Raw genomic sequence first — 55,080 nt, forward strand, 5'->3', positions numbered from 1 at the left:
CTGTTCGAGCGCGTGCTTTTTGTTATTTCCCTGTTGCTGCTTTTTCATTTTCGCAAATAAATGCAATCTTGCTTGCAATCTCTCCATATATTTGACCTAAACGATGGGATTCGTCGTAAATGGAAGGTGCAAAATCTTCTTCATTCCAGTCGGGCTGACTTAACGGAAGCTGTCCTAAAAGCTCTGTCTGAAGTTCCTCAGCAAGTTTTGGACCCCCGCCTTTACCAAATACGTACTCTTTTTCGCCTGTTAGCTGGCTTTCAAAGTAGGCCATATTTTCTACAACTCCAATTACCTCATGATCTGTTTTCAAAGCCATAGCACCCGCTCTAGCTGCAACAAATGCCGCTGTAGGATGTGGTGTTGTAATAATCACTTCTTTACAAGCAGGAAGCATGGAGTGAACGTCTAATGCGACATCACCTGTTCCAGGAGGTAAGTCTAGTAAAAGATAATCTAATTCTCCCCATTCAACTTCTGTAAAAAAGCTCGTCAACATTTTTCCAAGCATAGGTCCTCGCCAGATAACAGGTGAATTATCTTCTACAAAGAAGCCCATGGAAATAACTTTTACTCCGAAACGGTCAACTGGAATAATCTTTTCACCTTCTACTACAGGACGCTGTATGATTCCCATCATATCTGGGACGCTGAATCCATAAATGTCAGCATCAATTAAACCAATTTTCTTTCCTAAACGAGCTAGAGAAACGGCTAAGTTCACAGAGACTGTTGATTTACCAACGCCTCCTTTACCGCTGGCAATAGCAATAAATTCAGGTGCATTCGGACTAGTTAGTAAGTTGCCAGTATTCGGCTGCTCAGCGCGGTACTGCTGAAGTTCCTCAGGCGTAAACTCAACAAATCGCAGTCCCACCGACTGTACACCTGCTTTTTTTAATTCTTCTACAATTGTGCCTTGAAGGCTCAGCTGTTCACTAGTACCTGTTTTTGCAACAGCAATCTTCAGGCTTATATGCTGTTTTTCAGCTTTGATTGTTATTTCTTTAATCGCATCTGTTTCTGATAGTTTTTTATTTAAAAATGGATCTGTAATTTCCCCTACTACTTCTTTTACTTGCTTTTCCGTTAGCATACTCCCACCACCATGTTAAAATCTATTTATACTATCAAGTATATCATACATATTAGATTTTTCTGAATAGAAGGATGCTATGCTTTTTATTTAGGCTTTTCTCCAGTAAAATACCGGCTGACTCCTTCATAAATGGATTCAGCTAACTTTTTTTGATAGCGTTTCGATTGAAGCATTTTACGTTCTGTAGGATTTGATAAGAATCCTACTTCAACCAAAGCACCGGGTGGCTTAGAATGCTTAAGAAGGTAAAGAGTTTGAATAGCTTTTGCTTCACGGGTCGTATTGTCTAGGTTATTTCTTAGCTCTTGTTGAATGAGTTTGGCCACTTGCTCGTTTTCTTTTAGGGATCCGTAATAGAAAGTTTGAGCCCCTCTCCACGCAGAGGATGGAATAGCATTCAAGTGAATACTTAAGTACAAATCGGCATTGGATTTATTAATCATCGTTAAGCGATTTTTTAAGTCTTCTACTTTTCTCCGACTGTATCCTCTTGTATCTTTGGCCGCTAGGTCTTCGTCTTTTTCTCTCGTCATAATAACAAGTGCCCCTTGCTCTTGCAGATAGTCCCGAAGCATTAACGAAATTTTAAGAGTTATTTCTTTTTCAAGCACTTCATCCTCTCCTACCGCTCCTCCATCAACACCGCCGTGTCCAGGATCTAGTACAATAACTTTCCCGCTAAGAGGAAGTGAAAGCGAACCGGATGATGTTCTATGATCTATCTGATATTGTACAATGACAAAAAGAACGAGAAGCGCTATAATTGTGCTCATTATTTTTACTTTAGACATTTTATCCCTTCCCTTCTTGCCTCACCTATTTATTTCTATATGGGACAAGAACGGGAATTATGAGTACTTTTTAATGCAAACGTAACCGACGTCTTTTTTCTGCGGTTCGATAACCTTCTTTCCACCAGTCTTGCACATATCCTTGACACAAATAATACAGACCATCTTGATAAAGGTCTGTTACAGACATGCTGACGGCTCCGTACAATGTATCAATTAAAAGAGACTCTTCTTGCTTACTGTGCTTCTGAAAATCTTCGTAGCCTTTACCACGTTTACTCACCCGGGCACCTAATAAAAATGATTCGATAGCAATGTCAAGACAGTACTCCTCCACATGTTCGTCTCCTAGCATATTCCACTGAAACATTGGGTGAAAATAACGGCGCAGCCTCTCTTGAAGCAAATCAAACGATAATTCCCTTAGGACTTTGCGTTCATATTTCATTTCTTTTTCATAACGTTTTTCTTTTAAATATGTAACCTCGTTCATGATAACGCCTCCCTTTTTTACATATTGTCTGCACAAGCCTTCGTCTCATACGCAAACAATAAATAAAAAAAGCCTTGGTCCAAAGACCAAGGCTTGAAACGTAATATAAAATTAACGTTTTGAGAATTGTGGTGCACGACGAGCGCCTTTAAGACCGTATTTTTTACGTTCTTTCGCACGAGCGTCACGAGTTAATAGACCAGCACGTTTTAATGTTCCACGGTATTCAGGGTCTGCTTCTAATAAAGCACGAGAGATTCCGTGACGAATAGCGCCAGCTTGACCTGCATAACCTCCACCATTAACGTTTACAAATACGTCATAGTTACCTACAGTTTCAGTTAAAGCAAGTGGTTGTTTTACTACTTCACGTAGTGCAGCAAATGGAATGTATTCTTCGATTTCACGACCGTTGATTGTTACGCGACCGTTACCTGGTACTAAACGTACACGAGCAACAGAGCTTTTACGACGACCAGTTCCGTAATATTGTACCTGTGCCAAGATAATAACCTCCTCTTATTAATTATCCGCGAAGTTCGTAAACTTCTGGTTTTTGTGCTTCATGTGGATGTGTTTCACCAGCATACACATGTAATTTTTTGAACATTTGACGGCCTAGGCTACCTTTTGGAAGCATGCCTTTGATTCCTAATTCAAGCATTTTCTCAGAGTAGTTAGTACGCATTTCTAATGCTGTACGTTGTTTCAAACCACCTGGGTGCATGCTGTGACGGTAATAAATTTTATCAGTTAATTTTTTACCTGTTAGTTCGATTTTTGACGCATTGATAAGGATCACGTGATCACCAGTATCAACATGTGGTGTAAAAGTTGGTTTATGTTTACCGCGTAAGATTGATGCTACTTCACTTGCTAAACGACCTAAAGTTTTACCTTCAGCATCGACAACATACCATTTACGCTCTACTTCGTTTGCTTTCGCCATGAAAGTTGTACGCATGAGTTTCCCTCCTAATTTTCATCATCAATTATAAAATTATTTCAACCTTCTATTTCAACACGATTAATTTCCGGGGCTAACCGTGGGGTTAAAATACATACCATATGATATATTATATCTTTAAGCTACTAATGTCAAGAAAATGTTACACCAGGTTTAGTTGTCATAGAAAACGCGCCATAAATATAGTCCTTGCGAAGGCGCAGTTTTCCCTGCACGAGGACGTGATTTGCTTTCTAGAATATCTTTTATAGCATCTGGTTCAATACTGCCTTGTCCTACTTCTAAAAGCGTTCCAACAAGAATACGAACCATATTATACAGAAAGCCACTTCCAACGAATCTAAACACAAGCTGACTATTCTCTTCATACATATCAATCTTATAAATCGTACGGATCTTATCTTCCACTTCTGTCCTCGCTGAACAAAAGCTTGTAAAGTCGTGTGTACCGAGTAAATATGTGATGGCTTTTTTCATTTTCGAGTAGTCTAATGGATAAGGGTAATGGTATGCATAAGAACGAGTGAAAGGATTTCGATCTTCGCCGCGCAAAATATGATAGCGATACTCTTTTGAAGTAACGTCATACCGGGCGTGAAAATGTGCATCAACTTCACATACATTCTTCATTACAATATCATCTGGTAGCATTGAATTCAATGCTTTTTTCCACTTATCACATGGAATATTTAGGTTTGTGTCAAAATGAATGACTTGCCCCTGTGCATGAACATTTGTGTCCGTTCGTCCAGAGGCGTAAATCGGAACTTTTTTGTTATGCATTTTCTCTAAAACGGATTCAATCTCGAGTTGAACAGTTCGCTTATTGGGCTGAACTTGATAACCCGAAAAGTGTGTGCCGTCGTATGCAACTATACATTTTAAACGTTTCATCTTTTCACCAAACAATCTTTACGTTCTAATCAGCACTAAAACAACTGCTACTGCCAGTAGAAGTAAAAGCATAATTGTATCTATGCTTCCCCATTTCAATTGACGATACTTTGTACGCCCTTCTCCGCCTTTATAACCCCTTGCCTCCATGGCAATAGCTAGCTCTTCAGCACGCTTAAATGAACCTATAAATAAAGGAACAAGCAAAGGAACGACAGCTTTCAACCGATCCGTAACAGGACCGCTGCTAAAGTCCACTCCTCGTGCTGTCTGTGCTTTAATAATTTTATCTGTCTCTTCCATCAATGTAGGAATAAAGCGAAGAGAAATGGACATCATTAAAGCTAATTCATGGACAGGAAGCTTGAGCTTTTTAAATGGATTCAACAAGCTTTCCATTCCATCTGTTACTTCAATGGGCGTAGTCGTTAACGTTAGCATCGTCGTAATTAAAATTAAAAACAAGAAGCGTAAGGAAATTAAAATACCTTGAATAAGGCCGCCTTTATAGACAGAAAACCATCCCCATTCAAACAAGAGAGGCCCTTCCTTTGTCATAAAAATGTGCAAAAGAAACGTGATGATAATAATAAATAGAACGGGCTTTAACCCTCTTAAAATAAATGAAACGGGCACTTTACTCATGGCCACTATGGCAAGGGTATACACACCTAAAAAAGCATAGCCGATAGGGTTATTTGCTAAAAACACAATTAATACATATGCAAATACGAGAAGCAGCTTGGCCCGAGGATCCATTCGATGGACAACAGAATGCCCCGGCACATACTTACCAATAATGATTGAGTTCATCATAATCGTTCACCTTGCTGCATAAGGTGCTGCACTTTCTCTACCACTTCAGAAAAGGTAATAACCGTATCCGATGCTTCAAGCTGAAATTTCTCTTGTAGCTTCAGCATAAAGCGAAGCGATTCTGGAACATCCAATCCATATTCTTTTAGCTGCGTATGCTGACCAAACACTTCTCTAGGTGACCCTTTCATCGCAATCGTTCCCTTATTCATCACAATTAGCTCATCAGCGTACATAGCTGCATCTTCCATGCTGTGAGTCACGAGAATCGTCGTCAAGCCTTTTTCTTTATGAAGACGATAAATCATATTCATAATTTCTTGACGGCCTCTAGGGTCCAATCCAGCAGTTGGCTCATCTAAAATTAGCACATTAGGATTCATCGCTAGAATACCTGCTATCGCTACACGACGCATTTGTCCACCACTCAAATCAAAAGGAGATCTGGTGAGAAGGTCTTCTGGCAACCCCACTAACTTGATAAGCTCTCTTGCTTTTTGCCTTGCTTCTTCTTCCAAAACGCCATAATTCATTGGCCCAAAAGCTATATCTTTTTCCACCGTTTCTTCAAAAAGCTGATGTTCTGGAAATTGAAACACTACGCCTACTTGCTGACGAATAGCTTTCAAATTCTTTTCTTTTCGATTGGCTTTAATTGTGCGCTCACCGATTTGAATTTCACCAGCAGTTGGCTTCAATAAAGCATTCAGATGCTGTATGATTGTTGATTTCCCAGAACCAGTATGGCCAATAACAGCCAAAAATGTACCTGATTGAATGCTTAAATTTAAGTCATGTAGAGCAATTCGTTCAAATGGTGTATTAACTTGATAACGATGCTCTACTTCTTTGAATATAATGTCCATAGTTCGTCCACCAAGTCCTCATCTGTTAAATGAATTTTTGATAAAGGAATTCCTACGGAAGCAAAACGATGGCTTAGTTTAACGGAAAACGGCAAGTCTAGTCCAATATCCGTTAACTTGGAACCTAATGCAAATACTTCGCGTGGAGTACCTGTTGCATAGATCTTCCCTTTGTTCATCACAACGACTCTGTCAGCCATTGCTACTTCATCTAAATCGTGGGTAATTGAAATAACCGTCAGTTGTTTTTCTTCTTTTAATTTTCTAACAGTTTCAAGTACTTCAGTTCGTCCAATAGGATCTAACATAGATGTTGCTTCATCTAGAATGATGACAGATGGCTGTACGGCAATTATACCCGCAATGGCCACACGCTGTTTTTGTCCACCTGATAGCTGATGAGGCTCTTGATCCAGAAAAGCACTCATATTGACCATTTCGATTGCTTCAGGTATACGTTTTTCCATAATCTCAAATGGAATCCCGTTGTTTTCAAGCCCAAACGCAATATCATCTTGAACGGTTGAGCCAACAAATTGATTATCTGGATTTTGAAACACCATTCCAATCTGCTTGCGCACATCCCATATTGTTTCTTCAGATAAAAGAGTATCGCCCACTCGAACCGTTCCTTTTTCAGGTAGCAAAAGGCCGTTTAGAATTCGTGCCAGCGTCGATTTACCAGATCCATTATGTCCAGCTATCGCTAACCATTCACCTTTATAAGCAGAGAGAGAAAGGTGATCTAATGTTAGGTCTGCTTCAGGATCGTATCGAAAGCATAAATCTTTTACCTCTAAAGACATTTCTTTCAACGCTATCTTCCTCTCAGCTTTTTCTATTGCAGCATTGCCTACATTGGTTTTTTACGCTATTTACCCGGTTTAAGGTATAAAAAAAGGGCAACGACTAGTTACACACTGTCTCGCCCTTTTCTATCTGTATTAAAAATATTAAACTAATTCAATGATAACCATTGGAGCACCGTCACCACGGCGAGGTCCAACTTTTAAGATACGAGTGTAACCGCCTTGGCGATCTTCGTAGCGAGTAGCGATATCGCTGAATAGTTTTTGTAAAGCGCTTTGACCAGCTTCTTCGTTAGCTACTTCATTACGGATGTAAGATGCAGCTTGACGACGAGCGTGTAGATCTCCACGTTTACCTAAAGTAATCATTTTTTCAACAGTTGAACGTAATTCTTTTGCACGAGCTTCAGTTGTCTCAATGCGTTCACTGATGATTAAATCAGTTGTTAAATCACGAAGAAGCGCCTTGCGTTGTGCGCTTGTACGACCTAATTTACGGTAAGACATGTGAGGTCCCCTCCTTTGTTAAGTAGTTAAACAGGTAGATATAATCAGTCGTCCTTACGTAGACCCAAACCTAATTCTTCAAGTTTAGCTTTAACTTCTTCTAAAGATTTACGGCCTAAGTTACGAACTTTCATCATATCTTCTTCTGTTTTATTAGCAAGCTCTTGTACAGTATTGATGCCTGCTCGTTTTAAGCAGTTGTAAGAACGAACAGATAAATCCAGTTCCTCGATCGTCATCTCTAGAACTTTTTCTTTCTGGTCTTCTTCTTTTTCTACCATGATCTCTGCTTTTTGAGCTTCATCTGTTAAGTTAACGAAGATATTTAAGTGTTCCGTTAGAATCTTTGCACCTAAAGCAACAGCTTTTTCTGGCTCGATGCTACCGTCAGTCCAAACATCCAACGTTAACTTATCGTAATTTGTCATTTGACCAACACGAGTATTTTCTACATAATACGATACGCGAGTAACAGGCGTATAGATTGAGTCAATTGGAAGTACACCAATTGGTTGGTCTTCACGCTTGTTAGCATCGGCAGGATTATAACCTCGACCTGTGCGAGCAGTAAGTCTCATACGGAAATGAGCATCTGACTCAAGTGTTGCAATATGAAGATCTGGATTTAGAACTTCGATATCGCTGTCTGCTTGAATGTCAGCAGCCGTTACTGTACCAGGACCTTTAACATCGATCTCAAGTGTTTTCTCTTCATCAGAGTAAATCTTTAACGCTAACTTTTTAACGTTTAAAATGATGTTTGTTACATCTTCAACAACTCCAGGAACTGTTGAAAATTCATGTAATACACCTTCAATTTGAATAGATGTTACAGCTGCACCAGGGAGTGAGGATAATAGGATACGACGTAAGGAGTTACCCAAAGTAGTACCATATCCACGCTCAAGTGGTTCGACGACGAATTTACCGTACTTTCTATCATCGCTGATTTCTACCGTTTCGATTTTTGGCTTTTCAATCTCTATCAATATAAACCCTCCTTCAAAACGTCGAAACCTCGGCTAGACGGCTGATTTCTCAAATGCCTAACCGAAATTCCCTATTAGACAGTTCCCGAATGTGCACAACAAATGGAAAACATTTCGTTGCATGAATAAATTCTACACCATCATCATTATAGACAACGAAATAGAATCTATACATATTAATTATACACGACGACGTTTTGGTGGGCGGCATCCGTTGTGAGGTACAGGAGTAACATCTTTAATAGCTGTTACTTCTAAACCTGCAGCTTGAAGAGCACGGATAGCTGCTTCACGACCAGCACCAGGGCCTTTAACTGTAACTTCAAGAGTTTTCATTCCGTTATCCATAGAAACTTTTGCAGCAGTTTCAGCAGCCATTTGCGCAGCAAATGGAGTAGATTTACGAGAACCTCTGAAGCCAAGTGCGCCTGCACTAGACCAAGCAATCGCATTACCGTGAACATCTGTAATTGTTACAATAGTGTTGTTAAACGTTGAGCGAATATGAGCTACACCAGCTTCAATATTCTTTTTCACGCGACGTTTACGTGTATTAGTTTTACGTGCCATCTGTTAATGACCTCCCTTACTAATTATTTCTTCTTGTTCGCTACAGTACGGCGTGGGCCTTTACGTGTACGAGCATTGTTTTTACTGTTTTGACCACGAACTGGTAAACTACGACGGTGGCGGATACCACGGTATGAACCAATCTCAATTAAACGTTTGATGTTTAAAGAAACTTCACGACGAAGATCGCCTTCTACTTTATAGCTATCTAAAATATCACGAATTTTACCTAATTCTTCTTCTGTTAAGTCACGAACGCGAGTATCTTCAGAAACTCCAGCTTCAGCTAGAACTTTTTCAGCAGTTGGACGACCAATACCGAAAATGTATGTTAATGAAATTACTACACGCTTGTCACGAGGAATATCAACACCAGCAATACGTGCCATATGAATAGTGCACCTCCTTATTGATTAACCTTGTTTTTGTTTATGCTTAGGGTTTTCACAAATTACCATTACTTTACCTTTTCTACGGATAACTTTACATTTTTCGCAGATTGGTTTAACTGATGGTCTGACTTTCATGTTTCATACCTCCTTGATAGTACGGAGTGCATAGGTTTTATTTGAAACGGTACGTAATTCTACCGCGAGTTAAATCGTATGGTGACAATTCTACAGTTACTTTATCACCAGGTAAGATTCGAATGAAATGCATGCGAATTTTCCCTGATACGTGAGCAAGTACTGTATGACCATTTTCTAATTCTACCTTGAACATAGCGTTAGGTAAAGTCTCAGCAACTGTACCTTCAACTTCAATTACATCGTCTTTTGCCATTAAAGTGCTCTCCTTTCTTTGAAACAGTAACAAGCTATCATTAAACGACTTAAAAAGAACCTGTTCTGAACATCCGGAGATCGTAATCATTAAATTCAAGATGATTGACGCTAATATACATCTTTACCATTTTAACAGCAATTCAGACGAAAAACGATCATCGTGAATTTAGATAATTACTGTTTACTGTCCAGTGCATCTAGCGAGGAATGGATAGAGATAACATCCTTTAACATTACAATGCTGTCAGAATTTCATATCCCGTCTCAGTAATTGCAATAGTATGTTCGAAGTGCGCACACATTTTACCATCCACTGTCACAACTGTCCAGTTATCAGGTAATGTTTTTACATATCGCATACCAGCATTCACCATTGGCTCAACTGCCAATACCATGCCTGGACGTAGACGCGGTCCTTTATTCGGTGGACCATAATGAGGTACTTGCGGATCTTCATGTAAGTCTTTGCCGACGCCATGGCCAACATATTCTCTTACAATCGAAAAGTTACGTGATTCTGCGTACTGTTGAATAGCATGTGAAATATTCGACAAACGCTCACCCGGCTTCGCTTCTGCTAATCCTTTGTAGAGAGATTGCTCAGTCACATCAAGCAGCTCTTGATTTTCTAATGAAATCTTTCCTACTCCATATGTCCAAGCTGAGTCACCGTGATAGCCACCGAATTTAGCTCCGATGTCTAAACTGATGATATCTCCTTCATTAAGCTTGCGTTCTCCCGGAATACCATGAACTAATTCTTCATTCACAGAAGCACATACACTGCCGCGAAAACCATTATACCCTTTAAAAGACGGAATTGCATCATGTTGACGAATAAAATTTTCAGCAATTGCATCCAATTCTATAGTCGTAATACCTGGAGCGATATGTTTTTTTAACTCTTGATGAGTTAAAGCCACGATTCGTCCAGCTTCACGCATGACCTCAATTTCCTCTGGTGTCTTGCAAATGATCATTGCTTAACCCCAGCAAGTAATTGACGAACATCCTCAAACACAATGTTAATATCTTGATTACCATTAATATTGCGTAGATAACCTTTTTCTTGATAGAAATCAAGTAGAGGTTGAGATTGTTTAACATTAACTGAAAGTCTAGTTGAAACCGTCTCAGCATTGTCATCTGCACGTTGGTAAAGCTCTCCGCCACATTTGTCACAAACTCCTTCTTTCGCAGGAGGATTGAATACTAAGTGGTAAGTAGCTCCGCAATCTTTACAAATGCGGCGTCCAGTAAGACGCTCCATTAAAATGCTTTGATCTACATCAATATTAATCACATAATCAATTTGCTTGTTTAGTTCTTTTGTAATTGTTTCAAGAGCTTCTGCTTGGGCTACTGTTCTTGGGAAGCCATCAAGTAAAAAGCCGTTTTCACAATCTTGTTTGTTTAAACGCTCGCGCACAATTCCAATTGTTACTTCATCAGGAACAAGGTTACCTTGGTCCATAAATGATTTAGCTTTTAAACCTAGTTGCGTTCCTTCTTTAATTGCAGCTCGGAACATATCTCCTGTTGAGATATGAGGGATATCGTAATGCTCAACGATTTTTTCTGCTTGAGTACCTTTCCCAGCACCAGGAAGGCCCATTAACACTAAATTCATTTCTTGCTTCCCCCTCAGTATCTTATCCGTTTAATGGGAAAGCAGCCTGCCCCCCACTAAACAGCTTTACTTAATAAATCCCTTATAATGGCGTTTCACTAATTGACTCTCAAGCTGTTTCATTGTCTCAAGAGCTACACCGACAACAATTAACAAACTAGTACCGCCGATCTGAGCAGATGATGGTAGGTTCGCAATTTTGATGAACAGAACCGGCAACACAGCAATTAACGCAAGGAATATCGAACCGATTAATGTCAGACGATATAACACTTTCGTTAAATAAGCTTGTGTGCTTTTACCAGGACGAATGCCTGGGATGTAGCCACCTTGCTTTTTCAAGTTCTCTGCTACTTGTTCAGGGTTAACTTGAACAAATGTATAGAAGTAACAAAAAGCAATGATTAACGCTACATACACTATCATACCAATTGGCTTAGTATAGTCAAATGTATTCTGAATCCACGTCGTTACATCATTTGGACCGAAAAATGATGCAATTGTTGGTGGTGTGATAATAAATGAAACTGCAAAGATAACAGGAATAACCCCAGCAGCATTTACTTTTAACGGTAAATGAGTGGATTGACCTCCAACAGGATTACGACCAGCTGAACCCTTTGCATATTGAATAGGAATTTTTCGTAGCGCTTGTTGGAAGTAAATAACCCCAACAATAATAGCTAAAACTGCAATCGCAATTAAAACTACCGTTACGATACGAATGAATAATTGATCCCCAACGTCTTCAAATTGCTGTGCATAAATTTGATTTAATGTTGTCGGAATACCAGCTGCAATCCCAGCAAAGATAATGATAGAAATACCATTACCTACGCCTTTTGCAGTAATCTGTTCTCCTAACCACATTAAGAAGGCAGTACCTGCCGTTAACACTGTAGCAATTAGAAGATACGTAGAAATTCCTGGATTAGCGATCAATTGTCCGCCCGAAATATTGTTGAATCCTATAGACATACCTAAAGCCTGGATAAATCCAAGCACAATTGTTCCATAACGAGTTACTTGAGCTAATTTACGGCGCCCAACATCTCCCTGCTTTGACCATTCTGTAAACTTAGGTACAACATCCATCTGCAATAATTGGACGATGATGGATGCTGTAATATAAGGCATAATGCCCATAGCAAGAATGGAGAAGTTTTTTAACGCGCCGCCGCCAAATGTATTCAGAACTCCGAATACATTTAACCCATCTTGCAATTTTAGTACATCCGTATTAACACTTGGTACAGGAATAAATGTACCAATTCGGAAGACAATTAACATTAACAAAGTGAAAAAGATTTTTTGTCTTATTTCACGCACGCGCATTAAATTGGAGATTGTTTGAAACATTAGATCACCTCAACTGTACCGCCAGCAGCTTCGATAGCTTCTTTAGCAGTTGAAGAGAATTTAGCAGCTTTAACAGTTAGCTTAGAGTTTAATGTACCGTTTCCTAGTACTTTAACGCCAGCTTTTGCTTTGCTTACTAAACCAGTTTCGATTAATAATTCTGGTGTTACTTCAGTTCCATCTTCAAAACGGTTAAGAGCTTCTAAATTAACGATCGCGTATTCTTTGCGATTGATATTAGTGAACCCACGTTTTGGAAGACGACGGAATAAAGGAGTTTGACCACCTTCGAAGCCAGGTCTTACGCCACCGCCAGAGCGAGCGTTTTGCCCTTTGTGACCTTTACCTGAAGTCTTTCCGTTACCTGAACCAGTACCACGACCTACACGGTTACGTACTTTACGTGAACCTTCAGCTGGTTTCAATTCATGAAGTTTCATTCCGGAGCACCTCCTTAGAGTGACAATTTATACTTATTGCTCTTTTACTGTAACAAGGTGAGCTACTTTGTTAATCATTCCGCGAATTGCAGGATTATCGTCTTGAACGACAGTTTGATTTAACTTACGTAGGCCAAGTGTACGAACAGTTACACGTTGATCTTCTGGACGACCAATTACGCTACGAGTAAGGGTAATTGCTAGTTTGTTTGCCATTCTATATCCCTCCCTTATCCTAACAGTTCTTCTACAGTCTTGCCACGTAGTTTTGCAACATCTTCAGCACGTTTTAGATTAGCTAAACCGTTAAGAGTTGCACGTACCATGTTGATTGGAGTGTTTGAACCTAAAGATTTAGATAGAATATCACTTACTCCACCCAATTCTAGTACCGCACGAACTGGGCCACCAGCGATAACTCCTGTACCTTCAGAAGCAGGTTTTAAGAAAATTTGACCTGCACCAAATTGTCCAAGGATTTCGTGTGGAATAGTTGTACCAACCATAGGTACAGTAATTAAGTTTTTCTTCGCATCTTCAATTGCTTTACGGATTGCATCTGGTACCTCTTGTGCTTTACCAGTACCGAATCCAACGTGACCGTTTTTGTCACCAACTACAACTAATGCAGCGAAGCGGAAACGACGTCCACCTTTCACAACTTTAGCTACGCGGTTAACGGTAACAACACGTTCTTCAAGCTCTAATTTATTTGGATCAATACGACGCATGATTTTCCCTCCTTTTACAATTAGAATTGTAATCCAGCTTCACGAGCAGCGTCAGCTAATGCTTTAACACGGCCATGATATAAATAACCGCCACGGTCGAATACTACTTCGTTTACACCTTTTTCTACTGCGCGTTTAGCGACTAATTCGCCAACTTTGATAGCAGCTTCAGTGTTACCAGTGCTTTCTAAAGTCAGGTCTTTATCTAACGTTGAAGCACTTGCGATTGTTACTGAATTTAAATCGTCGATAACTTGTGCGTAAATATGTTGATTAGAACGGAACACGTTTAAACGCGGACGAGTTGCAGTTCCAGATAACTTCGCACGAACACGAGCATGTCTTTTTTTACGAACTTTGTTTTTATCAAGCTTCGTGATCATTTCGGGCACTCCTTTCTTTTACCTAACCGGCATTACTTCTTAGCAGTTTTACCTTCTTTACGACGTACATATTCGCCTTCGTAACGAATACCTTTACCTTTGTAAGGCTCTGGTGGACGAACGTCACGAATATTTGCAGCTAATGCACCTACGCGTTCTTTATCAATACCTTTAATAACGATCTTAGTTTGAGAAGGAACTTCGATTTCGATTCCTGTTTCAGGAGTAATCTCAACTGGGTGAGAGTATCCAACGCTCAATACTAATTTGCTACCAGATTTTTGTGCACGGTAACCTACACCGACTAATTCTAAACCACGTTCGAATCCTTTAGTAACACCTTCAACCATGTTACCTAAAAGGCTACGAGTAGTTCCGTGAAGAGCGCGGTGCTCTTTATTGTCGCTAGGACGATTAACAACTAATACGTTGTCTTCAACTTTAATTTCGATTTCAGGGTGGAATGTACGAGTTAATTCACCCTTTGGTCCTTTTACAGTTACAGTGTTGCTCTCGTTCGTAACTGTAACACCTGCTGGAAGTTCTAAAGGCTTTTTACCAACACGTGACATAGTTACACCTCCATTCACATTTAAAACTTATTACCAAACGTACGCTAATACTTCTCCACCAGTTTGCTTTTGACGAGCTTCTTTGTCAGTTAAAACACCTTGAGAAGTAGAAACGATTGCGATACCTAAACCGTTAAGTACACGTGGTACTTCGTTAGTTTTTGCATAAACACGTAGACCAGGTTTACTGATACGTTTTAAGCCTGTAATTACACGTTCGTTATTTGAACCGTATTTTAAGAAGATACGGATAATACCTTGTTTGTTGTCTTCGATGTATTCTACATCACGTACGAAACCCTCACGCTTAAGGATTTCTGCAATTTGCTTCTTAATGTTAGAAGCAGGAACTTCAATTTTCTCATGACGAACCATGTTCGCATTGCGGATACGAGTTAGTAAATCTGCAATAGGATCAGTCATTACCATATTAATTTACCTCCTTCCCAAACTTGGGTTTTACCAACTAGCTTTTTTAACACCAGGAATTTGACCTTTATAAGCAAGCTCACGGAAACAAATACGGCAAAGCTTGAATTTACGTAGTACTGAGTGTGGACGTCCACAACGTTCGCAACGTGTATACTCTTGTACTTGGAATTTTTGCTGGCGTTTTTGCTTCGCAATCATTGATTTTTTAGCCACATTTTCGCCTCCTCTGCTTAACGTTGGCAGTTATTACTTCTGGAATGGCATACCGAACTGAGTTAAAAGCTCACGAGCTTCTTCATCAGTGTTTGCTGTTGTAACAATAACGATATCCATACCACGAACTTTAGTTACTTTATCATAATCGATCTCTGGGAAGATCAATTGTTCTTTAACACCTAACGTGTAGTTTCCACGACCATCAAATGCTTTTTTAGATACCCCACGGAAATCACGCACACGTGGAAGTGATACTGATACTAGTTTATCGAAGAATTCGTACATACGCTCGCCGCGTAAAGTAACTTTCGCACCGATTGGCATACCTTCACGAAGACGGAAACCAGCGATAGATTTTTTCGCACGAGTTACAACAGGTTTTTGACCAGTGATTTCAGCTAGTTCTTCAACAGCGTTATCTAAAGCTTTTGAGTTAGAAACAGCATCACCGATACCCATGTTGATTACGATCTTGTCGATTTTTGGCACTTGCATTACAGATTCATAATTAAACTTGCTAACTAGAGCAGGAGTAATCTCTTTTGTAAATTTCTCTTTAAGACGGTTCATGTGAACTAAACCTCCCTTCACATTTCATTAATTATTTATCTAAAGTTTCACCAGATTTTTTTGCTACACGTACCTTTTTGCCATCGATAACTTGGTACCCAACACGAGTTGGCTCACCAGATTTAGGATCCAACGGCATTACGTTTGATACGTGGATAGGTGCCTCTTGGCTAACGATTCCACCTTGTGGATTTACTTGAGAAGGTTTAGAGTGTTTTTTAACAACGTTCACGCCTTCAACAAGTACACGGTCTTTCTTTGGGAAAGCTGCAAGTACTTCACCTTGCTTACCTTTGTCTTTACCAGAGATAACCACTACTTTGTCGCCCTTTTTAACATGCATCCTATTCGCACCTCCTTAAAAGGCATTTTGTATTTGTTCTATATATCAATTAGATAACTTCTGGAGCTAATGATACGATCTTCATGAAGTTGTTATCACGTAATTCACGAGCAACTGGTCCGAAGATACGAGTACCACGTGGTCCTTTGTCGTCACGGATGATTACGCAAGCATTTTCGTCGAAACGGATGTAAGAACCGTCAGTACGGCGAACACCACTTTTTGTACGTACAACAACAGCTTTAACAACGTCACCTTTTTTAACAACGCCTCCTGGTGTTGCTTGTTTCACCGTACAAACGATAACATCACCAATGTTTGCTGTCTTGCGACCTGAACCACCAAGTACTTTAATAGTAAGTACCTCACGTGCACCAGAGTTGTCTGCAACTTTTAAACGAGATTCTTGTTGAATCATGTACGAAACCTCCCTTCGGATGAATCATTCTTATCCGATCTATCTTAACTATTAGATGATAACAGCTTTTTCTACAACTTCTACTAGACGGAAACGTTTAGTAGCTGATAACGGACGAGTTTCCATGATCTTCACGATATCGCCTAGTTGAGCTGTATTGTTTTCATCGTGAGCTTTGAATTTCTTTGAGTATTTTACACGCTTGCCATAAAGCGAATGCTTTTTGTAAGTTTCAACAAGAACAGTAACAGTCTTATCCATTTTGTCAGAAACTACGCGGCCAGTGTAAACTTTACGTTGGTTGCGTTCACTCATTCTGAAAGCCTCCTCTCAGACTTAATTATTTATTAGCAGCAATCTCTCTTTCACGAACTACAGTTTTCATACGAGCGATCGATTTGCGCACTTCGCGAATACGAGTAGTATTCTCTAATTGTCCAGTCGCTAATTGGAAACGAAGGTTAAACAACTCTTCTTTTAAAGCCTTAACTTTTTGTTCAATTTCAGCAGTGGTAAGGTCACGAATTTCATTAGCTTTCATTAGAATCACCACCAATTTCTTCACGTTTTACAAACTTACATTTTACAGGTAGCTTGTGTGCAGCTAAACGTAAAGCTTCACGTGCAACCTCTTCAGATACACCTGAAATTTCAAACATTACTTTTCCAGGTTTAACAACTGCTACCCAACCTTCAGGAGCACCTTTACCAGAACCCATTCGGACTTCTAGAGGCTTAGCAGTATAAGGTTTAGAAGGGAAAATTTTAATCCATACTTTACCGCCACGTTTCATGTAACGAGTCATTGCGATACGAGCAGCTTCGATTTGACGGTTTGTAATCCAAGAAGCTTCAGTAGCTTGTAAACCGAATTCACCGAAATGTACTTCCGTACCACCTTTAGCGCGTCCACGCATTTTTCCGCGGTGTTCGCGACGATATTTAACGCGTTTTGGTAATAACATAATTATTTTCCTCCTTCCTCAGTTTTCTTTTTAGTAGGAAGAACCTCTCCACGATAGATCCATACTTTCACACCAAGTTTACCATAAGTAGTATCTGCTTCAGCGTGAGCATAGTCAATATCAGCGCGAAGTGTATGAAGTGGAACTGTACCTTCACTGTAATATTCAGAACGAGCAATATCAGCTCCGCCTAAACGACCAGATACCATTGTTTTGATACCTTGTGCGCCAGCACGCATACTACGTTGGATAGCTTGCTTTTGAGCACGACGGAATGATACACGGTTCTCAAGTTGGCGAGCGATGTTTTCAGCTACTAGTTTAGCATCTAAATCAGCTCGTTTAATTTCAAGGATGTTAATGTGTACACGCTTGCCTGTTAATTGGTTAAGAGCTTTACGAAGTGATTCTACTTCAGTACCACCTTTACCAATTACCATACCAGGTTTTGCAGTGTGGATCGTTACGTTTAAGCGGTTAGCAGCGCGTTCGATTTCAACTTTAGAAACAGCTGCATCGTTTAAACGTTTAGCGATATATTCACGTACTTTTAAGTCTTCATGTAATAAGTCAGCGTAGTCTTTGCCAGCGAACCATCTTGATTCCCAATCACGGATGACACCGACGCGAAGACCGACCGGATTTACCTTTTGACCCATGAATTATCCCTCCTTCTTTTCTGATACCACGATTGTGATGTGGCTTGTGCGCTTGTTAATTTGGCTTGCACGTCCCATAGCGCGTGGACGGAAACGTTTTAAAGTTGGACCTTCGTTAACAAAAGCGTCAGTAATAACTAAATTGTTAGCGTCCATTTCATAATTGTGTTCTGCATTGGCAATAGCAGATTTTAATACTTTCTCAACGACTGGAGAAGCAGCCTTTGGCGTGTGAAGTAGCACTGCTAGCGCTTCACCCACTTGCTTACCTCGAATTAAATCTACAACTAAACGAACTTTACGAGGAGCAATACGTACTGTTCTCGCGACAGCTTTAGCTTGCATTTAAAAGCCTCCTCTCATATTAGCGTCTTGTTTTCTTATCATCACTTGCGTGACCTTTGTAAGTACGAGATGGTGCGAATTCACCAAGTTTGTGACCTACCATGTCTTCAGTAACATAAACTGGTACATGTTTACGACCGTCATATACAGCAATTGTATGACCAATGAACTGAGGGAAGATAGTTGAACGACGAGACCAAGTTTTTACTACTTGCTTGCTGTCAGTTTCGTTTAACTTCTCAATTTTGTTGATTAAATGGTCATCTACAAAAGGTCCTTTCTTTAAGCTGCGACCCATAAATGAACCTCCCTTCGTGATTGTCCTACGGTTCGTTTGAACCGTAGCTCAATCCCGTTATTTTTTACGACGACGAACGATAAATTTATCGGATTTGTTTTTCTTCTTACGAGTTTTGTAACCAAGTGTTGGTTTGCCCCATGGACTCATTGGAGACTTACGTCCGATTGGAGAACGTCCTTCACCACCACCGTGTGGGTGATCGTTAGGGTTCATTACAGAACCACGTACAGTTGGACGGATACCTAACCAACGAGAACGACCGGCTTTACCGATGTTGATTAACTCGTGTTGTTCGTTACCAACTTGACCTACAGTTGCACGACAAGTTGCAAGGATCATGCGTACTTCACCAGAAGTTAAACGTACTAATACGTATTTACCTTCTTTACCAAGTACTTGAGCAGATGTACCTGCAGAACGAACTAATTGTCCACCTTTACCAGGTTTCAATTCGATGTTGTGTACTACTGTACCAACAGGAATGTTAGCTAAAGGAAGCGCGTTACCTACTTTAATGTCAGCTTCAGGACCTGACATAACTTCTAAACCTACTTTTAGGTTTTTAGGAGCAAGGATGTAACGTTTTTCACCATCAGCATAATGAATTAATGCGATGTTAGCTGAACGGTTTGGATCATATTCGATTGTAGCAACGCGTCCAGGTATTCCATCTTTATCGCGTTTAAAATCGATGATACGGTATTGACGCTTGTGCCCACCACCTTGGTGACGAACAGTCAATTTACCTTGGTTGTTACGACCACCTTTTCTCTTGACAGGTGCAAGTAACGATTTTTCTGGTTTGTCAGTAGTAATTTCAGCGAAATCAGAAACTGACATACCACGACGACCATTTGAGGTTGGTTTATACTTTTTAATCGCCATCTCAATTTCCCTCCTTCTCTAGTAATCTTAAGCTTCGAAGAATTCGATTTCGTTGCTCTCTTGAGTTAGTGTTACTACCGCTTTACGACGACGGTTAGTAAGACCACTGTAGCGACCTACACGCTTGAATTTACCTTTGTAGTTCATGATGTTTACTTTTTCAACTTTTACGTCAAAGATTTTTTCGATAGCATCTTTAACCTCAGTTTTATTAGCTCTTACATCAACATCAAACGTATATTTTTTCTCAGCCATTAAGTCTGTTGAACGTTCTGTAATTACGGGGCGCTTAATAATATCACGAGGATCTTTCATTATGCAAGCACCTCCTCTACTTTTTCAACTGCGTCTTTAGTGATTACAAGCTTATCATGGTTCATAACGTCTAATACGCTTAAACCATTAGCTGCAACAACTGTTACACCAGGAATATTACGTGCTGAAAGTGCAACATTTTCGTTAAGATCAGCAGTTACTACTAATGCTTTGCGTTCTACTGTTAGGTTTTTAAGAACTGCTACCATTTCTTTTGTTTTTGGAGCGTCAAAAGAAAGAGCTTCAAGAACAACGATGCTGTTATCTTGAGCTTTAGTTGATAATGCAGACTTAATTGCTAAACGACGAACTTTTTTAGGTAATTTGTAGCTATAGCTTCTTGGAACTGGACCAAATACTACGCCACCACCACGCCATTGTGGAGAACGGATAGATCCTTGACGAGCACGACCAGTACCTTTTTGACGCCATGGCTTACGGCCACCGCCTCTTACTTCAGAACGATTTTTAACTTTAGAAGTACCTTGACGTTGAGATGCGCGTTGCATTACGATCGCGTCGAAAAGTACTTTATTGTTTGGTTCGATACCGAAAACGGCATCTTGAAGTTCGATCTCTCCAACGTTTTCACCGTTTTGGTTAAACAATGCTACTTTTGGCATTGGTTATTCCTCCTTTCTCGAAGAATTATTATTTAGATTTAACTGCAGATTTAACAGTAACTAGAGATTTTCTAGCTCCTGGCACGTTACCTTTTACTAATAAAAGATTGCGTTCTGCGTCAACTTTAACGATTGATAAGTTTTGCACAGTGATGCGCTCTCCACCCATGCGTCCTGGTAATAATTTACCTTTGAATACGCGGTTTGGAGCTACAGGACCCATTGAACCTGGGCGACGGTGGTAGCGAGAACCATGAGACATAGGTCCGCGAGATTGTCCGTGGCGTTTAATAGCACCTTGGAAACCTTTACCTTTTGAGATTCCTGTTACATCAATTACATCGCCTTCTGCGAAAATATCAACCTTGACTTCTTGACCAACTTCATATGCTGAAGCGTCCACACCGCGTAACTCACGGATGAAGCGCTTAGGAGCAGTATTAGCTTTAGTAGCATGTCCTTTTGCAGGTTTGTTAGATAGTTTTTCACGGATATCTTCGAAACCTAATTGGATTGCTTCGTAACCGTCTGTCTCAGCGTTTTTAACTTGAAGTACTACGTTAGCAGAAGCTTCAATTACTGTTACTGGGATCAAGTCACCATTTTCAGCAAATACTTGAGTCATACCGATCTTTCTTCCTAAGATTCCTTTGGCCATTAGTCACACCTCCTAAGTATCTTTTCATTCTTTATTTTAAATTAAAGTTTAATTTCGATATCTACACCAGATGGTAAGTCTAAACGCATTAATGAATCAACAGTTTGTGGTGTTGGATTCACGATATCAATTAAGCGTTTATGCGTGCGCATTTCGAACTGCTCACGAGAATCTTTATATTTGTGTACTGCACGTAGAATTGTATAAATTGATTTTTCAGTCGGTAATGGAATCGGACCAGATACAGCCGCACCAGAACGTTTTGCAGTTTCTACGATTTTCTCAGCAGATTGATCAAGAATTCTGTGATCATATGCTTTTAAACGAATGCGAATTTTTTCTTTTGCCATTATTTTCCCTCCTTTTTCGCCTATTTTACAATAGACATTCTCCGCGGAAATTTCCCCACACTCGCCATGGCAAAGCGGCCGGGTGTGTCGGCAACCTTCCGCATCATCGCAGTCAAAGACCAACATTTTTATTATACTAAAAATGGGTTCATATTGCAACAATAAAGTTAAAAAACTTTTTTATGTGTCGCACACTTTTTTCATTATATATAAAAGGAGATCATTTTGCAAGTGTAATAGTAAAAACTATCTTTACCTTTTATCACCAAATAAAAAAGGGAGTAGGTTACCCTACTCCCTTTACTGAAACGAGAAATTACTCGCTGATTTTAGCTACAACGCCAGCGCCTACTGTACGTCCACCTTCACGGATTGAGAATTTAGTACCTTCTTCAATCGCGATTGGAGCGATAAGTTCAACAGTCATTTCGATGTTGTCGCCAGGCATTACCATTTCTACGCCTTCAGGTAAGTTACAAATACCAGTTACATCAGTTGTACGGAAGTAGAACTGTGGACGGTAGTTTGTGAAGAATGGAGTGTGACGTCCACCTTCGTCTTTAGAAAGAACGTATACTTCAGCAGTAAATTTAGTGTGTGGAGTGATTGAGCCTGGTTTAGCTAATACTTGTCCACGTTGGATTTCTTCACGTGCTACACCACGAAGTAAAGCACCGATGTTGTCGCCAGCTTCAGCATAGTCAAGAAGCTTACGGAACATTTCTACACCTGTTACAGTAGTAGATTTTGGCTCTTCAGTTAAACCGATGATGTCGATAACGTCACCAACTTTAACTTGTCCACGCTCTACACGACCTGTAGCAACTGTACCACGACCAGTGATTGAGAATACGTCCTCAACTGGCATCATGAATGGTTTTTCAGTGTCACGTTCTGGAGTTGGGATGTACTCATCAACAGCGTCCATAAGCTCGATGATTTTAGCCTCCCAATCAGCTTCGCCTTCAAGAGCTTTAAGAGCAGAACCTTTGATTACTGGTACATCGTCACCAGGGAAGTCGTATTCAGAAAGAAGGTCACGTACTTCCATTTCTACTAATTCAAGTAGCTCTTCGTCGTCTACCATGTCACATTTGTTTAAGAATACAACTAGGTAAGGTACACCTACTTGACGAGAAAGAAGGATGTGCTCACGAGTTTGTGGCATTGGACCATCAGCAGCAGATACTACTAAGATACCGCCATCCATTTGAGCAGCACCAGTGATCATGTTTTTAACATAGTCAGCATGTCCTGGGCAGTCAACGTGTGCATAGTGACGAGTGTCAGTTTCATACTCAACGTGTGCAGTTGAGATTGTGATTCCACGCTCGCGCTCTTCTGGAGCAGCGTCGATCATGTCGTAAGCCATTGCTGCACCTTTACCACTTTTCTTAGCAAGAACAGTAGTGATAGCAGCTGTTAAAGTTGTTTTACCATGGTCAACGTGACCAATTGTACCGATATTGGCATGTGTTTTTGAACGGTCGAATTTTTCCTTAGCCATTCGAAAATCCTCCTTAAAATTCATGTAGTTTATGTTTTATGAGGCCGTGAAAGGGAATGAGCTCCTCTTTCACAGCGTACATAAGTAGTTATACTTCAATAAAGAGTGAAAATCAATTATTCACCTTTATTTTTTTTAATAATTTCTTCTGAAATTGATTTAGGAACTTCTTCGTAGTGATCGAAGTGCATAGAATATGTTCCGCGACCTTGAGTGTTTGAACGTAATGCAGTTGCATAACCAAACATTTCAGAAAGTGGAACGAATGCACGTACAACTTGAGCGTTACCGCGTGCTTCCATACCTTCTACACGTCCACGACGAGACGTAACGTCACCCATGATATCTCCTAAGTATTCGTCAGGGATAACAACTTCAACCTTCATCATTGGTTCAAGGATAGCTGGGTTACATTTTGATACTGCGTTTTTAAGAGCCATAGAAGCGGCAATTTTAAACGCCATCTCACTTGAGTCAACGTCATGGTAAGATCCATCAACTAAAGCAGCTTTGATATCGATTAATGGATAACCAGCAAGAACACCGTTTTGTAATGCATCTTCAAGACCAGCTTGAACTGCAGGGATGTATTCACGTGGAACTACACCACCAACGATTTTGTTCTCAAATTCAAAGCCTTTTCCTTCTTCGTTAGGTTCGAACTCAATCCAAACGTGACCGAATTGTCCACGACCACCAGATTGACGAGCGAATTTACCTTCAACTTTCGCACCAGCGCGGAAAGTTTCACGGTAAGCTACTTGAGGAGCACCAACGTTTGCTTCTACTTTGAATTCGCGACGCATACGGTCAACGATGATATCAAGGTGAAGTTCACCCATACCAGAGATGATGATTTGACCAGTCTCTGTATTAGTTTCCGCACGGAAAGTTGGATCTTCTTCTTGTAACTTTTGAAGAGCTGTAGTCATTTTATCTTGGTCAGCTTTTGATTTTGGCTCAACAGATAAAGAGATAACTGGCTCTGGGAATTCCATAGACTCAAGAATTACAAGACTCTTTTCGTCACATAGAGTATCACCAGTAGAAGTATCTTTTAATCCTACAGCTGCCGCGATATCTCCAGCGTATACTTCAGAAATCTCTTCACGAGAGTTAGCATGCATTTGTAGGATACGACCTACACGCTCACGCTTACCTTTTGTAGAGTTTTTGATGTATGAACCAGAGCTTAGTACACCAGAATACACACGGAAGAATGTTAATTTACCAACATAAGGGTCCGTCATAACTTTGAACGCTAATGCTGAGAAAGGAGCGTTGTCGCTAGACTCACGCGTAACTTCTTCTTCTGTGTCAGGTACGATACCTTGGATTGCTGGTACATCAACTGGAGATGGTAGGTAATCAATTACCGCATCTAGCATTAATTGTACACCTTTGTTTTTGAATGCTGAACCACAGATAACTGGGTAGAATTCAACGTCACAAGTACCTTTACGGATACCAGCTTTTAGTTCTTCAACTGTAAGCTCGCCTTCGTCTAAGTACTTCATCATTAATTCTTCGTCAAGTTCTGCAACAGCTTCTACTAGGCTTGCACGGTATTCTTCAGCTTGCTCTTTGTATTCCTCAGGAATTTCACGAGATTCTGAACGAGTACCTAAGTCATCTTCGTAGAAGTATGCTTTCATTTCCACAAGGTCAATGATTGCTTCGAAGTCATCTTCAGCACCGATTGGCAACTGAATTGGGTGAGCATTTGCACCTAAACGATCGTGGATCGTTTTTACAGAGTACAAGAAGTCAGCACCAATTTTGTCCATTTTGTTAACGAATACGACACGGGGAACACCGTACGTAGTCGCTTGACGCCATACTGTTTCTGTTTGAGGCTCAACACCAGATTGAGCATCAAGAACTGCCACAGCGCCATCAAGTACACGTAATGAACGCTCAACTTCAACAGTGAAGTCTACGTGTCCAGGAGTATCGATGATGTTAACGCGGTGACCTTTCCAAGAAGCAGTTGTCGCAGCAGACGTGATAGTGATACCACGTTCTTGCTCTTGCTCCATCCAGTCCATTTGTGAAGCTCCTTCATGAGTTTCACCAATTTTATGGATACGGCCAGTATAATAAAGAACACGCTCAGTTGTTGTTGTTTTACCAGCATCAATGTGAGCCATGATCCCAATATTACGAGTGTTTTCTAAGGAGAACTCTCTTGCCATCTTAGGTATTTCTCCTTCCATATTATAATTTGTTTTTTAAAAAGTTTCGTTAAAAGATTACCAACGGTAATGAGCAAATGCTTTATTAGCTTCTGCCATTTTGTGAGTATCTTCACGTTTCTTAACTGCAGCACCAGTGTTGTTAGCTGCATCAAGGATTTCGTTAGCTAAACGCTCTTCCATCGTTTTTTCTCCACGAAGACGAGCATAGTTTACTAACCAACGAAGACCTAAAGTAGTACGACGCTCTGGGCGTACTTCTACAGGAACTTGGTAGTTAGAACCCCCTACACGGCGTGCTCTAACTTCTAGTACAGGCATGATGTTTTTAAGAGCTTGGTCGAATACTTCCATAGCTTCTTTACCACTGCGCTCTTGTACTAAATCGAATGCTCTATAAAGAATAGCTTGTGACTTACCGCGCTTTCCATCAAGCATCATTTTGTTGATTAAGCGAGATACAAGCTTAGAATTGTAAATCGGATCTGGTAATACGTCTCTTTTTGCAACAGGTCCCTTACGTGGCATTCTACTTCCTCCTTTCACTTTTAAAAGTTTATCTATTAATTGTTAAGCTATTATTTTTTAGCTGCTTTTGGTCGCTTAGTACCATATTTAGAACGACCTTGCATACGGCCATCCACACCAGCAGTATCAAGTGCACCACGTACGATATGGTAACGTACCCCTGGTAAATCTTTTACACGTCCACCGCGGATAAGTACCACGCTGTGTTCTTGTAAGTTGTGACCAATACCTGGGATATAAGCTGTTACCTCGATACCGTTTGTTAAACGTACACGAGCATATTTACGAAGAGCCGAGTTCGGTTTCTTCGGTGTCATAGTACCCACACGTGTACATACACCACGTTTTTGTGGAGAAGATTGGTTAGTTTGAGCTTTTTTGAAGCTGTTGTAACCTCTGTTTAAAGCAGGTGAGTCAGATTTTTTACCTTTACTCACACGACCATTACGGATTAATTGGTTAATAGTAGGCATTTAATTTTTCCTCCTTTCGCCTTTTGTAAGACCACACATCCAGGTGGTTCATTTTTTAGCAAAAAACAAAGTCTTTGAAACTAAAAGTTCAAAAACGTGTTAACTAATAATTGCAACAGTTGCAGCGTTAACTTCTATCCTACAAGCTTGACCAAGCTTTCGCATAGAAGGGACATACGTATACGGAACGTTTTCTTGCTGTGCCGTTTTTGCCACAATGGATGTGACATAAAAATCAGCGTCTTCAGCAATGATGATTTCCTTTACTGTACCTTTTTTTAATGCTTTCACCGTCTGCTTTGTTCCTACAATAATATGATCAGCCTGTAATACTTTTTCATAAGACATTATCATATCCTCCAAAGTAACAGGTAGTTTATAGGAGCACCTTTGATATAGTATCATTCCCTAGAATGGATGTCAACTAACGTTTCGTAGTTTTTTTAAAAAACATCCATTCTAGAGTAATGATTTTATAATTAGTCGATTGTTACCGTTTCTTCAGCTTGGTTTTTGATCGGTTCAGCATTACGATATCTCGTCATACCTGTACCAGCCGGAACTAGCTTACCAATGATAACATTCTCTTTAAGTCCAAGCAACTCATCACGTTTTCCTTTGATTGCAGCATCTGTAAGAACACGAGTTGTTTCTTGGAATGATGCAGCAGATAAGAAGGAATCAGTTTCAAGAGATGCTTTTGTAATACCAAGTAATACAGGACGGCCTGTCGCTGGACGATTGCCTTCAAGTAATACTTTTTCATTAGCATCAGTGAATTGGTGAATATCAAGTAATGAACCTGGTAATACATCTGTATCTCCTGAATCCATTACGCGCACTTTACGAAGCATTTGGCGAACCATTACCTCTACGTGCTTATCTCCAATTTCTACCCCTTGCATACGGTATACTTTTTGCACCTCACGAAGCAAGTACTCTTGTACAGCCGTGATGTCTTTTACTTTTAGTAATTCTTTAGGATCAATTGAACCTTCCGTTAATTCTTGACCACGTGCAATGCGCTGTCCTTCAATAACTTTCAGACGTGCACTGTACGGAGCTGTGTAAGAACGAGTTTCAATCTCTCCTTGAACAGTAATTTCGTGCTGACGATCGCGTCCTTCAGAAATGCCGGCAATTGTACCTTCAATTTCAGAAATAACGGCTTGACCTTTAGGGTTACGCGCTTCGAAGATCTCTTGGATACGCGGTAAACCTTGAGTGATATCGTCTCCAGCAACCCCACCTGTATGGAATGTACGCATCGTTAACTGTGTACCTGGCTCACCGATAGATTGAGCAGCGATGATACCAACTGCCTCACCCACTTCAACTTCTGAACCAGTTGCAAGGTTACGACCGTAACATTTTTTACATACACCGTGGCGAGTGTTACATGTGAATGCAGAACGAATCCATACTTCTTCAACACCAGCATCCACAATTGTTTCAGCTAAGTCTTCTGTAATTAGTTCGTTTTCTTTCACTAACACTTCGTTTGTTCCTGGGTGAAGTACTGTTTTTCTTGCATAACGTCCAATTAGACGCTCATCAAGTTTTTCAATTTCTTCTGTTCCTTCTTTGATTGCAACAGCCAGAATACCGCGATCTGTACCACAGTCGTCATCACGTACGATAACGTCTTGTGCCACGTCAACCAGACGACGAGTAAGGTAACCAGAGTCAGCTGTTTTAAGAGCCGTATCGGCAAGACCTTTACGTGCACCATGGGTAGAGATAAAGTACTCTAATACTGTTAAACCTTCACGGAAACTAGATTTGATTGGTAACTCAATGATACGACCAGACGGGTTGGCCATTAGTCCACGCATACCTGCAAGCTGAGTGAAGTTAGATGCGTTACCACGGGCACCAGAGTCACTCATCATGAAGATTGGGTTGCGTTTGTCTAATGACGCCATTAATTTACCTTGGATAACGTCTTTCGCGCTGCTCCATACAGAGATAACACGGTCATAACGCTCATCTTCAGTAATTAAACCACGACGGAATTGTTTTAGTACATTATCTACTTTAGCTTGCGCTTCTGTTAAGATAACTTCTTTTTCTCCTAAAACAACGATATCAGCTACACCAACTGTAATACCAGCTTTAGTAGAATATTTGAAACCTAGGTCTTTCATGCGGTCAAGCATTTTAGATGTTTCAGTAATTTTGAAACGTTTAAATACTTCAGCGATGATATTTCCTAAGATTTTTTTCTTGAACGGTGCGATAGCCGGTTGATTCTTGATGAATTCCTTCACATCTGCACCTTTTTCAACAAAGTACTTCTCAGGAGTTTTCACTTCTAAGTTTTCTCTTGTTGGTTCGTTAATGTATGGGAACGATTTTGGTAAAATTTCGTTGAAAACTAATTTACCAACCGTTGTAACAAGCAATTGTTGATTTTGTGCTTCTGTAAACGTTTCGTTGTTTAAAGAACCTGCATACACAGCTACACGTGTATGAAGATGCACATAACCGTTTTGGTACGCTAATAGTGCTTCGTTCGTATCTTTGAACACCATACCTTCTCCAACTGCCTCTTCACGCTCAAGTGTTAAGTAGTAGTTACCTAATACCATATCCTGTGAAGGTGTAACAACTGGTTTACCGTCTTTAGGGTTCAAGATATTTTGAGCAGCAAGCATTAAGATACGTGCTTCTGCTTGTGCTTCCGCAGATAATGGAACGTGAACCGCCATTTGGTCACCGTCAAAGTCAGCGTTATATGCTGTACATACAAGCGGGTGAAGACGGATAGCGCGACCTTCTACAAGCGTAGGTTCAAATGCTTGAATACCTAGTCTGTGTAGCGTTGGTGCACGGTTTAAAAGAACTGGATGCTCTTTAATAACCGATTCTAATACGTCCCATACTTCAGGTTGCACACGTTCAATTTTACGCTTTGCACTCTTGATGTTATGAGCTAAACCGCGTTCAACAAGCTCTTTCATTACGAAAGGTTTGAAAAGTTCTAACGCCATTTCTTTTGGAAGACCACATTGATACATCTTTAAGTTCGGACCTACAACGATTACCGAACGTCCAGAGTAGTCAACACGTTTACCTAATAAGTTTTGACGGAAGCGACCTTGCTTACCTTTTAACATGTGAGAAAGAGATTTTAATGGACGGTTACCTGGTCCTGTTACCGGACGGCCGCGACGACCATTATCGATTAATGCATCTACAGCTTCTTGAAGCATACGCTTTTCGTTTTGAACGATAATGCTAGGAGCTCCAAGGTCTAATAAACGCTTTAAGCGGTTGTTACGGTTAATTACACGGCGATATAAATCATTTAGATCAGACGTAGCAAAGCGTCCACCATCTAATTGAACCATTGGACGAAGTTCTGGCGGAATAACCGGTAGAACGTCTAAAATCATCCAAGAAGGTTCGTTACCAGAATGACGGAAAGCCTCTAGTACTTCTAAACGTTTAATAGCACGTGTACGACGTTGACCTTGAGCAGTTTTCAATTCTTCTTTCAAAGCATCTACTTCTTTATCAAGATCGATGTCATGCAATAATTTTTTAACAGCTTCAGCACCCATTGCTGCATGGAAAGTTTGTCCGTACTTCTCACGATATGCACGGTATTCTTTCTCTGATAAGAGCTGTTTCTTTTCAAGTGGTGTATCACCAGCATCTGTTACTACATAAGAAGCAAAATAAATGATTTCCTCTAGCGCACGAGGGGACATGTCTAAGACAAGTCCCATGCGGCTAGGAATACCTTTGAAGTACCAAATATGTGAAACAGGTGCAGCTAGTTCGATGTGACCCATGCGTTCACGACGAACTTTTGCGCGCGTAACTTCTACGCCACAACGATCACATACAACACCTTTATAACGAACGCGCTTATATTTTCCGCAGTGACATTCCCAGTCCTTTTGCGGACCAAAAATACGCTCACAGAATAAGCCGTCTTTTTCAGGTTTTAACGTACGATAGTTGATCGTTTCAGGTTTTTTTACCTCACCGTACGACCAAGAACGAATTTTATCTGGCGAAGCTAGACCGATTTTCATATACTCAAAGTTATTTACATCTAGCAAGGAGCCTACCTCCCTTTTAATCTACAGGTTTTTTCCCTTAACGTTTATATGAAAGTAATTCCTTACTCTTTTGTGACAGGATCTTTTTGTCCTTCAGAAAGGCTTTCTTCGTTATCTGCAATAATTGATTCTGTTGGTTGCTCATGGTCCTCTTCTGAGTCCATGATATCAATTTCTTGCTCGTCAGCAGAAAGCATCTTCACATCCATACCTAAACTTTGTAGTTCTTTAATTAATACTTTGAACGATTCAGGTATGCCAGGTTCTGGAATGTTTTCACCTTTAACAATTGCTTCGTATGTTTTCACACGACCTACTACGTCGTCTGATTTCACTGTTAAGATCTCTTGTAATGTGTAAGCAGCACCGTATGCTTCAAGTGCCCATACCTCCATCTCACCAAAACGCTGTCCACCGAACTGCGCTTTACCACCAAGTGGTTGTTGTGTAACAAGTGAGTATGGTCCAGTAGAACGAGCGTGAAGTTTATCGTCTACCATGTGAGCAAGTTTGATCATGTACATGATTCCTACTGATACACGGTTATCGAATGGTTCACCTGTTCGACCATCATATAGAACTGTTTTAGCATCACGAGACATGCCAGCTTCTTCGATTGTTGCCCAAACATCTTCCTCACGCGCACCATCAAATACTGGAGACGCAACGTGAATGCCAAGCTTACGAGCAGCCATACCTAAATGAAGCTCTAGCACCTGACCGATGTTCATACGAGATGGTACCCCTAATGGGTTTAACATGATGTCAATTGGCGTACCGTCTGGTAGATAAGGCATATCTTCTTCCGGTAAAATACGTGAAATTACACCTTTGTTACCGTGACGACCGGCCATTTTGTCACCTTCAGAAATTTTACGCTTCTGAACAATGTATACACGGACTAATTGGTTTACACCTGGTGGTAATTCGTCGCCATCTTCACGATTGAAGACTTTAACATCAAGAATAATTCCACCGCCGCCGTGCGGTACACGAAGAGAAGTATCACGAACCTCACGCGCTTTTTCACCGAAAATAGCGTGTAGAAGACGTTCTTCAGCTGTTAGTTCTGTTACACCTTTTGGCGTTACTTTACCAACTAAAAGATCTCCATCTTTTACTTCTGCACCAATGCGGATGATTCCACGCTCATCTAAGTTGCGAAGCGCATCTTCACCTACGTTTGGAATGTCACGCGTAATTTCTTCAGGTCCAAGTTTCGTATCACGAGACTCAGATTCATATTCTTCAATATGAACAGACGTATATACATCGTCTTTCACAAGGCGTTCACTCATGATGATGGCATCCTCATAGTTGTAACCATCCCATGTCATGAAACCAACCATTACGTTTCGTCCTAAAGCAAGCTCACCTTTTTCCATTGAAGGACCATCGGCTAAGATCTCACCTTTTACTACTTCGTCACCAACTGAAACAATTGGACGCTGGTTGTAACAAGTACCTTGGTTAGAACGAACGAATTTTAATAATTTGTATTGATCTAAGTTACCTTTAACTTTTTGTCCGTCTACTTCTTCATAGCGGCGAACAAAAATTTGTTTTGCTTCTACGCGCTCTACAACGCCAGGGTATTTACAAATCACGGCTGCACCAGAGTCTTTACCAGATACATATTCCATACCTGTACCTACGATTGGTGCTTCAGGATTTAATAAAGGTACTGCTTGACGTTGCATGTTCGCACCCATTAATGCACGGTTAGAGTCATCGTTCTCTAAGAATGGGATACATGCTGTAGCGGCAGATACAACTTGTTTTGGTGATACATCCATATAGTCTAAACGATCGCGACGGATAACCGTGTTTTCTCCACGGAAACGTGCAACGACATTTTCATCTAAGAATGAACCATCATCACCTAGACGAGCGTTCGCTTGGGCTACAACATAGTTATCTTCTTCATCAGCTGTTAAGTAGTCAATTCGCTCTGTCACTTTACCTGTTTCAGGATCGATACGACGGTAAGGTGTTTCGATGAAACCGAATTTGTTTACTTTTGCATAAGAAGAAAGTGAGTTGATTAACCCGATATTCGGACCCTCTGGCGTTTCAATCGGACACATACGGCCATAGTGGGAGTAATGAACGTCACGCACTTCGAAACCAGCGCGCTCACGCGTTAAACCACCAGGTCCTAGAGCTGAAAGACGACGTTTGTGCGTCAATTCGCCTAATGGATTCGTTTGATCCATGAACTGTGATAATTGAGAACTTCCAAAGAACTCTTTAATCGCCGCAATAACTGGACGAATATTAATTAATTGTTGAGGTGTGATTGTATTCGTGTCTTGAATTGACATTCTTTCACGAACAACACGTTCCATACGAGATAAACCGATACGGAATTGGTTTTGTAACAATTCACCTACAGAACGCAGACGACGGTTACCTAAGTGGTCGATATCATCTGTGTCTCCTACTTGATGAAGCAAGTTAAAGAAGTAACTGATTGATGCTAAAATATCAGCAGGTGTGATATTTTTAACTTCTTCTGTTACATATGCGTTACCTGATACAGTGATGACTTTTTCACCTTCTGGATCATTTGGCGCATAAATCTTAATAGATTGTAATGTAACATCGTCTTCTACTACTCCACCAACCGGACTATAAGTTTTGAAGTTTACTCCACCTTCAAGCATCGGAATCAAGCGATCTAGCAGACGGCGATCAATCATTGCGCCTTTTTCTGCAATAATTTCACCTGTTTCAGGATCAACTAATGTTTCAGCTAGTTTTTGATTAAATAAGCGATGTTTGATATGAAGCTTTTTATTAATTTTATAGCGACCTACGTTCGCTAAGTCATATCGTTTTGGATCAAAGAAGCGAGATACTAATAGAGACTTCGCATTCTCAACTGTCGGTGGTTCACCCGGACGTAAACGCTCATAGATTTCTAATAGCGCTTTTTCCGTTGTTTCCGTGTTATCTTTTTCAAGCGTATTACGGATGTATTCATTATCACCGATTAAATCGATAATCTCTTGGTCAGAACCGAAACCTAGCGCGCGTAACAGCACTGTTACTGGCAGTTTACGAGTACGATCAATACGCACGTATACTACATCTTTTGCATCAGTTTCATATTCTAGCCATGCACCACGGTTAGGGATAACAGTTGCTGTATATCCTTTTTTACCGTTTTTATCAAGCTTTCCACTATAGTAAACACTTGGTGAACGAACCAACTGTGATACGATAACACGCTCAGCACCATTAATTACAAAGGTACCTGTTTCGGTCATCAATGGGAAATCTCCCATGAACACATCTTGGTCTTTTACTTCACCTGTTTCTTTATTAATTAACCGCACCTTAACACGAAGAGGTGCTGCATAAGTTACATCACGTTCTTTAGACTCTCCTACTGAATACTTTGGCTCACCTAAGCTGTAATCAATAAATTCTAGTGATAAGTTACCTGTAAAATCATCAATTGGAGAAATATCTTGGAACATTTCTCGTAAACCTTCATCTAAAAACCATTGGTATGAAGCCGTTTGAATCTCGATTAAGTTCGGTAACTCTAAAACTTCACTAATACGAGCATAACTTCTGCGTTGGCGGTGGCGTCCATACTGAACTAGTTGACCTGTCAACTGATTCACCCCTCAAATCAAGCGTTATTATTCAAAATATATAATAAACCATATGTTTATTATTGAACAAAAGAAAAATGGTCTCTTTAAATAGAAAACCACAATTTCATAAAAACGTACTATTGATTTTATTAGTTTTTCCCATATAATTCAAAATTATACCTTTTATTTTATGTATAACCCGAGCTTATATGGAATATTTATATATTGGCATTTTATAATGCTAACATACTAAAAAATATTAGTCAACATTTTTTAGCACATATGATATAATACCCTTTTTTCTTTTCTACTACTTCTACTTCATTAAATAGAGATTCTAATTTCGCAAGGGCAGATGGCGCTCCTTGCTTTTTCTGAATCACAATCCAAAGTTCTCCTTGGTCAGCAAGGTGATCTAATGAATTTTCTAGAATTTCATGAACAACTTTTTTACCCGCACGGATCGGCGGATTACTAAGAATAGCTGCAAAATTCGTTTCCTTCACATTTTCATAGCATGAGCTTTGATAGATTGAAACATTTGATACCGAATTAACTTCAGCATTTTTTTGAGCTAGTGCTAATGCACGTTCATTAACATCGACCATATGAACGTTTCTTTGGCTATCCTCTTTTGCAAGAGCCAACCCAATCGGGCCATATCCGCATCCAACATCCAGAAGCGGGCCGGGACTCTCAGGCATTTGAAACGTTTCAATTAACAGGCGCGATCCAAAATCGATCTCTTTTTTTGAAAAAACACCGCTGTCACTCGTAAATGAAAAAGAGGTTCCTCTCAATTCAAATGAAAAGCGCTCTTCATTACTTGCAGACGATGGTGTATTAGAAAAATAATGTTCTGTCAAAATAGAACCTCCTAATCAATATGTTCTTCTTTACTATAAATGAAAAGGATGACAGAAGCAAAAAAGCTCGCTTGTACAAGCGAGCTTTTTTATATCAGTTGTTAAGCAATAATTACTTAACTTCTACAGAAGCGCCAACTTCTTCAAGTTTAGCTTTTGCTTCTTCAGCTTCTTCTTTAGAAATACCTTCTTTAAGAGCTTTTGGAGCGTTATCAACGATTTCTTTAGCTTCTTTTAAGCCAAGACCAGTGATTTCACGTACTACTTTGATAACTTTGATTTTTTGTCCGCCAGCACTTTCAAGTACTAGGTCAAATTCAGTTTTCTCAGCAGCAGCTTCACCAGCAGCACCGCCAGCTACAGCTACAGGAGCAGCAGCAGTTACGCCAAATTCTTCTTCGATTGCTTTTACTAAATCGTTAAGTTCTAAAACAGTCATATTTTTAACTGCTTCAATGATTTGTTCTTGAGTCATTGTTAATTTCCTCCTTGTGATTGTGTTATATATAACAGACTAGATTATGCACCTTGTTCTTCTTTTTGATCTGCCACAGCTTTTGTAGCAAGAGCAAGGTTGCGAATTGGAGCTTGAAGCACGCTAAGCAACATAGAAAGTAAGCCTTCGCGAGATGGTAGTTCTGCAAGTGCTTTAATTTCTTCAACAGATGCAACATTACCTTCAATTACACCAGCTTTGATTTCTAACGCTTCGTGTTCTTTAGCGAAGTTGTTTAAAATTTTAGCTGGAGCAACAACATCTTCTCCACCAAATGCGATTGCATTTGGACCTACTAACGCATCATTAAGATCTGTTAGTTCAAGTTTTTCTACAGCACGGCGAGTTAAAGTGTTTTTGTAAACTTTGAACTCAATGCCTGCTTCACGTAATTGCTTACGAAGTTCAGTAACTTCAGCAACATTCAAACCACGGTAGTCAACGACAACTATTGAGTTACTCGCTTGAAGTTTTTCAGCAATTTCGTCTACGACTTGTTTCTTTTGTTCAATTACGTTGCTCATCTTTACACCTCCTGTAGATTTCCTTCCGTACACTCAGACAAGGTGCAATAAAAAACCTCCATGACAATAAAGACATGGAGGTGTAGTAAGCGAACCATAACGTTTCACTAATTTATCTCACACACCTCGGTAGGAAATTAAGCTTTGCAGCACCTACTGTCTACGGTACAAATGTTATTCTTTTTAACAACATTATCTATTATAATCAGGGACTTTCAAAAAGTCAACACCGATTTATTTCCAAATTTATTAAGCAGAGAATGAAGCAGTATCAACTTTGATACCAGGGCCCATTGTTGAAGTAACGGCTACGTTCTTCATGTATGTGCCTTTTGCTGCTGCCGGCTTAGCTTTTACCATAGTTTCGAAGATTGTAGTGAAGTTTTCAACTAACTTGCTCTCTTCGAAAGATACTTTACCGATTGGTACGTGGATGTTACCAGCTTTATCAACACGGTATTCTACTTTACCAGCTTTGATTTCGTTAACTGCTTTTTGAACGTCAAATGTTACTGTACCAGTTTTAGGGTTTGGCATTAAACCTTTAGGTCCTAATACACGACCAAGTTTACCAACTTCACCCATCATATCTGGAGTAGCTACGATTACATCGAACTCGAACCAACCTTGTTGGATTTTGTTGATGTAGTCAGCATCGCCAACGTAGTCAGCGCCTGCAGCTTCAGCTTCTTTAGCTTTTTCGCCTTTAGCGAATACTAATACACGTTGAGTTTTACCTGTACCGTTTGGTAGTACTACTGCACCACGAATTTGTTGGTCAGCTTTCTTAGGGTCAACTCCTAAACGGAATGCTACTTCTACAGTTGCATCAAATTTAGTTGTGTTTGTTTTCTTTACTAATTCAATCGCTTCTTGTACTGAATAAGTTTGTGTACGATCTACAAGCTTAGCAGCTTCAACGTACTTTTTACCTTTTTTAGCCATTTTTGTTTCCTCCTTATGTGGTTTTAACGGAATAACCTCCCACTAATAAAGGTTGCGAGCATAGGAAAACTTCCATTTCTCGCAACCTTCTAACACCCAATCAAATGGAATTAGTCTTCAACTACGATTCCCATACTGCGCGCTGTACCTTCTACCATGCGCATTGCAGATTCAACGCTAGCAGCGTTTAAGTCAGGCATTTTAGTTTCAGCAATCTCACGCACTTTGTCACGCTTGACTGTTGCAACTTTATTACGGTTTGGTTCACCAGAACCAGACTCAATACCAGCCGCTTTCTTAAGTAGTACAGCAGCAGGTGGAGTTTTCGTAATAAATGTAAATGAACGGTCTTCAAATACCGTGATTTCAACAGGAATGATAAGACCAGCTTGATCAGCTGTGCGAGCGTTAAACTCCTTACAGAAACCCATGATGTTAACACCGGCTTGACCTAATGCAGGACCAACTGGTGGCGCTGGATTTGCTTTACCTGCAGGAATTTGTAACTTAACAAGTTTAATTACTTTTTTAGCCACGAGACACACCTCCTTAAGTCCGTGATGTGGTAATAGGGCGATGCCCTCCCACTCAATGTTCTTTATATATAAAATAAAGAAATAGTTGTTTTAGTCTCTAGTTTTGAGACATACTGACTTATGAAATATTAACATTAAACTTCATGAATTGCAAGGTCTTACAGATTATATTTTTTCAATTTGTGTAAAGTCTAGCTCTACTGGCGTTTGTCTTCCGAACATATCGACATGAACCTTAACTTTACGTTTATCTGTATCGATTTCTTCAATGGTACCTTCGAAGTTTGCAAACGGACCTTCTTGAACCAATACTGTTTCTTTTAGTTCAAAGTCAAAGTCAGCATGCTGCTCGTCCATGCCCATTTGTTTTAAGATCATTTCTACTTCTTCTGGTAGAAGAGCAGTTGGTTTTGATCCAGAACCTGCTGAACCTACAAAGCCCGTAACGCCAGGTGTATTACGAACTACATACCATGAATCATCCGTCATGATGATTTCAACTAACACGTACCCTGGAAATACTTTTTTCTTTGTAATCTTTTCTTTGTTGTTCTTAATTTCTCTTTCTTCTTCTTCAGGAACAACAACGCGGAAAATTTTATCTTGCATACCCATTGTTTCTACGCGCTTTTCTAAATTTGTTTTTACTTTATTTTCATATCCAGAATAAGTATGGACTACATACCAATTTTTCTCCATTTCTGAGGACTATACGTCCTTCCCTCCCAGCTCACTATAAAATAAGATGTCCTAATCTATTGCACAGACAACGCACTAGGAAAATAGTTGACTCCTAGCACAATCATTCTTAAAGCAAATTAAAAAACCCGTCTCCGGGCTTTTCTGAAAAAAACATAATTTAGCTTTATTATACCATGATTTAAGTCAATTTATTCAAGGGATTAAACGAATAAGTGACGAAATTCCGTAATCAACTACTACAAAAAAGAGTGTCATAAATACAACTGTAGAAATAACAGTAATTGTATAACGAGTTAGCTCATTTTTTTTAGGCCAACTTACCTTCTTCATCTCACGCCCAACATCACGCAAGAAATTTCCTACACGGTTCATGTTTGTAACCTCCAATAAATTAAAAGGGGTATTAGTCTGTGCAGATTATTGATCTACTTTGTTTCACGATGAATCGTATGTGCGTTACACGTTTTGCAAAACTTCTTCATTTCTAAACGCTCTTCGTTTTGCTGTGTGTTTTTCATAGTCGTATAGTTACGACTAGCGCATTGCACACACGCAAGTACAACTTTTTTACGCATAATGTCAACCACCTATAGAGTGATAATGTCTATAAAAAAGTATCACAGACTTTCTTAGCATGTCAATATGAGGATAGGAGGCTACATTGTGATTTCACGAATCTCGAGGTAGCGCTCTAATTTCCTCTTCACACGCTGAAGTGCATTATCGATGGATTTGACGTGGCGGTTTAACTCTTCTGAAATCTCTTGATAAGATTGACCATCTAAATAAAGAACGAGAACTTTTCGCTCAAGATCACTTAACAGTTCAGCCATCTTTAATTCAATATCATCAAACTTCTCTCGATTAATGAGCAACTCTTCTGGATTTGCTACTTTTGTCCCCGAAATAACATCCATTAAGGTTCGGTCGGACTCTTCATCATATATTGGCTTGTCCAATGATACATAAGAGTTTAATGGAATATGTTTTTGCCTTGTTGCGGTTTTAATAGCGGTAATAATTTGCCTGGTAATGCAAAGTTCAGCAAAAGCTTTAAACGAAGTTAGCTTATCTTCTCTAAAATCTCTAATTGCCTTGTATAACCCTATCATACCTTCTTGTACAATATCTTCACGGTCTGCCCCAATTAAAAAATACGACCGCGCCTTTGCTCGCACAAAGTTTTTGTATTTATGAATCAAATACTCTAATGCGTCAATATCGCCTTTATGCACAAGATCGACAACTGTTTCATCCTCTTGTTGTTCGAAATGAGCATGCAGTTTTCTCCCATAATTATCGCCCATATCGATCCCCCCGACCGCACAGTAGATAGAAATATTATACAGTAGCTAATTCCGTACCGTCAATAACCTCACCGCTGTCCCCGGCGCCATTTTTCGAAAATTTCGGCTACTTGATTGGAAAGTTGAATGCGTGCCGCTGGCTTTTGATTTTGAATAGACTTTACATCAAGATTAATATGTTTCTCAATTTGCTCAATTTCGTTGTACAATTCTCGAGCAGAAATTCTAAGCGCACCTTGTCCAAAGATTGCCCACTGCTCCGTAAAATCAGATGTAGCAACATGAATCTGTGTCTTTACATTGTTTAGCTCTTGAGCCAACTTTTCAATGTACTCATCCGCTGTTTCATTTTCTCTTGTAAATACAACGTCAACCTTATGATTTTTTGCCTTTTTTTCAATTCCTTCGACCATATGAGCATCGAAGACAATAATGACACGATACCCCATATATGCTTGATACTCTGCCATCTTTTCAATTAACAGGTCTCGAGCACCCGCTAAATCATTATCTCTAAGCTTTCTTAGGTCGGGCCACGCACCTATCATGTTATAACCATCCACCAGTAGAATATCCATTCTTATTCACCTAGAGGATGGCGTTTTCGGTAAACCTCATACATGAGAAGACTAGCTGCTACAGATGCATTTAACGATGTAACATGCCCAACCATTGGAAGCTGTACAAGAAAATCGCATTTTTCACGAATCAAACGACTCATGCCTTTTCCTTCGCTTCCAATCACTAACGTAAGCGGCATACCTCCATCTAAGTTGCGGTAATCGTCACTTTCTTTCGCATCCGTTCCAACAATCCATACGCCTCGATCTTTTAATTCATCAATCGTCCTTGATAGGTTTGTTACCCTTGCTACAGGAATATGTTCAATCGCTCCTGTAGACGCCTTTGCTACAGTGGCCGTTAATCCAACTGAACGGCGCTTTGGAATAATGATACCGTGTGCGCCAACGGCATCGGCTGTTCTCATAATAGAACCTAAATTATGGGGATCTTCAAGCTCATCTAACAGAAGAAAAAACGGACTTTCATTACGTTTTTCCGCTAAGTTAAATAAATCATCTAACTCTGCATACTGATAAGCAGCAACTTGTGCAGCTACTCCTTGATGAATACCGTCTACCATTTGCTCAATTTTCTTTTTCGGTACAAACTGCACCAATACACCATTACGTTTTGCTAACTGCGTGATTTGTCCCATAGAACCGCCTTGCGATCCTTCGGCAATCCATAGTTTGTTAATGTCGCGCCCAGACTTTAGGGCTTCTAGGACCGGATTACGTCCAATGATAAATTCATGTTCCATGATTCATTCCTCCCTCTCCTTCATCGACGAAAGAGATAGCTTTAGTAATAAGTTCCATCATTCTTTCTTCTTCACCTAAAAGATACAAATAGCCTACGACCGCTTCAAATGCCGTACTGTAGCGATACGTTTGCACATCTGTGTTTTTAGGGACTGTACCGGACTTTGCATTGCGTCCTCGTCGCAGTACACCTTCTTCTTCTTCAGTAAAAAAGTTTTCATTTTTAAAATAATATACGATTTGCGCTTGTGCTTTTGCTGATACGTATTTTTTAGCTTTATTATGAAGCTGGTTAGGGCGCACTGTCCCTAACACCAGCAGGTGGCGGCGAACATGTAAATCAAACACCGCATCACCCATATAAGCAAGAGCTAAGCTATTTAGCTGTTTTACATCTAATTTACTGCTGCTCATAACACTATTATCCTCTTTTCCATCTTGTTCCTTGCGCCGTATCTTCTAAAATAATATTTTTAGCCTTCAATTCATCTCGAATTTGATCTGCTAATTGGAAATTACGATCTTTACGAGCTTGAATACGATCTTGGATCAATTGATCAATTTCTTCGTCTAGAAGTTCAGCTTCTCCAAATGCAATGCCTATTGCAGCACCTAATTCTTTAAACTCTTTAATAAAGGCTTCAATTACATCTGTAGACGTTGTTTGTTCTAATAAATACAAGTTAGCTTGCTTTGCTAGCTCGAACAGAACAGAAATGGCATTTGCCGTATTAAAATCATCATCCATCTCTTCAACAAATGTTTCGCGAAGCTCTTTTAGCTTTTCAAACCATTCTGAAGCATCTTCTTGAAGATTTGTTGCTGCCTCTAGACGGTGAGTTAAGTTGCCATAAGCTGTTTGCAGACGCTCAAACCCTTTGCGCGTATTCTCTAAAATTTCTTCGTTATAGTTAATTGGGTGACGATAGTGAACAGATAAAATAAAGAATCGAAGTAGGGAAGGATCATGCTTTTTAATAATGTCATGAACTAACACGAAGTTCCCTAGTGATTTAGACATCTTTTCATTATCAATATTGATATATCCGTTATGAAGCCAGTATTTCGCAAACGATTTCCCAGTGAGCGCTTCTGATTGAGCAATTTCATTTTCGTGATGAGGGAAAGCTAAATCCTGACCGCCTGCGTGGATATCAATTGTATCACCTAAATACTTGCGTGCCATCGCCGAGCATTCAATATGCCAGCCTGGTCTTCCTTGACCCCAAGGGCTATTCCATGCAATCTCTCCATCTTTGGTTGCTTTCCAAAGAGTAAAGTCTAATGGATCTTCTTTCTTTTCTCCAACTTCGATACGAGCACCGGATTGCAATTCATCAATAGACTGATGTGATAATTTTCCGTATCCTTCAAACTTACGTGTACGATAGTATACATCACCCTCTGACTCATATGCATAACCTTTTTTTACTAGTTCGTCAATGAACTCAATAATGATATCCATATTTTCAGTTACGCGTGGATGCACATCGGCATGCTTGCATCCAAGCGCTGACGTATCTTCAAAGTAGGCATCGATAAAGCGGTTTGCGATCGTTGGAACATCTTCTCCTAACTCTTTTGCTGCCTTAATTAATTTATCATCCACATCTGTGAAGTTTGAGACGTACTCTACATCGTAGCCTCTAAATTCTAAATAGCGGCGCACCGTATCAAATACGATCGCAGGACGCGCATTTCCAATATGAATATAGTTATACACCGTCGGTCCGCACACGTACATTTTGACTTTGTTTTCTTCCAGCGGTACAAACGTCTCTTTTTGACGTGTTAACGTATTATATAGCTTAATTGCCATGGTGAATCTTCCCTTCTTTTAATTCCTTTAATTGATTTTGCAGGTGTAAAATTTCTTTCTCTAGCTGTTTGAAACGCTCTGCATCTGGATCTGGCAAATCTTGATGATTCAAATCTTTTGGAATCCGGACGCCATTTTGAATGACGACTCGGCCAGGGATACCGACAACCGTTGAGTTTTCTGGGACGTCATTTAACACAACTGAGCCTGCTCCAATCTTGGAGTGCGCATGAATCGTAATCGACCCTAGCACTTTAGCACCTGTTGCAATTAAGACATTGTCTTCAATCGTCGGGTGACGCTTTCCTTTTTCTTTCCCTGTTCCTCCGAGTGTTACTCCTTGATATACTGTTACATTATCTCCAATTTCGCACGTTTCCCCAATAACAATTCCCATTCCGTGGTCAATAAAAAAGCGGCGGCCAATTTTCGCACCCGGATGGATTTCAATCCCTGTGAAGAATCGGCTAATTTGTGAGATTACACGCGCCAGAAAAAACCACTTTCTTTTAAAAAGCCCGTGAGCTAATCTATGTGCCCAAATAGCATGCAACCCCGAATAGGTTAATATCACTTCAATATAACTTCTTGCTGCAGGATCTTGTTCAAATATGGCCTCAATGTCTTCCTTTAACAACTTTAGCATCATCTCACCCCAATTCCGCTATTCCTCTATCTACTCATTGATTGTATAAAAAAACGCCCCTATGTCAAATGACACAGAGACGTATATACGCGGTTCCACTCTGTTTGGATCAATAAACAATCCCAACTCTTCTCTCATAACGTGAAAGTACCCGCTTTTGCCTACTTACTTAGTAGCATTCAACAAAAGACTCAAAGGCGCACTTCAACAAGTTTTGTCATAGGTTACTTTCAGCCGGTGATAACCCTCTCTGATATGCAATGAACTTGCCTACTCTTCCTTCTCAACGATATCCATATTTGATTATTTTATCATATGGGCAAACTAGAAATTTGTTAACTATAAATGCTTTCTAGACGAGCTAAAACTGTTTCTTTCCCTAAAAGAGAAATAGCTTTTGGAAGCTCAGGGCCGTGTATTTCGCCTGTTGTTGCTACACGAATTGGCATAAATAGTTTTTTACCTTTTTGACCTGTTGCTTTTTGTACAGCCTTTGTTGCTGCCTTAATTTCATCAGCGCTGAATTCTTCTAAGGAAGAAATCTCTTCAGCAAATGCTTTTAACACTTCCGGTACTTGCTCTTCAGCAAGTACTGCTTTTGCTTCTTCACTGTAATCAATTTCTTTCTTAAAGAACATTTCAGTAAGTTCAACAATCTCAGCGCCAAAGCTCATTTGTTCTTGGTATAGAGCAACTAAGTCACGTACCCATTGTTCTGTTTCTGCATCGCGCGTTTCTTCAACTTTTCCAGCTTTCACTAAGTGAGGAACTGATAAAGCTACTACCTCGTCTAAATCCAATTGTTTCATGTATTGGTTGTTCATCCAACGTAATTTGCTTGTATCAAATAGTGCTGGAGATTTTGATAAACGAGCTGGGTCAAAAATTTCAATAAACTGTTCTTTAGAGAAGATTTCTTCTTCTCCCACAGGTGACCAGCCAAGCATTGTAATAAAATTAAACAGTGCTTCTGGCAAGTAGCCTAATTCTTTATATTGTTCAATAAACTGAATGATTGACTCATCACGTTTACTTAGCTTGCGACGATTTTCATTTACGATTAACGTCATATGACCAAATACAGGAGGCGTCCAGCCTAAAGCTTCATACACAAGAATTTGCTTCGGTGTATTGGAAATATGATCATCTCCGCGTAGAACATGTGTCATCTTCATTAGATAATCATCAATGGCTACAGCGTAGTTATATGTTGGTGTACCGTCTTTTTTCACAATAACGAAATCACCAATGCCTTCAGACTCAAATGATACTTCATCTTTGACAATATCATTCCACTTAATTTCTGTGTTACTAGGAACACGAAAGCGAATGCTTGGCTCACGGCCTTCTGCTTCTAGTTCAGCACGCTGTTCAGCTGTTAAGTTACGGCACTTACCTGAATAGCGCGGCATTTGACTGTTCGCCTGCTGTTCTTCACGCTCTTTTTCAAGCTCTTCTGACGTACAATAACAGTGATAAGCTAATCCTTTTTCAAGAAGTTCTTCCGTATACTCTTGATAGATTTCCGTACGTTCAGACTGGCGATAAGGACCGTACTCGCCGCCTACATCGATACTCTCATCCCATTCAATACCTAACCATTTTAAATAGCGCAGCTGACTTTCTTCTCCGCCTTCGATATTACGCTTTTGATCTGTATCTTCAATACGGATAATAAATTTACCGTTTTGATTTCGTGCAAATAAATAATTAAATAGTGCTGTTCTTGCATTCCCTATATGAAGATGTCCAGTTGGACTCGGGGCATAACGAACTCTTACTTCGCTTGACATAACTAAGATGACCTCCAATTTAATATTACTTATAGTATGTATTTATATGTTTTAGACATGTTCTAATTTTATCACCAAATAGGTATCTGTCAAAGTCAACTGTTTTTATTTTTGATAAACTAAAACGGCTGCTTGGGCGGCAATTCCTTCTTCACGTCCCGTAAAACCTAACTTTTCTGTTGTTGTTGCCTTGACGTTAATTTGAGAAATGCTTACTTCTAACAGCTGCGCAATGCGCTCTCTCATTGGTTCAATGTAAGGAGCCATTTTAGGTTTTTGCGCGATAATCGTGCAATCTACATTGCTTAATTCATAGCCTTCATCTTTTAGTAGTTTCCATACATGTTGAAGAAGCTTTGCTGAATCAGCATCTTTAAATTCAGGGTCTGTATCTGGAAAATGCTTTCCGATATCTCCTTTAGCCGCCGCTCCTAATAAGGCATCTGCGATTGTATGTAACAGCACATCTGCATCTGAATGGCCTAATAATCCTTTTTCATACGGAATTTCTAAACCACCGATGATTAAAGGTCTTCCTTCTGCAAATTCATGTACGTCGAAACCTTGTCCTACTCGTATGTTCATTTTTCCACTCCTTTAGCTGTGTTTAGCTTTGTTAATATAGCTTCTGCATATAACAAATCTTCTGGTGTTGTTAGTTTTATATTATCGTAATTTCCCTCTACAATCGATACTTTTTGCCCCGCTTTTTCTACTAAGCTTGCATCATCGGTGCCTAAGTATTCATTTGTTTTTGCTTTTTTATGTGCATCCATTACTACATCAAAAAGAAAAGCCTGCGGCGTTTGAATAGCCCACAAGCTAGAGCGCTCAACTGTTTCAATGACAGTACCCTGTTCCACACGCTTAATTGTGTCTTTTACTGGAACAGCCAGCACAGCAGCCTTATCACTAGCAGCTTTTTCTACTAACTCATGGATTGTGTTTTGTTGAACAAATGGACGAGCGCCATCATGAATTAATACCATCTGAGCCTGCTTTAAACTTTTAAGGCCGTTATAAACGCTATGTTGACGTTCATCGCCTCCAACTGTCAATGATTGAACCTTTTGAATTGGATATTCGGTTAATAACTCTTCAAAAATCGCCACTTCTTTTTCGTTTACGACTAGTACAATTCCACTGCACCAAGGATCTTGTTCGAATTTTTGCAGCGTATGAATGATAAGCGGAACGTTTTGAATAGTTAAAAATTGTTTGTTCCGCCCCGCTTTCATTCGCTTCCCCTGCCCTGCAGCTAAAACGATAATTTCATACTTCATAGGTATACTCCCTTTACCTGTTACATCACAGTGCTTTTTCTAATAGCTTGGGTTTCGCAAAAATCATACGGCCTGCTGAGGTTTGGAGTACGCTCGTCACCAGTACATCAATTTGCTTTCCAATGTAATTTCTTCCTTCTTCTACCACGATCATTGTACCGTCATCAAGATAGGCAATACCTTGATTATGCTCTTTACCGTCTTTTATAACCAGCACGTTCATTTCTTCTCCCGGAAGCACAATTGGCTTGACCGCATTTGCTAAGTCATTAATATTTAAGACGCCGACATTTTGAAGTTCACATACTTTATTTAAATTAAAATCGTTTGTAACGACCAACCCGGAAGTCAGCTTTGCCAATTTGACGAGCTTACTGTCCACTTCTTGAATGTCTTCGAAATCGCCTTCATAAATTTCTACCTTCATTGCCAGTTCCTTTTGAATACGGTTTAGAATATCTAGACCTCGTCTACCTCTGTTTCGTTTTAAAACATCCGACGAATCAGCAATATGCTGAAGTTCCTCAAGCACAAAGCGCGGAATAACAATCGTTCCGTCTAAAAATCCTGTTTGACAAATATCTGCGATACGGCCGTCAATAATAACGCTCGTATCTAAAATTTTAAGAGATTTTAGTGATTCTTCATTATCTGCTTCTTCTTCTTGCCCTTTTTTCTTCCCAATTCGAGATGGCATCGAAAACACGTTCACAAGCTCATCACGTTTTTTAAAGCCGACTTGAAACCCTAAGTAACCTAAAAGAATACTTAGAAAGATTGGTAAAATGGTACTTACTACTTGAAGTTGAATTCTTCCTAAAAAAGCTCCGACCAAGTAGGCTACAATAAGCCCTAAAATCAATCCTAAGCTACCAAAAAGTACATCCGTTACAGGCGCCTTCAGTAACGCCTCTTCCACTCGGCGAATTAATTCAACTATATAATCAACAATCCAAAACGTGACAAGGAAAAACAAAATAGCTCCCAGTATTGCATCGACGTAAGGTTTTTCTAGAAATGCTACATCTTGCAGATTTAATAATTGAATAAGTTCAGGTATAAAAAAGACGCCCAATGTACCACCTGTAATAATAAAAAATAACTGTACAAAACGTTTTAACACGCCTTCACCTCCCTTTATCATTATAAACAGTTTACAATGATTGAAACCTGTTATTTAACCAAAAAACAGAATTTGTAAACAAACTGTCACTTTTTTTGTATTTTCACAATATCTTAATGAATCAAACATTTAATGTCAATTAATATCCTATAGCTGACGGTTTGTAAGATGCTGCTCTTTTAGTCTTTTTAGGCCTTCTCTAATTTTCCGTGCTCGAATTTCACCGATGCCTTCTACCTCATCTAATTCTTCTACCGACGCATCTGCTATCGTTTTTAAATCCCCTAATTCATCAATGAGATTTTCAATAATAATTGATGGAAGTCTTGGAATTTTATGAAGCATTCGATAACCTCTAGGAATAACGCTGTCTTCAAAGCTTGTATACATAGGATACCCCATTAAGCGAAGGAGCGTTTGGTCATCGAGAAGAACATTATTTGACGGCTGCTGCATGCGTTCAATTACTCGGTAAGGGTCAAAGCTGAGGTCATACATATAATCTTTGATTAATAAAGTTGCTTCTTCCTCTAAGTGAGAAAGCAGTTCATTCATTTGGAGACGGATTAGTCTTCCTTCTGTTCCTAACTCGCTAATATAGCTCAAAATTTCATTTTTAATACGCAGAACCATTTCTGTACGATGAAGCGACTGCAGCACATCTGTATGAGTTACTTGCTCTTCAAACTCTAATGCACTGAGACTTGTAATCGATTCGTCTAATACCGCCTTGTACTTTTCAAGGGTTCCAAGCGCTTGATTGGCTTTTGCTAAAATAACGCTAATGTCTTTCAATACATACTGCAGAGACCCTTTGTAAAGCGTAATCACATTTCGTCTTTGCGAAATGGCTATCACCAATACACCTGACTGCTTAGCTACACGCTCGGCTGTACGGTGACGCATTCCCGTCTGTGAAGAAGGAGTAGAAGGATCTGGCATGAGCTGAGCATTAGCAAATAATATCTTGCTTCCGCTGTCGTTTAAAATAAGCGCTCCATCCATTTTGGCTAACTCGTATAGATGCGCAGGTGTAAATGCACAATTAATCGAAAATCCTCCATCTACCATCTTTTTGACTTGTTCATTGTAGCCCATAACAATTAAGCCGCCCGTCTTTGCCCGCAAGACGTTATCGATACCGTCACGAATAGGGGTTCCTGGTGCTACAAACTGCAGAATTTCTGATATTTGTTTTTGACTAACTGTTGTTTTTTCTCCTTCCACTGCTTATCCTCCTAATGTATATTGCAGAGCCTCCGCTACTGTTGATACCCCAATCACATCAATACCATCTGGGACTTTCCATCCTCCTAAATTTTTCTCCGGGATAATAATTCGTTGGAACCCTAATTTTACCGCTTCTTGAACTCGCTGTTCAATTCTAGACACTCGGCGTACTTCACCTGTTAATCCTACCTCTCCTACAATAACATCTGTAGCGCTAGAAGCAGCATCTCTGAAGCTTGAAGCAATGCTAACGGCTACAGCTAAATCGATTGCTGGTTCATCTAATTTCACTCCACCTGCTACTTTTAAATAGGCATCTTGATTCTGCAGCAGCATTCCTACACGCTTTTCTAAGACAGCCATGATAAGCGAAACGCGATTATGATCTACTCCTGTCGCCATTCTTCTAGGGTTTCCAAAGCTCGTTGGACTGATTAGCGCCTGCAGCTCTACTAATACGGGTCTTGTCCCCTCCATTGAAGCGACAACAACCGACCCTGCTGCTCCCTGAGACCGTTCTTCTAGAAAGATTTCAGATGGATTCAATACTTCTTCTAGCCCGCTTTCTTTCATTTCAAAAATGCCCATTTCATTTGTAGATCCAAATCGGTTCTTAACCGCTCTTAATATACGATAAGTATGATGACGCTCTCCTTCAAAATAAAGAACCGTATCCACCATATGTTCAAGAAGTCTTGGACCTGCAATGGCCCCTTCTTTCGTTACATGACCCACAATAAAGATGGCAATTCCATTCGTTTTAGCAACACGCATTAGTTCAGCCGTACACTCTCGCACCTGTGAGACGCTTCCTGGCGCTGATGTCACATCAGCATGGTAAATGGTTTGAATTGAATCAATCACCACAAAATCAGGCTGCATGCTTGAGATGGCCTCTAGTATTAATTCTAAATTTGTTTCTGCGTGAACATAAAGTTCTTCAGCTTTTACACCTAGCCTGTCCGCTCTTAACTTCGTTTGTTTCGTTGATTCCTCTCCCGAAATATATAGTACTTTATTTTGTTTCATTGCTAACTGCGCGGAGGTTTGCAAAAGTAAAGTAGACTTTCCGATACCCGGATCTCCCCCTATTAAAACGAGTGACCCTCTGACAATACCTCCTCCTAATACACGATTTAACTCTGCAGAAGGTGTAAAAATTCGTGGTTCTGTTGTAGATTCAATCGCTGTAATTGACTGAGGTTTTTGAACTTTAGAAGCAGTAGCTCCGGAAAAAGCTCCTCGGCGTGATGATTTCGTTTCTTCCATTTCTTCTACCATCGAATTCCAGCTTCCGCATCCGGGACATTTCCCCATCCATTTTGCTGATTCATATCCGCAATGCTGACATGCAAATTTTGTTTTTCGTTTCGCCATTATGTTATCAATCTCTCCGTTCATTCAATCAATTTCTATCTCTATTGTACACTATTTCCTAAGCTAAAATAAAAAGGGAGGCATACGTGTTTTTTCGTATGCCTCGTCTTGGTTTGAGTAAATTTAGCTGATGCTGCTTGGAGCGGAGGATTTAACAACAAATTCTCCTTTGTCTACATCTAGCGTCACTTTCTGACCTTTTTGAACAACCCCTTTTAGCAGCTCTTCAGATAAACGGTCTTCAATATGTTTTTGAATTGCTCTACGAAGTGGACGAGCACCGTATTCTGGGTCAAAACCTTCCTCTGCAATCTTATCAATTGCTTCTTTTGTTAATTCAAGATCAATTTCTTGCTCTTTTAAGCGTTTTGTTAACTGATCCGCCATTAATTTAACGATTTCAGCTAAGTGAGGTTTCTCTAGTGAATGGAAGACGATAATTTCATCGATACGGTTTAGGAACTCCGGACGGAATGCGCGCTTCATTTCCGCCATTACTTTTCCTTTCATATCTTTGTAGTCTTGCCCTTCTGCTTCTACTGTGAACCCTAAGTGCTTGCTTCGTTTTAATGTATCCGCACCTACGTTTGATGTCATAATTAAAATCGTATTACGGAAATCAACTGTACGGCCTTTTGAATCTGTTAAGCGTCCATCTTCTAACACTTGTAATAAAATGTTAAATACATCCGGATGTGCTTTTTCAATTTCGTCTAAAAGAACAACTGAGTAAGGTTTTCTTCTTACTTTTTCCGTTAACTGGCCGCCTTCTTCGTATCCAACATATCCTGGAGGTGAACCTACTAAGCGGGAAGTAGAATGTTTCTCCATGTACTCAGACATATCGATACGAATCATTGCGTCTTCATCGCCGAAGATTGACTCCGCTAATGCGCGTGCAAGCTCTGTTTTACCAACCCCTGTTGGTCCTAAGAAAATGAATGAACCAATTGGACGTTTTGGATCTTTCAAGCCTGCTCTAGCACGGCGCACAGCTTTTGCAACTGCTTTTACCGCTTCTTCTTGGCCGATTACACGAGAGTGAAGAATCTCTTCCATGTTCAGCAGTCTTTCTGTCTCTTCCTGTGCCAGTTTAGAGACCGGTACACCCGTCCAGCTAGATACCACCATCGCGATATCTTCTACGGTTACAGCTGAGTTTTCTTTACCTTGCTGCTCTTTCCAAATTTTCTTTGTGTCTTCTAATTCTTCGCGTAGGCGTTGTTCTGTATCGCGTAAAGATGCTGCTTTTTCAAATTCTTGACTTTGAACAGACGCATCTTTTTCATTGCGTACTGATTCTAATTTTTGCTCTAATTCCTTTAAATTTGGCGGCGTTGTAAATGAACGTAAACGCACTTTTGAACCAGCTTCATCAATTAAATCGATTGCTTTATCCGGTAAGAAACGATCTGAAATGTAGCGATCTGATAGTTTCACCGCTTGCTCGATTGCCTCATCAGAAATAGATACTCGGTGATGCGCTTCATAACGGTCACGAAGCCCTTTTAAGATTTGAATAGACTCTTCCAACGTTGGTTCATCCACTTGAATCGGCTGGAAGCGACGCTCTAACGCTGCATCTTTTTCAATGTATTTTCTGTATTCATCTAAAGTCGTAGCACCGATACACTGAAGTTCTCCACGAGCAAGAGACGGTTTTAAAATATTAGAAGCATCGATCGCACCTTCTGCGCCACCTGCGCCAATTAATGTGTGCAACTCATCGATAAAGAGAATGATATTACCTGCTTGACGAATTTCATCCATTACTTTCTTCAGGCGATCTTCAAATTCTCCGCGGTATTTTGTACCAGCTACGACCGTTCCCATATCCAAAGTCATAACGCGTTTGTCACGCAAAATTTCTGGAACTTCATTATTGACGATTTGCTGAGCCAAACCTTCAGCGATTGCCGTTTTACCGACACCCGGCTCCCCAATTAATACAGGATTGTTTTTTGTACGTCGGCTTAACACTTCAATAACACGCTGAATTTCTTTCCCACGTCCGATAACAGGATCTAGGCTTCCTTCGCGCGCTACCACTGTTAAATCGCGTGCTAAGCTGTCTAGGGTAGGTGTATTGGCATTTGAAGAGCCTCCGCCTTGATGGCTTGAAGCAGCTTCATTGCTACCTAATAAATGAAGTACTTGCTGACGAGCTTTATTTAGGCTGACACCCAGATTATTTAAAACGCGTGCTGCAACGCCTTCACCTTCACGAATTAAGCCTAGCAAGATATGTTCTGTTCCTACATAAGAATGACCAAGCTTTCGGGCTTCATCCATTGAAAGTTCAATTACTTTTTTCGCTCGAGGTGTATAATGAATGGTCTGCGTTAATTCTTGGCCTCTGCCAATTAATGCTTCCACTTCTTTTTGAATTTTTTCAGTGCTTAGGCCTAGAGCAGAAAGAGCTTTTGCTGCAATTCCTTCACCTTCACGAACGATACCTAATAAAATGTGCTCCGTTCCAATGTTGTTGTGACCTAGGCGTAGTGCTTCTTCCTGTGCTAAAGCTAATACTTTTTGTGCGCGCTCTGTAAATCTACCAAACATCATATAATCGTCACCCTCCACGTTTAATTTGTGTTTTTATTTATAGTGAGACGTTCTCGAATTAAGGTGGCTCTTTTAATGTCACGTTCTTGAGGCTTTAGGGGCCCTCCCGAATACTTTTGTAAAAAGCCTGGCTGCGTCATAATGATAAGTTCATTCAATATATTTTGACTCAGTCCTTTTATATACCCTAAATCGATTCCTAATCGAACATCTGATAAACATTGTGAAGCTTCTTTTGACTCAATAATACGGCTATTGGCCAATACTCCATATGAACGATACACTCGATCTTCTAACTCTACATGAGATGTTTTAAACAGCGCGTCTCTTGCAGAGTGCTCTTGTGTAATTAACTGCTGTACGACACTATTTAAATCTGCCACAATATCTTCTTCAGATTTCCCTAAGGTTATCTGATTAGAAATTTGAAAGATATTCCCTAAAGCTTCGCTACCTTCTCCATAAATTCCTCTCACCACTAAGCCGAGCTGGTTAATAGCGGGAATAATACGATGAATTTGACGGGTCATCACTAAAGCCGGCAGATGCATCATCACAGATGCACGTAGCCCAGTACCCACATTTGTGGGGCAGCTGGTTAAATACCCTCTATTTTCATCAAACGCATAATCTACGTATTTCTCAATCCAATTATCTACTTTATTCGCTGTGCTTAAAGCTTCAGATAATTGAAGGCCTGGAAATAAACATTGTATGCGTAAATGATCTTCTTCATTAACCATAATACTCAAATCTTCTTTTTCTGATAAAAAACAAGCTCCGTTGTTATCTCCTTCAGCCAAGTTAGGACTGATAAGGTGCTTTTCAACCAACACTTGCTTTTGAAGAGGCTGTAATTCGTTCATCTTTAGTAAATGCAAATTCCACTGATTGGTGTTTTCGCTTTTTTGAAAAACTTGCTCGAATACTCGAACCACTTCAACTGCTTGTTCTTTAGAAAAGAGAGTTGGAAAAAGATAATGAGTTAAATTTCGAGCCAGCCTGATTCGACTGCTTAGAACAATATCTGAATTCGAAGCTTCTTGACGCATCCAAGAGCTAACAGGCTGGGAAAAGAACAAATCCTGGGACATGAATTACGCTTCCTCCTCTCTCGATTCGTTCATCTTCTTTTCTAGTAATCGAATGTGATCTCGGAGTTCGGCTGCTTTCTCAAACTCCTCTTTTTCGATATACTCTTTTAAGTTCAATCTTAATGCCTGTAATTCCTTTTTTAAATGAAGATTACTTGCAATTCTTGCTGGTATTTTTCCATGATGTAGATAATTACCTCCATGTAGCCTCTTCAAGAAAGGAATAAGAGGTCGCTCAAATGTTTTGTAGCAATCTGCACATCCAAACCTGCCGATTTTAGCAAATCTTTGATATGTCATGCCACAAGTAGGACAAGAAAGAACCTCCTGGCTTTGTTGCTTATAATTTTCAGTTACTGCTGGGTCTAGGTTAAGTAGGCCAGCTAGTAAGTTATTGATTGAAAAACCTTGCTGATTTGAAAAAGAAAATGCATCTCCATTTTCTGAAGCGCATTGTTCACATACATGCATCTCCGTCTTTTCACCATTAATAATTTTTGTGAAGTGAAGAGTTGCAGGTCTCGTTTCACATTGCTGACAAATCATCCTGTCATCACTCCCTGTTCTAAATAAAATAGATCATGAGCTTATCGGTAGCGTAATGAATTAAGCATTGCTTTTAAAAGATTAGCTCTTAGCTCATCACGATAAGGAAGTTCAATATTAATAACTGAACGATTGATAACGCTCAACATGATTTTTGCTTCTCGTTCTGTGATGACTTTTTCTTCAACTAACCTAATAATGACATTTTCAGCACTTACTTGTGAAATTTCATTTTGAATCATCTCAATTACTTGCTGAAACAAATCCGCTGCATCATGCATTTTTACTTTTGCAATACGAATAAAGCCGCCGCCGCCTCGCTTACTTTCTACAAGATAACCTCTCTCAACTGTAAAACGGGTATTGATAACGTAATTAATTTGCGACGGAACGCATTGAAATTTATCAGCAATCTCACTGCGCCTTATTTCAACAATTTCTCTTTCACTTAATTCAAGTACTTGTTTTAAATACTGTTCGATAATGTCAGAGATATTTGGCACGCTGCCCCCTCCTTCTGACTTTGACTATATTTGACCTTAATTTAAATATAAAAGGAAATGAAAAAATTTTCAACTATGTACTATTAAAGTTTATTCTTTACTTTTATCGTTGCCACTAAAATTTATTTCAAAACCTGCAAATTGTGAATTTTATTGTTCTTACTATACTTTTTCATAAAATAAATAAATTGTAAACAAAAAAGGACTAGCTAAAATAGCTAGTCCTTTTTCAGGT

General features: G+C 39.8%; 70 protein-coding genes and 2 other annotated features. All 70 genes read right to left on the reverse strand.

What is annotated here, in order from left to right; genetic code table 11:
- Positions 1-22: 22 nt before the first annotated feature.
- The 70 genes from N178_RS19985 to N178_RS20330 all read right to left on the reverse strand — a co-directional run bounded on the left by N178_RS19985 (position 23) and on the right by N178_RS20330 (position 54,845).
- Positions 23-1,096 carry a P-loop NTPase gene (locus N178_RS19985; RefSeq protein ID WP_045294399.1) on the reverse strand — a complete coding sequence of 358 codons (1,074 nt, stop codon included), beginning with the start codon at positions 1,094-1,096 and terminating at the stop codon, positions 23-25.
- 86 nt (positions 1,097-1,182) lie between these two features.
- Positions 1,183-1,890, reverse strand: a complete 708-nt coding sequence (gene cwlD, locus N178_RS19990) for an N-acetylmuramoyl-L-alanine amidase CwlD (RefSeq protein ID WP_014462005.1) — start codon at positions 1,888-1,890, stop codon at positions 1,183-1,185.
- A 70-nt stretch (positions 1,891-1,960) separates the two neighbouring features.
- Positions 1,961-2,383, reverse strand: a complete 423-nt coding sequence (locus N178_RS19995) for a DUF2521 family protein (RefSeq protein ID WP_013054960.1) — start codon at positions 2,381-2,383, stop codon at positions 1,961-1,963.
- 111 nt (positions 2,384-2,494) lie between these two features.
- Positions 2,495-2,887 (reverse strand): 30S ribosomal protein S9, encoded by a 393-nt coding sequence (gene rpsI, locus N178_RS20000; RefSeq protein ID WP_013054959.1) that lies wholly within the window; start codon positions 2,885-2,887, stop codon positions 2,495-2,497.
- A 22-nt stretch (positions 2,888-2,909) separates the two neighbouring features.
- A complete protein-coding gene (gene rplM / locus N178_RS20005) occupies positions 2,910-3,347 on the reverse strand; it encodes a 50S ribosomal protein L13 (RefSeq protein WP_013054958.1) in 438 nt (145 codons plus the stop codon).
- 156 nt (positions 3,348-3,503) lie between these two features.
- Positions 3,504-4,244: a tRNA pseudouridine(38-40) synthase TruA gene (truA, locus tag N178_RS20010; protein ID WP_045294401.1), complete on the reverse strand. Its 741-nt coding sequence runs from the start codon at positions 4,242-4,244 to the stop codon at positions 3,504-3,506.
- Positions 4,245-4,262: 18 nt separating this feature from the next.
- Positions 4,263-5,060 carry an energy-coupling factor transporter transmembrane component T family protein gene (locus N178_RS20015; protein WP_045294403.1) on the reverse strand — a complete coding sequence of 266 codons (798 nt, stop codon included), beginning with the start codon at positions 5,058-5,060 and terminating at the stop codon, positions 4,263-4,265.
- Positions 5,057-5,926 carry an energy-coupling factor ABC transporter ATP-binding protein gene (locus N178_RS20020; protein WP_045294405.1) on the reverse strand — a complete coding sequence of 290 codons (870 nt, stop codon included), beginning with the start codon at positions 5,924-5,926 and terminating at the stop codon, positions 5,057-5,059. Before N178_RS20020 ends, N178_RS20015 begins: the two co-directional genes overlap by 4 nt.
- Positions 5,902-6,741, reverse strand: a complete 840-nt coding sequence (locus N178_RS20025; protein WP_013054954.1) for an energy-coupling factor ABC transporter ATP-binding protein — start codon at positions 6,739-6,741, stop codon at positions 5,902-5,904. The genes N178_RS20020 and N178_RS20025 overlap by 25 nt, the downstream gene beginning before the upstream one ends.
- A 138-nt stretch (positions 6,742-6,879) precedes the next feature.
- Positions 6,880-7,242: a 50S ribosomal protein L17 gene (rplQ, locus tag N178_RS20030; RefSeq protein WP_013054953.1), complete on the reverse strand. Its 363-nt coding sequence runs from the start codon at positions 7,240-7,242 to the stop codon at positions 6,880-6,882.
- A gap of 44 nt (positions 7,243-7,286) precedes the next feature.
- Positions 7,287-8,231 carry a DNA-directed RNA polymerase subunit alpha gene (locus N178_RS20035; protein WP_013054952.1) on the reverse strand — a complete coding sequence of 315 codons (945 nt, stop codon included), beginning with the start codon at positions 8,229-8,231 and terminating at the stop codon, positions 7,287-7,289.
- A gap of 180 nt (positions 8,232-8,411) precedes the next feature.
- Positions 8,412-8,801 (reverse strand): 30S ribosomal protein S11, encoded by a 390-nt coding sequence (gene rpsK, locus N178_RS20040; protein ID WP_013054951.1) that lies wholly within the window; start codon positions 8,799-8,801, stop codon positions 8,412-8,414.
- A 23-nt stretch (positions 8,802-8,824) separates the two neighbouring features.
- Positions 8,825-9,190: a 30S ribosomal protein S13 gene (gene rpsM / locus N178_RS20045; RefSeq protein ID WP_013054950.1), complete on the reverse strand. Its 366-nt coding sequence runs from the start codon at positions 9,188-9,190 to the stop codon at positions 8,825-8,827.
- A gap of 24 nt (positions 9,191-9,214) precedes the next feature.
- Positions 9,215-9,328: a 50S ribosomal protein L36 gene (rpmJ, locus tag N178_RS20050; RefSeq protein WP_003156543.1), complete on the reverse strand. Its 114-nt coding sequence runs from the start codon at positions 9,326-9,328 to the stop codon at positions 9,215-9,217.
- 37 nt (positions 9,329-9,365) lie between these two features.
- Positions 9,366-9,584: a translation initiation factor IF-1 gene (gene infA, locus N178_RS20055; RefSeq protein ID WP_010285101.1), complete on the reverse strand. Its 219-nt coding sequence runs from the start codon at positions 9,582-9,584 to the stop codon at positions 9,366-9,368.
- Positions 9,585-9,819: 235 nt separating this feature from the next.
- Positions 9,820-10,566 (reverse strand): type I methionyl aminopeptidase, encoded by a 747-nt coding sequence (map, locus tag N178_RS20060; protein ID WP_014462024.1) that lies wholly within the window; start codon positions 10,564-10,566, stop codon positions 9,820-9,822.
- Positions 10,563-11,216: an adenylate kinase gene (locus N178_RS20065; protein WP_013054948.1), complete on the reverse strand. Its 654-nt coding sequence runs from the start codon at positions 11,214-11,216 to the stop codon at positions 10,563-10,565. Before N178_RS20065 ends, map begins: the two co-directional genes overlap by 4 nt.
- A 66-nt stretch (positions 11,217-11,282) precedes the next feature.
- Positions 11,283-12,575, reverse strand: coding sequence for a preprotein translocase subunit SecY (gene secY / locus N178_RS20070; protein WP_013054947.1), 1,293 nt, complete (start codon positions 12,573-12,575; stop codon positions 11,283-11,285).
- Positions 12,575-13,015 carry a 50S ribosomal protein L15 gene (gene rplO / locus N178_RS20075; protein ID WP_013054946.1) on the reverse strand — a complete coding sequence of 147 codons (441 nt, stop codon included), beginning with the start codon at positions 13,013-13,015 and terminating at the stop codon, positions 12,575-12,577. The genes secY and rplO overlap by 1 nt, the downstream gene beginning before the upstream one ends.
- 33 nt (positions 13,016-13,048) lie before the next feature.
- Positions 13,049-13,231, reverse strand: a complete 183-nt coding sequence (gene rpmD / locus N178_RS20080; RefSeq protein WP_013054945.1) for a 50S ribosomal protein L30 — start codon at positions 13,229-13,231, stop codon at positions 13,049-13,051.
- Between the two features lie 14 nt (positions 13,232-13,245).
- Positions 13,246-13,746, reverse strand: a complete 501-nt coding sequence (gene rpsE / locus N178_RS20085) for a 30S ribosomal protein S5 (protein WP_013054944.1) — start codon at positions 13,744-13,746, stop codon at positions 13,246-13,248.
- 20 nt (positions 13,747-13,766) lie between these two features.
- Positions 13,767-14,129: a 50S ribosomal protein L18 gene (gene rplR / locus N178_RS20090; RefSeq protein ID WP_013054943.1), complete on the reverse strand. Its 363-nt coding sequence runs from the start codon at positions 14,127-14,129 to the stop codon at positions 13,767-13,769.
- 32 nt (positions 14,130-14,161) lie between these two features.
- Positions 14,162-14,701 (reverse strand): 50S ribosomal protein L6, encoded by a 540-nt coding sequence (gene rplF / locus N178_RS20095; protein ID WP_013054942.1) that lies wholly within the window; start codon positions 14,699-14,701, stop codon positions 14,162-14,164.
- 30 nt (positions 14,702-14,731) lie between these two features.
- Positions 14,732-15,130, reverse strand: a complete 399-nt coding sequence (rpsH, locus tag N178_RS20100) for a 30S ribosomal protein S8 (protein ID WP_013054941.1) — start codon at positions 15,128-15,130, stop codon at positions 14,732-14,734.
- Between the two features lie 30 nt (positions 15,131-15,160).
- Entirely contained in the window at positions 15,161-15,346 is a 186-nt protein-coding gene (locus tag N178_RS20105) for a type Z 30S ribosomal protein S14 (protein ID WP_013054940.1), read from the reverse strand.
- A 33-nt stretch (positions 15,347-15,379) separates the two neighbouring features.
- Positions 15,380-15,919: a 50S ribosomal protein L5 gene (gene rplE / locus N178_RS20110; RefSeq protein ID WP_013054939.1), complete on the reverse strand. Its 540-nt coding sequence runs from the start codon at positions 15,917-15,919 to the stop codon at positions 15,380-15,382.
- A 31-nt stretch (positions 15,920-15,950) separates the two neighbouring features.
- A complete protein-coding gene (gene rplX / locus N178_RS20115; RefSeq protein ID WP_013054938.1) occupies positions 15,951-16,262 on the reverse strand; it encodes a 50S ribosomal protein L24 in 312 nt (103 codons plus the stop codon).
- Positions 16,263-16,311: 49 nt separating this feature from the next.
- Positions 16,312-16,680 carry a 50S ribosomal protein L14 gene (gene rplN / locus N178_RS20120; RefSeq protein ID WP_013054937.1) on the reverse strand — a complete coding sequence of 123 codons (369 nt, stop codon included), beginning with the start codon at positions 16,678-16,680 and terminating at the stop codon, positions 16,312-16,314.
- Positions 16,681-16,731: 51 nt separating this feature from the next.
- Positions 16,732-16,995 (reverse strand): 30S ribosomal protein S17, encoded by a 264-nt coding sequence (gene rpsQ, locus N178_RS20125; protein WP_013054936.1) that lies wholly within the window; start codon positions 16,993-16,995, stop codon positions 16,732-16,734.
- Positions 16,996-17,020: 25 nt separating this feature from the next.
- A complete protein-coding gene (gene rpmC, locus N178_RS20130; protein WP_013054935.1) occupies positions 17,021-17,221 on the reverse strand; it encodes a 50S ribosomal protein L29 in 201 nt (66 codons plus the stop codon).
- A complete protein-coding gene (gene rplP, locus N178_RS20135) occupies positions 17,211-17,645 on the reverse strand; it encodes a 50S ribosomal protein L16 (RefSeq protein WP_013054934.1) in 435 nt (144 codons plus the stop codon). Before rplP ends, rpmC begins: the two co-directional genes overlap by 11 nt.
- 2 nt (positions 17,646-17,647) lie before the next feature.
- Positions 17,648-18,304, reverse strand: a complete 657-nt coding sequence (rpsC, locus tag N178_RS20140) for a 30S ribosomal protein S3 (protein ID WP_013054933.1) — start codon at positions 18,302-18,304, stop codon at positions 17,648-17,650.
- A gap of 3 nt (positions 18,305-18,307) precedes the next feature.
- Positions 18,308-18,649, reverse strand: a complete 342-nt coding sequence (gene rplV, locus N178_RS20145; protein ID WP_013054932.1) for a 50S ribosomal protein L22 — start codon at positions 18,647-18,649, stop codon at positions 18,308-18,310.
- 19 nt (positions 18,650-18,668) lie between these two features.
- Positions 18,669-18,947: a 30S ribosomal protein S19 gene (rpsS, locus tag N178_RS20150; RefSeq protein ID WP_013054931.1), complete on the reverse strand. Its 279-nt coding sequence runs from the start codon at positions 18,945-18,947 to the stop codon at positions 18,669-18,671.
- A gap of 57 nt (positions 18,948-19,004) precedes the next feature.
- The gene (gene rplB / locus N178_RS20155) at positions 19,005-19,835 is read right to left on the reverse strand and encodes a 50S ribosomal protein L2 (protein ID WP_013081374.1); all 831 of its coding nucleotides are present in this window, start codon (positions 19,833-19,835) and stop codon (positions 19,005-19,007) included.
- A 27-nt stretch (positions 19,836-19,862) separates the two neighbouring features.
- On the reverse strand, positions 19,863-20,150 hold the full coding sequence (rplW, locus tag N178_RS20160) for a 50S ribosomal protein L23 (protein WP_013054929.1): 288 nt from the start codon (positions 20,148-20,150) through the stop codon (positions 19,863-19,865).
- Entirely contained in the window at positions 20,150-20,773 is a 624-nt protein-coding gene (rplD, locus tag N178_RS20165) for a 50S ribosomal protein L4 (protein ID WP_013081372.1), read from the reverse strand. The genes rplW and rplD overlap by 1 nt, the downstream gene beginning before the upstream one ends.
- Before the next feature lie 28 nt (positions 20,774-20,801).
- Complete coding sequence (gene rplC, locus N178_RS20170; protein ID WP_013054927.1) at positions 20,802-21,431, reverse strand: 50S ribosomal protein L3; 630 nt, start codon at positions 21,429-21,431, stop codon at positions 20,802-20,804.
- A gap of 41 nt (positions 21,432-21,472) precedes the next feature.
- Positions 21,473-21,781, reverse strand: a complete 309-nt coding sequence (rpsJ, locus tag N178_RS20175; RefSeq protein ID WP_013054926.1) for a 30S ribosomal protein S10 — start codon at positions 21,779-21,781, stop codon at positions 21,473-21,475.
- A gap of 316 nt (positions 21,782-22,097) precedes the next feature.
- Positions 22,098-23,288 (reverse strand): elongation factor Tu, encoded by a 1,191-nt coding sequence (gene tuf / locus N178_RS20180; protein WP_013081371.1) that lies wholly within the window; start codon positions 23,286-23,288, stop codon positions 22,098-22,100.
- Positions 23,289-23,404: 116 nt separating this feature from the next.
- On the reverse strand, positions 23,405-25,483 hold the full coding sequence (fusA, locus tag N178_RS20185; RefSeq protein WP_028412663.1) for an elongation factor G: 2,079 nt from the start codon (positions 25,481-25,483) through the stop codon (positions 23,405-23,407).
- A 57-nt stretch (positions 25,484-25,540) separates the two neighbouring features.
- The gene (rpsG, locus tag N178_RS20190; RefSeq protein WP_013054923.1) at positions 25,541-26,011 is read right to left on the reverse strand and encodes a 30S ribosomal protein S7; all 471 of its coding nucleotides are present in this window, start codon (positions 26,009-26,011) and stop codon (positions 25,541-25,543) included.
- A 50-nt stretch (positions 26,012-26,061) separates the two neighbouring features.
- Positions 26,062-26,484 (reverse strand): 30S ribosomal protein S12, encoded by a 423-nt coding sequence (gene rpsL / locus N178_RS20195; protein WP_013054922.1) that lies wholly within the window; start codon positions 26,482-26,484, stop codon positions 26,062-26,064.
- Between the two features lie 99 nt (positions 26,485-26,583).
- Positions 26,584-26,832, reverse strand: a complete 249-nt coding sequence (locus tag N178_RS20200) for a 50S ribosomal protein L7ae-like protein (protein WP_045294410.1) — start codon at positions 26,830-26,832, stop codon at positions 26,584-26,586.
- A 131-nt stretch (positions 26,833-26,963) separates the two neighbouring features.
- Complete coding sequence (gene rpoC / locus N178_RS20205) at positions 26,964-30,557, reverse strand: DNA-directed RNA polymerase subunit beta' (protein ID WP_013054920.1); 3,594 nt, start codon at positions 30,555-30,557, stop codon at positions 26,964-26,966.
- Positions 30,558-30,619: 62 nt separating this feature from the next.
- Positions 30,620-34,183: a DNA-directed RNA polymerase subunit beta gene (gene rpoB, locus N178_RS20210; protein ID WP_028412662.1), complete on the reverse strand. Its 3,564-nt coding sequence runs from the start codon at positions 34,181-34,183 to the stop codon at positions 30,620-30,622.
- Between the two features lie 245 nt (positions 34,184-34,428).
- Positions 34,429-35,031 (reverse strand): class I SAM-dependent methyltransferase, encoded by a 603-nt coding sequence (locus N178_RS20215; RefSeq protein ID WP_045294413.1) that lies wholly within the window; start codon positions 35,029-35,031, stop codon positions 34,429-34,431.
- A gap of 112 nt (positions 35,032-35,143) precedes the next feature.
- Positions 35,144-35,506: a 50S ribosomal protein L7/L12 gene (rplL, locus tag N178_RS20220; RefSeq protein WP_013054917.1), complete on the reverse strand. Its 363-nt coding sequence runs from the start codon at positions 35,504-35,506 to the stop codon at positions 35,144-35,146.
- Between the two features lie 44 nt (positions 35,507-35,550).
- Entirely contained in the window at positions 35,551-36,051 is a 501-nt protein-coding gene (gene rplJ / locus N178_RS20225) for a 50S ribosomal protein L10 (protein WP_013054916.1), read from the reverse strand.
- Positions 36,052-36,091: 40 nt separating this feature from the next.
- Positions 36,092-36,235, reverse strand: a sequence feature (ribosomal protein L10 leader region).
- A gap of 65 nt (positions 36,236-36,300) precedes the next feature.
- Complete coding sequence (gene rplA / locus N178_RS20230) at positions 36,301-36,996, reverse strand: 50S ribosomal protein L1 (protein ID WP_013054915.1); 696 nt, start codon at positions 36,994-36,996, stop codon at positions 36,301-36,303.
- A gap of 110 nt (positions 36,997-37,106) precedes the next feature.
- Positions 37,107-37,532, reverse strand: coding sequence for a 50S ribosomal protein L11 (rplK, locus tag N178_RS20235; RefSeq protein ID WP_013054914.1), 426 nt, complete (start codon positions 37,530-37,532; stop codon positions 37,107-37,109).
- Between the two features lie 165 nt (positions 37,533-37,697).
- Complete coding sequence (gene nusG, locus N178_RS20240) at positions 37,698-38,231, reverse strand: transcription termination/antitermination protein NusG (RefSeq protein ID WP_014462032.1); 534 nt, start codon at positions 38,229-38,231, stop codon at positions 37,698-37,700.
- Positions 38,232-38,426: 195 nt separating this feature from the next.
- Positions 38,427-38,606 carry a preprotein translocase subunit SecE gene (secE, locus tag N178_RS20245; protein WP_013054912.1) on the reverse strand — a complete coding sequence of 60 codons (180 nt, stop codon included), beginning with the start codon at positions 38,604-38,606 and terminating at the stop codon, positions 38,427-38,429.
- 53 nt (positions 38,607-38,659) lie between these two features.
- Positions 38,660-38,809: a 50S ribosomal protein L33 gene (gene rpmG, locus N178_RS20250; RefSeq protein WP_013081365.1), complete on the reverse strand. Its 150-nt coding sequence runs from the start codon at positions 38,807-38,809 to the stop codon at positions 38,660-38,662.
- An 81-nt stretch (positions 38,810-38,890) separates the two neighbouring features.
- Positions 38,891-39,541, reverse strand: a complete 651-nt coding sequence (gene sigH / locus N178_RS20255; protein WP_013054910.1) for an RNA polymerase sporulation sigma factor SigH — start codon at positions 39,539-39,541, stop codon at positions 38,891-38,893.
- Positions 39,542-39,609: 68 nt separating this feature from the next.
- Complete coding sequence (locus N178_RS20260) at positions 39,610-40,119, reverse strand: NYN domain-containing protein (protein WP_013081364.1); 510 nt, start codon at positions 40,117-40,119, stop codon at positions 39,610-39,612.
- A 2-nt stretch (positions 40,120-40,121) separates the two neighbouring features.
- Positions 40,122-40,865 carry a 23S rRNA (guanosine(2251)-2'-O)-methyltransferase RlmB gene (gene rlmB, locus N178_RS20265; protein ID WP_014462034.1) on the reverse strand — a complete coding sequence of 248 codons (744 nt, stop codon included), beginning with the start codon at positions 40,863-40,865 and terminating at the stop codon, positions 40,122-40,124.
- Positions 40,855-41,280, reverse strand: coding sequence for a Mini-ribonuclease 3 (locus N178_RS20270; protein WP_013054907.1), 426 nt, complete (start codon positions 41,278-41,280; stop codon positions 40,855-40,857). Before N178_RS20270 ends, rlmB begins: the two co-directional genes overlap by 11 nt.
- A 7-nt stretch (positions 41,281-41,287) precedes the next feature.
- Complete coding sequence (cysS, locus tag N178_RS20275; protein ID WP_045294420.1) at positions 41,288-42,685, reverse strand: cysteine--tRNA ligase; 1,398 nt, start codon at positions 42,683-42,685, stop codon at positions 41,288-41,290.
- Complete coding sequence (gene cysE / locus N178_RS20280) at positions 42,675-43,331, reverse strand: serine O-acetyltransferase (RefSeq protein WP_013054905.1); 657 nt, start codon at positions 43,329-43,331, stop codon at positions 42,675-42,677. Before cysE ends, cysS begins: the two co-directional genes overlap by 11 nt.
- Before the next feature lie 72 nt (positions 43,332-43,403).
- Positions 43,404-43,627 (reverse strand) — a binding site (T-box leader).
- Between the two features lie 39 nt (positions 43,628-43,666).
- Positions 43,667-45,124, reverse strand: a complete 1,458-nt coding sequence (gene gltX, locus N178_RS20285) for a glutamate--tRNA ligase (protein WP_045294422.1) — start codon at positions 45,122-45,124, stop codon at positions 43,667-43,669.
- A gap of 105 nt (positions 45,125-45,229) precedes the next feature.
- Positions 45,230-45,709 carry a 2-C-methyl-D-erythritol 2,4-cyclodiphosphate synthase gene (gene ispF, locus N178_RS20290; RefSeq protein WP_045294424.1) on the reverse strand — a complete coding sequence of 160 codons (480 nt, stop codon included), beginning with the start codon at positions 45,707-45,709 and terminating at the stop codon, positions 45,230-45,232.
- Positions 45,706-46,407, reverse strand: coding sequence for a 2-C-methyl-D-erythritol 4-phosphate cytidylyltransferase (ispD, locus tag N178_RS20295; RefSeq protein WP_045294426.1), 702 nt, complete (start codon positions 46,405-46,407; stop codon positions 45,706-45,708). The genes ispF and ispD overlap by 4 nt, the downstream gene beginning before the upstream one ends.
- Before the next feature lie 25 nt (positions 46,408-46,432).
- Positions 46,433-47,530 carry a PIN/TRAM domain-containing protein gene (locus N178_RS20300; RefSeq protein ID WP_014462040.1) on the reverse strand — a complete coding sequence of 366 codons (1,098 nt, stop codon included), beginning with the start codon at positions 47,528-47,530 and terminating at the stop codon, positions 46,433-46,435.
- A 147-nt stretch (positions 47,531-47,677) separates the two neighbouring features.
- On the reverse strand, positions 47,678-48,757 hold the full coding sequence (gene disA, locus N178_RS20305) for a DNA integrity scanning diadenylate cyclase DisA (RefSeq protein WP_013054900.1): 1,080 nt from the start codon (positions 48,755-48,757) through the stop codon (positions 47,678-47,680).
- Positions 48,758-48,760: 3 nt separating this feature from the next.
- The gene (gene radA, locus N178_RS20310) at positions 48,761-50,137 is read right to left on the reverse strand and encodes a DNA repair protein RadA (protein ID WP_013054899.1); all 1,377 of its coding nucleotides are present in this window, start codon (positions 50,135-50,137) and stop codon (positions 48,761-48,763) included.
- 123 nt (positions 50,138-50,260) lie between these two features.
- Complete coding sequence (clpC, locus tag N178_RS20315; RefSeq protein WP_014462041.1) at positions 50,261-52,702, reverse strand: ATP-dependent protease ATP-binding subunit ClpC; 2,442 nt, start codon at positions 52,700-52,702, stop codon at positions 50,261-50,263.
- 20 nt (positions 52,703-52,722) lie between these two features.
- Positions 52,723-53,796 carry a protein-arginine kinase McsB gene (locus tag N178_RS20320; protein WP_013054897.1) on the reverse strand — a complete coding sequence of 358 codons (1,074 nt, stop codon included), beginning with the start codon at positions 53,794-53,796 and terminating at the stop codon, positions 52,723-52,725.
- Between the two features lie 3 nt (positions 53,797-53,799).
- On the reverse strand, positions 53,800-54,342 hold the full coding sequence (locus N178_RS20325) for a protein-arginine kinase activator protein McsA (RefSeq protein ID WP_045294428.1): 543 nt from the start codon (positions 54,340-54,342) through the stop codon (positions 53,800-53,802).
- A 41-nt stretch (positions 54,343-54,383) separates the two neighbouring features.
- Complete coding sequence (locus N178_RS20330; RefSeq protein ID WP_013054895.1) at positions 54,384-54,845, reverse strand: CtsR family transcriptional regulator; 462 nt, start codon at positions 54,843-54,845, stop codon at positions 54,384-54,386.
- Positions 54,846-55,080: the final 235 nt, after the last annotated feature.

This window comes from Priestia aryabhattai B8W22 (assembly GCF_000956595.1).
GTDB classification, from domain to species: domain Bacteria; phylum Bacillota; class Bacilli; order Bacillales; family Bacillaceae_H; genus Priestia; species Priestia aryabhattai.

Coding starts and splice junctions, on each gene's coding strand:
- N178_RS19985 (WP_045294399.1), bottom strand. CDS start 1,096: ATGCTAACGGAAAAGCAAGTAAAAGAAGTAGTAGGGGAAATTACAGAT.
- cwlD (WP_014462005.1), bottom strand. CDS start 1,890: ATGTCTAAAGTAAAAATAATGAGCACAATTATAGCGCTTCTCGTTCTT.
- N178_RS19995 (WP_013054960.1), bottom strand. CDS start 2,383: ATGAACGAGGTTACATATTTAAAAGAAAAACGTTATGAAAAAGAAATG.
- rplM (WP_013054958.1), bottom strand. CDS start 3,347: ATGCGTACAACTTTCATGGCGAAAGCAAACGAAGTAGAGCGTAAATGG.
- truA (WP_045294401.1), bottom strand. CDS start 4,244: ATGAAACGTTTAAAATGTATAGTTGCATACGACGGCACACACTTTTCG.
- N178_RS20015 (WP_045294403.1), bottom strand. CDS start 5,060: ATGATGAACTCAATCATTATTGGTAAGTATGTGCCGGGGCATTCTGTT.
- N178_RS20020 (WP_045294405.1), bottom strand. CDS start 5,926: ATGGACATTATATTCAAAGAAGTAGAGCATCGTTATCAAGTTAATACA.
- rplQ (WP_013054953.1), bottom strand. CDS start 7,242: ATGTCTTACCGTAAATTAGGTCGTACAAGCGCACAACGCAAGGCGCTT.
- rpsK (WP_013054951.1), bottom strand. CDS start 8,801: ATGGCACGTAAAACTAATACACGTAAACGTCGCGTGAAAAAGAATATT.
- rpsM (WP_013054950.1), bottom strand. CDS start 9,190: ATGGCACGTATTGCTGGTGTTGATATTCCTCGTGACAAGCGTGTAGTA.
- rpmJ (WP_003156543.1), bottom strand. CDS start 9,328: ATGAAAGTCAGACCATCAGTTAAACCAATCTGCGAAAAATGTAAAGTT.
- infA (WP_010285101.1), bottom strand. CDS start 9,584: ATGGCAAAAGACGATGTAATTGAAGTTGAAGGTACAGTTGCTGAGACT.
- map (WP_014462024.1), bottom strand. CDS start 10,566: ATGATCATTTGCAAGACACCAGAGGAAATTGAGGTCATGCGTGAAGCT.
- N178_RS20065 (WP_013054948.1), bottom strand. CDS start 11,216: ATGAATTTAGTGTTAATGGGCCTTCCTGGTGCTGGGAAAGGTACTCAA.
- secY (WP_013054947.1), bottom strand. CDS start 12,575: ATGTTTCAAACAATCTCCAATTTAATGCGCGTGCGTGAAATAAGACAA.
- rplO (WP_013054946.1), bottom strand. CDS start 13,015: ATGAAACTTCATGAATTGAAACCAGCTGAAGGTTCACGTAAAGTACGT.
- rpmD (WP_013054945.1), bottom strand. CDS start 13,231: ATGGCAAACAAACTAGCAATTACCCTTACTCGTAGCGTAATTGGTCGT.
- rpsE (WP_013054944.1), bottom strand. CDS start 13,746: ATGCGTCGTATTGATCCAAATAAATTAGAGCTTGAAGAACGTGTTGTT.
- rplR (WP_013054943.1), bottom strand. CDS start 14,129: ATGATCACGAAGCTTGATAAAAACAAAGTTCGTAAAAAAAGACATGCT.
- rplF (WP_013054942.1), bottom strand. CDS start 14,701: ATGTCACGTGTTGGTAAAAAGCCTTTAGAACTTCCAGCAGGTGTTACA.
- rpsH (WP_013054941.1), bottom strand. CDS start 15,130: ATGGTAATGACTGATCCTATTGCAGATTTACTAACTCGTATCCGCAAT.
- rplE (WP_013054939.1), bottom strand. CDS start 15,919: ATGAACCGTCTTAAAGAGAAATTTACAAAAGAGATTACTCCTGCTCTA.
- rplX (WP_013054938.1), bottom strand. CDS start 16,262: ATGCATGTTAAAAAGGGCGACAAAGTAGTGGTTATCTCTGGTAAAGAC.
- rplN (WP_013054937.1), bottom strand. CDS start 16,680: ATGATTCAACAAGAATCTCGTTTAAAAGTTGCAGACAACTCTGGTGCA.
- rpsQ (WP_013054936.1), bottom strand. CDS start 16,995: ATGAGTGAACGCAACCAACGTAAAGTTTACACTGGCCGCGTAGTTTCT.
- rpmC (WP_013054935.1), bottom strand. CDS start 17,221: ATGAAAGCTAATGAAATTCGTGACCTTACCACTGCTGAAATTGAACAA.
- rplP (WP_013054934.1), bottom strand. CDS start 17,645: ATGTTATTACCAAAACGCGTTAAATATCGTCGCGAACACCGCGGAAAA.
- rpsC (WP_013054933.1), bottom strand. CDS start 18,304: ATGGGTCAAAAGGTAAATCCGGTCGGTCTTCGCGTCGGTGTCATCCGT.
- rplV (WP_013054932.1), bottom strand. CDS start 18,649: ATGCAAGCTAAAGCTGTCGCGAGAACAGTACGTATTGCTCCTCGTAAA.
- rpsS (WP_013054931.1), bottom strand. CDS start 18,947: ATGGGTCGCAGCTTAAAGAAAGGACCTTTTGTAGATGACCATTTAATC.
- rplB (WP_013081374.1), bottom strand. CDS start 19,835: ATGGCGATTAAAAAGTATAAACCAACCTCAAATGGTCGTCGTGGTATG.
- rplW (WP_013054929.1), bottom strand. CDS start 20,150: ATGAAAGATCCTCGTGATATTATTAAGCGCCCCGTAATTACAGAACGT.
- rplD (WP_013081372.1), bottom strand. CDS start 20,773: ATGCCAAAAGTAGCATTGTTTAACCAAAACGGTGAAAACGTTGGAGAG.
- rplC (WP_013054927.1), bottom strand. CDS start 21,431: ATGGCCAAAGGAATCTTAGGAAGAAAGATCGGTATGACTCAAGTATTT.
- rpsJ (WP_013054926.1), bottom strand. CDS start 21,781: ATGGCAAAAGAAAAAATTCGCATTCGTTTAAAAGCATATGATCACAGA.
- tuf (WP_013081371.1), bottom strand. CDS start 23,288: ATGGCTAAGGAAAAATTCGACCGTTCAAAAACACATGCCAATATCGGT.
- fusA (WP_028412663.1), bottom strand. CDS start 25,483: ATGGCAAGAGAGTTCTCCTTAGAAAACACTCGTAATATTGGGATCATG.
- rpsG (WP_013054923.1), bottom strand. CDS start 26,011: ATGCCACGTAAGGGACCTGTTGCAAAAAGAGACGTATTACCAGATCCG.
- rpsL (WP_013054922.1), bottom strand. CDS start 26,484: ATGCCTACTATTAACCAATTAATCCGTAATGGTCGTGTGAGTAAAGGT.
- N178_RS20200 (WP_045294410.1), bottom strand. CDS start 26,832: ATGTCTTATGAAAAAGTATTACAGGCTGATCATATTATTGTAGGAACA.
- rplL (WP_013054917.1), bottom strand. CDS start 35,506: ATGACTCAAGAACAAATCATTGAAGCAGTTAAAAATATGACTGTTTTA.
- rplJ (WP_013054916.1), bottom strand. CDS start 36,051: ATGAGCAACGTAATTGAACAAAAGAAACAAGTCGTAGACGAAATTGCT.
- rplA (WP_013054915.1), bottom strand. CDS start 36,996: ATGGCTAAAAAAGGTAAAAAGTACGTTGAAGCTGCTAAGCTTGTAGAT.
- nusG (WP_014462032.1), bottom strand. CDS start 38,231: ATGGAGAAAAATTGGTATGTAGTCCATACTTATTCTGGATATGAAAAT.
- secE (WP_013054912.1), bottom strand. CDS start 38,606: ATGAACCGTGTAGGAAATTTCTTGCGTGATGTTGGGCGTGAGATGAAG.
- rpmG (WP_013081365.1), bottom strand. CDS start 38,809: ATGCGTAAAAAAGTTGTACTTGCGTGTGTGCAATGCGCTAGTCGTAAC.
- sigH (WP_013054910.1), bottom strand. CDS start 39,541: ATGGGCGATAATTATGGGAGAAAACTGCATGCTCATTTCGAACAACAA.
- N178_RS20260 (WP_013081364.1), bottom strand. CDS start 40,119: ATGGATATTCTACTGGTGGATGGTTATAACATGATAGGTGCGTGGCCC.
- rlmB (WP_014462034.1), bottom strand. CDS start 40,865: ATGGAACATGAATTTATCATTGGACGTAATCCGGTCCTAGAAGCCCTA.
- N178_RS20270 (WP_013054907.1), bottom strand. CDS start 41,280: ATGAGCAGCAGTAAATTAGATGTAAAACAGCTAAATAGCTTAGCTCTT.
- cysS (WP_045294420.1), bottom strand. CDS start 42,685: ATGGCAATTAAGCTATATAATACGTTAACACGTCAAAAAGAGACGTTT.
- cysE (WP_013054905.1), bottom strand. CDS start 43,331: ATGCTAAAGTTGTTAAAGGAAGACATTGAGGCCATATTTGAACAAGAT.
- gltX (WP_045294422.1), bottom strand. CDS start 45,124: ATGTCAAGCGAAGTAAGAGTTCGTTATGCCCCGAGTCCAACTGGACAT.
- ispF (WP_045294424.1), bottom strand. CDS start 45,709: ATGAACATACGAGTAGGACAAGGTTTCGACGTACATGAATTTGCAGAA.
- ispD (WP_045294426.1), bottom strand. CDS start 46,407: ATGAAGTATGAAATTATCGTTTTAGCTGCAGGGCAGGGGAAGCGAATG.
- radA (WP_013054899.1), bottom strand. CDS start 50,137: ATGGCGAAACGAAAAACAAAATTTGCATGTCAGCATTGCGGATATGAA.
- clpC (WP_014462041.1), bottom strand. CDS start 52,702: ATGATGTTTGGTAGATTTACAGAGCGCGCACAAAAAGTATTAGCTTTA.
- N178_RS20320 (WP_013054897.1), bottom strand. CDS start 53,796: ATGTCCCAGGATTTGTTCTTTTCCCAGCCTGTTAGCTCTTGGATGCGT.
- N178_RS20325 (WP_045294428.1), bottom strand. CDS start 54,342: ATGATTTGTCAGCAATGTGAAACGAGACCTGCAACTCTTCACTTCACA.